This window comes from Hydrogenovibrio sp., assembly GCF_965140365.1.
Classification (GTDB): Bacteria; Pseudomonadota; Gammaproteobacteria; order Thiomicrospirales; family Thiomicrospiraceae; genus Hydrogenovibrio.
This window is the reverse complement of record NZ_OZ223196.1, coordinates 922745-980415: the sequence shown is the minus strand read 5'-3', so window position 1 is coordinate 980415 and position 57671 is coordinate 922745. Positions and strand designations below refer to the sequence as shown.

58 protein-coding genes and 2 tRNA genes (2 of these 60 running past the window's edge) are annotated in these 57671 nt (G+C 49.3%); 14 read left to right on the top strand and 46 right to left on the bottom strand.

Annotation, left to right across the window (positions count from 1 at the left end):
• Positions 1–42, top strand: partial view of a pyrophosphohydrolase domain-containing protein gene (locus AC0KH7_RS04645; protein ID WP_472371135.1) — the 3' portion only. It extends 540 nt beyond the left edge of the window; only the last 42 of its 582 coding nucleotides appear in the window; its start codon lies beyond the left edge, outside the window; its stop codon occupies positions 40–42.
• 22 nt (positions 43–64) lie between these two features.
• Here AC0KH7_RS04645 and rnhA read toward each other — a convergent pair whose 3' ends face one another.
• Both rnhA and AC0KH7_RS04635 read right to left on the bottom strand, forming a co-directional pair.
• Complete coding sequence (rnhA, locus tag AC0KH7_RS04640) at positions 65–508, bottom strand: ribonuclease HI (RefSeq protein ID WP_127119893.1); 444 nt, start codon at positions 506–508, stop codon at positions 65–67.
• A 7-nt stretch (positions 509–515) separates the two neighbouring features.
• Entirely contained in the window at positions 516–1298 is a 783-nt protein-coding gene (locus tag AC0KH7_RS04635) for a methyltransferase domain-containing protein (RefSeq protein WP_127120421.1), read from the bottom strand.
• A gap of 57 nt (positions 1299–1355) precedes the next feature.
• Between AC0KH7_RS04635 and gloB the strand changes: the two genes are divergently transcribed.
• From gloB to AC0KH7_RS04620, 3 genes are read left to right on the top strand one after another with little or no spacing between them, the layout of a single operon-like run.
• A complete protein-coding gene (gene gloB / locus AC0KH7_RS04630; RefSeq protein WP_472371133.1) occupies positions 1356–2162 on the top strand; it encodes a hydroxyacylglutathione hydrolase in 807 nt (268 codons plus the stop codon).
• Complete coding sequence (locus tag AC0KH7_RS04625; protein ID WP_472371131.1) at positions 2155–3807, top strand: lytic transglycosylase; 1653 nt, start codon at positions 2155–2157, stop codon at positions 3805–3807. Before gloB ends, AC0KH7_RS04625 begins: the two co-directional genes overlap by 8 nt.
• A gap of 5 nt (positions 3808–3812) precedes the next feature.
• Positions 3813–5810: a lytic transglycosylase domain-containing protein gene (locus AC0KH7_RS04620; protein WP_472371129.1), complete on the top strand. Its 1998-nt coding sequence runs from the start codon at positions 3813–3815 to the stop codon at positions 5808–5810.
• A gap of 265 nt (positions 5811–6075) precedes the next feature.
• On the opposite strand, the gene cysS is transcribed toward AC0KH7_RS04620, so the two are convergent.
• Together cysS and AC0KH7_RS04610 are read right to left on the bottom strand one after the other, a co-directional pair.
• Positions 6076–7446, bottom strand: a complete 1371-nt coding sequence (gene cysS, locus AC0KH7_RS04615) for a cysteine--tRNA ligase (RefSeq protein WP_472371127.1) — start codon at positions 7444–7446, stop codon at positions 6076–6078.
• A complete protein-coding gene (locus AC0KH7_RS04610; protein WP_472371125.1) occupies positions 7446–9125 on the bottom strand; it encodes a glutamine--tRNA ligase/YqeY domain fusion protein in 1680 nt (559 codons plus the stop codon). The genes cysS and AC0KH7_RS04610 overlap by 1 nt, the downstream gene beginning before the upstream one ends.
• A 544-nt stretch (positions 9126–9669) precedes the next feature.
• On the opposite strand from AC0KH7_RS04610, the gene AC0KH7_RS04605 reads away from it, so the two are divergent.
• The 3 genes from AC0KH7_RS04605 (at position 9670) to AC0KH7_RS04595 (ending at position 11659) form a co-directional block, all read left to right on the top strand.
• Entirely contained in the window at positions 9670–10257 is a 588-nt protein-coding gene (locus AC0KH7_RS04605; protein WP_472371123.1) for a peptidylprolyl isomerase, read from the top strand.
• A gap of 145 nt (positions 10258–10402) precedes the next feature.
• Positions 10403–10909 (top strand): peptidylprolyl isomerase, encoded by a 507-nt coding sequence (locus tag AC0KH7_RS04600; RefSeq protein WP_472371121.1) that lies wholly within the window; start codon positions 10403–10405, stop codon positions 10907–10909.
• Between the two features lie 12 nt (positions 10910–10921).
• A complete protein-coding gene (locus AC0KH7_RS04595) occupies positions 10922–11659 on the top strand; it encodes a UDP-2,3-diacylglucosamine diphosphatase (protein WP_472371119.1) in 738 nt (245 codons plus the stop codon).
• A 21-nt stretch (positions 11660–11680) separates the two neighbouring features.
• On the opposite strand, the gene AC0KH7_RS04590 is transcribed toward AC0KH7_RS04595, so the two are convergent.
• The 5 genes from AC0KH7_RS04590 to AC0KH7_RS04570 form a co-directional block, all read right to left on the bottom strand.
• Complete coding sequence (locus AC0KH7_RS04590; protein WP_472371117.1) at positions 11681–12016, bottom strand: hypothetical protein; 336 nt, start codon at positions 12014–12016, stop codon at positions 11681–11683.
• A gap of 9 nt (positions 12017–12025) precedes the next feature.
• On the bottom strand, positions 12026–13291 hold the full coding sequence (locus tag AC0KH7_RS04585; RefSeq protein ID WP_472371115.1) for a dicarboxylate/amino acid:cation symporter: 1266 nt from the start codon (positions 13289–13291) through the stop codon (positions 12026–12028).
• A 116-nt stretch (positions 13292–13407) separates the two neighbouring features.
• The gene (locus AC0KH7_RS04580; protein WP_472371113.1) at positions 13408–13704 is read right to left on the bottom strand and encodes a rhodanese-like domain-containing protein; all 297 of its coding nucleotides are present in this window, start codon (positions 13702–13704) and stop codon (positions 13408–13410) included.
• 227 nt (positions 13705–13931) lie between these two features.
• Positions 13932–14429: a phosphatidylglycerophosphatase A family protein gene (locus AC0KH7_RS04575; RefSeq protein ID WP_472371111.1), complete on the bottom strand. Its 498-nt coding sequence runs from the start codon at positions 14427–14429 to the stop codon at positions 13932–13934.
• Positions 14430–14448: 19 nt separating this feature from the next.
• Positions 14449–15660 carry an argininosuccinate synthase gene (locus AC0KH7_RS04570; protein WP_472371109.1) on the bottom strand — a complete coding sequence of 404 codons (1212 nt, stop codon included), beginning with the start codon at positions 15658–15660 and terminating at the stop codon, positions 14449–14451.
• A gap of 464 nt (positions 15661–16124) precedes the next feature.
• Between AC0KH7_RS04570 and asd the strand changes: the two genes are divergently transcribed.
• The gene (gene asd, locus AC0KH7_RS04565) at positions 16125–17015 is read left to right on the top strand and encodes an archaetidylserine decarboxylase (RefSeq protein WP_472371107.1); all 891 of its coding nucleotides are present in this window, start codon (positions 16125–16127) and stop codon (positions 17013–17015) included.
• 129 nt (positions 17016–17144) lie between these two features.
• Complete coding sequence (locus AC0KH7_RS04560; RefSeq protein WP_472371105.1) at positions 17145–17483, top strand: P-II family nitrogen regulator; 339 nt, start codon at positions 17145–17147, stop codon at positions 17481–17483.
• A gap of 78 nt (positions 17484–17561) precedes the next feature.
• Here the strand turns inward: AC0KH7_RS04560 and AC0KH7_RS04555 are convergent, their stop codons facing one another.
• The 5 genes from AC0KH7_RS04555 to AC0KH7_RS04535 all read right to left on the bottom strand — a co-directional run bounded on the left by AC0KH7_RS04555 (position 17562) and on the right by AC0KH7_RS04535 (position 21957).
• On the bottom strand, positions 17562–18350 hold the full coding sequence (locus AC0KH7_RS04555; RefSeq protein WP_472371103.1) for a hypothetical protein: 789 nt from the start codon (positions 18348–18350) through the stop codon (positions 17562–17564).
• 38 nt (positions 18351–18388) lie between these two features.
• Positions 18389–19840 (bottom strand): nitrogen regulation protein NR(I), encoded by a 1452-nt coding sequence (gene ntrC / locus AC0KH7_RS04550; RefSeq protein ID WP_472371101.1) that lies wholly within the window; start codon positions 19838–19840, stop codon positions 18389–18391.
• Between the two features lie 74 nt (positions 19841–19914).
• Positions 19915–21012, bottom strand: coding sequence for a nitrogen regulation protein NR(II) (gene glnL / locus AC0KH7_RS04545; protein ID WP_472371099.1), 1098 nt, complete (start codon positions 21010–21012; stop codon positions 19915–19917).
• Positions 21013–21033: 21 nt separating this feature from the next.
• Complete coding sequence (locus AC0KH7_RS04540) at positions 21034–21693, bottom strand: metal-dependent transcriptional regulator (RefSeq protein ID WP_472371097.1); 660 nt, start codon at positions 21691–21693, stop codon at positions 21034–21036.
• A complete protein-coding gene (locus tag AC0KH7_RS04535) occupies positions 21694–21957 on the bottom strand; it encodes a hypothetical protein (protein WP_472371095.1) in 264 nt (87 codons plus the stop codon).
• Between the two features lie 177 nt (positions 21958–22134).
• Between AC0KH7_RS04535 and AC0KH7_RS04530 the strand changes: the two genes are divergently transcribed.
• Positions 22135–22902 carry a hypothetical protein gene (locus AC0KH7_RS04530; protein ID WP_472371093.1) on the top strand — a complete coding sequence of 256 codons (768 nt, stop codon included), beginning with the start codon at positions 22135–22137 and terminating at the stop codon, positions 22900–22902.
• Between the two features lie 178 nt (positions 22903–23080).
• On the opposite strand, the gene AC0KH7_RS04525 is transcribed toward AC0KH7_RS04530, so the two are convergent.
• From AC0KH7_RS04525 to AC0KH7_RS04450, 16 genes are all read right to left on the bottom strand, one after another.
• A tRNA-Lys gene (locus AC0KH7_RS04525) sits at positions 23081–23156 on the bottom strand.
• Between the two features lie 47 nt (positions 23157–23203).
• Positions 23204–23279: transfer RNA gene (locus AC0KH7_RS04520), tRNA-Lys, on the bottom strand.
• 73 nt (positions 23280–23352) lie between these two features.
• Positions 23353–24036 carry a 7-cyano-7-deazaguanine synthase QueC gene (gene queC, locus AC0KH7_RS04515; protein ID WP_472371091.1) on the bottom strand — a complete coding sequence of 228 codons (684 nt, stop codon included), beginning with the start codon at positions 24034–24036 and terminating at the stop codon, positions 23353–23355.
• Between the two features lie 10 nt (positions 24037–24046).
• On the bottom strand, positions 24047–24862 hold the full coding sequence (gene ybgF / locus AC0KH7_RS04510; protein WP_472371089.1) for a tol-pal system protein YbgF: 816 nt from the start codon (positions 24860–24862) through the stop codon (positions 24047–24049).
• 21 nt (positions 24863–24883) lie between these two features.
• Positions 24884–25510 (bottom strand): OmpA family protein, encoded by a 627-nt coding sequence (locus AC0KH7_RS04505; protein ID WP_472371087.1) that lies wholly within the window; start codon positions 25508–25510, stop codon positions 24884–24886.
• Between the two features lie 39 nt (positions 25511–25549).
• A complete protein-coding gene (gene tolB, locus AC0KH7_RS04500; protein ID WP_472371085.1) occupies positions 25550–26848 on the bottom strand; it encodes a Tol-Pal system beta propeller repeat protein TolB in 1299 nt (432 codons plus the stop codon).
• Positions 26849–26914: 66 nt separating this feature from the next.
• Entirely contained in the window at positions 26915–27940 is a 1026-nt protein-coding gene (gene tolA, locus AC0KH7_RS04495; RefSeq protein WP_472371083.1) for a cell envelope integrity protein TolA, read from the bottom strand.
• A gap of 1 nt (position 27941) precedes the next feature.
• Positions 27942–28352: an ExbD/TolR family protein gene (locus AC0KH7_RS04490; protein WP_472371081.1), complete on the bottom strand. Its 411-nt coding sequence runs from the start codon at positions 28350–28352 to the stop codon at positions 27942–27944.
• A gap of 44 nt (positions 28353–28396) precedes the next feature.
• Complete coding sequence (gene tolQ / locus AC0KH7_RS04485; protein WP_472371079.1) at positions 28397–29095, bottom strand: protein TolQ; 699 nt, start codon at positions 29093–29095, stop codon at positions 28397–28399.
• The gene (gene ruvB, locus AC0KH7_RS04480; RefSeq protein WP_472373785.1) at positions 29088–30059 is read right to left on the bottom strand and encodes a Holliday junction branch migration DNA helicase RuvB; all 972 of its coding nucleotides are present in this window, start codon (positions 30057–30059) and stop codon (positions 29088–29090) included. Before ruvB ends, tolQ begins: the two co-directional genes overlap by 8 nt.
• 288 nt (positions 30060–30347) lie before the next feature.
• Entirely contained in the window at positions 30348–30953 is a 606-nt protein-coding gene (ruvA, locus tag AC0KH7_RS04475) for a Holliday junction branch migration protein RuvA (RefSeq protein WP_472371077.1), read from the bottom strand.
• 8 nt (positions 30954–30961) lie between these two features.
• A complete protein-coding gene (ruvC, locus tag AC0KH7_RS04470) occupies positions 30962–31480 on the bottom strand; it encodes a crossover junction endodeoxyribonuclease RuvC (protein ID WP_472371075.1) in 519 nt (172 codons plus the stop codon).
• Between the two features lie 57 nt (positions 31481–31537).
• Entirely contained in the window at positions 31538–32290 is a 753-nt protein-coding gene (locus AC0KH7_RS04465) for a YebC/PmpR family DNA-binding transcriptional regulator (protein WP_472371073.1), read from the bottom strand.
• A gap of 95 nt (positions 32291–32385) precedes the next feature.
• Positions 32386–33471, bottom strand: a complete 1086-nt coding sequence (gene nadA / locus AC0KH7_RS04460) for a quinolinate synthase NadA (RefSeq protein ID WP_472371071.1) — start codon at positions 33469–33471, stop codon at positions 32386–32388.
• 22 nt (positions 33472–33493) lie between these two features.
• A complete protein-coding gene (aspS, locus tag AC0KH7_RS04455) occupies positions 33494–35281 on the bottom strand; it encodes an aspartate--tRNA ligase (protein ID WP_472373784.1) in 1788 nt (595 codons plus the stop codon).
• A 78-nt stretch (positions 35282–35359) separates the two neighbouring features.
• On the bottom strand, positions 35360–36058 hold the full coding sequence (locus tag AC0KH7_RS04450) for a DUF502 domain-containing protein (RefSeq protein WP_472371069.1): 699 nt from the start codon (positions 36056–36058) through the stop codon (positions 35360–35362).
• A 204-nt stretch (positions 36059–36262) separates the two neighbouring features.
• Here AC0KH7_RS04450 and AC0KH7_RS04445 point away from each other — a divergent pair, with 204 nt between their 5' ends.
• Positions 36263–37108: an SDR family NAD(P)-dependent oxidoreductase gene (locus tag AC0KH7_RS04445; protein WP_472371067.1), complete on the top strand. Its 846-nt coding sequence runs from the start codon at positions 36263–36265 to the stop codon at positions 37106–37108.
• Positions 37095–39320: a patatin-like phospholipase family protein gene (locus tag AC0KH7_RS04440; RefSeq protein WP_472371065.1), complete on the top strand. Its 2226-nt coding sequence runs from the start codon at positions 37095–37097 to the stop codon at positions 39318–39320. Before AC0KH7_RS04445 ends, AC0KH7_RS04440 begins: the two co-directional genes overlap by 14 nt.
• A gap of 7 nt (positions 39321–39327) precedes the next feature.
• Here AC0KH7_RS04440 and AC0KH7_RS04435 read toward each other — a convergent pair whose 3' ends face one another.
• From AC0KH7_RS04435 to carA, 9 genes are all read right to left on the bottom strand, one after another.
• The gene (locus AC0KH7_RS04435; RefSeq protein ID WP_472371063.1) at positions 39328–39660 is read right to left on the bottom strand and encodes a thioredoxin family protein; all 333 of its coding nucleotides are present in this window, start codon (positions 39658–39660) and stop codon (positions 39328–39330) included.
• 81 nt (positions 39661–39741) lie between these two features.
• On the bottom strand, positions 39742–40632 hold the full coding sequence (locus AC0KH7_RS04430; RefSeq protein WP_472371061.1) for an ROK family protein: 891 nt from the start codon (positions 40630–40632) through the stop codon (positions 39742–39744).
• A complete protein-coding gene (locus tag AC0KH7_RS04425; RefSeq protein ID WP_472371059.1) occupies positions 40633–41280 on the bottom strand; it encodes a class I SAM-dependent methyltransferase in 648 nt (215 codons plus the stop codon). It abuts the gene before it with no gap.
• Positions 41281–41283: 3 nt separating this feature from the next.
• The gene (locus tag AC0KH7_RS04420) at positions 41284–42090 is read right to left on the bottom strand and encodes a ferritin-like domain-containing protein (RefSeq protein ID WP_472371057.1); all 807 of its coding nucleotides are present in this window, start codon (positions 42088–42090) and stop codon (positions 41284–41286) included.
• A gap of 86 nt (positions 42091–42176) precedes the next feature.
• Positions 42177–42536 (bottom strand): hypothetical protein, encoded by a 360-nt coding sequence (locus AC0KH7_RS04415; protein WP_068648199.1) that lies wholly within the window; start codon positions 42534–42536, stop codon positions 42177–42179.
• Positions 42537–42698: 162 nt separating this feature from the next.
• Entirely contained in the window at positions 42699–43127 is a 429-nt protein-coding gene (locus AC0KH7_RS04410) for a DUF4149 domain-containing protein (RefSeq protein WP_472371055.1), read from the bottom strand.
• 29 nt (positions 43128–43156) lie between these two features.
• On the bottom strand, positions 43157–43633 hold the full coding sequence (gene greA, locus AC0KH7_RS04405; RefSeq protein WP_068648195.1) for a transcription elongation factor GreA: 477 nt from the start codon (positions 43631–43633) through the stop codon (positions 43157–43159).
• 80 nt (positions 43634–43713) lie between these two features.
• On the bottom strand, positions 43714–46926 hold the full coding sequence (carB, locus tag AC0KH7_RS04400; protein ID WP_472371053.1) for a carbamoyl-phosphate synthase large subunit: 3213 nt from the start codon (positions 46924–46926) through the stop codon (positions 43714–43716).
• A gap of 19 nt (positions 46927–46945) precedes the next feature.
• Positions 46946–48082 carry a glutamine-hydrolyzing carbamoyl-phosphate synthase small subunit gene (gene carA, locus AC0KH7_RS04395; protein WP_472371051.1) on the bottom strand — a complete coding sequence of 379 codons (1137 nt, stop codon included), beginning with the start codon at positions 48080–48082 and terminating at the stop codon, positions 46946–46948.
• 381 nt (positions 48083–48463) lie between these two features.
• Here carA and AC0KH7_RS04390 point away from each other — a divergent pair, with 381 nt between their 5' ends.
• Positions 48464–48688: a DUF2798 domain-containing protein gene (locus tag AC0KH7_RS04390; protein WP_472371049.1), complete on the top strand. Its 225-nt coding sequence runs from the start codon at positions 48464–48466 to the stop codon at positions 48686–48688.
• A gap of 9 nt (positions 48689–48697) precedes the next feature.
• Here the strand turns inward: AC0KH7_RS04390 and AC0KH7_RS04385 are convergent, their stop codons facing one another.
• Together AC0KH7_RS04385 and ilvE are read right to left on the bottom strand one after the other, a co-directional pair.
• Positions 48698–50038, bottom strand: coding sequence for a multidrug effflux MFS transporter (locus tag AC0KH7_RS04385; protein ID WP_472373783.1), 1341 nt, complete (start codon positions 50036–50038; stop codon positions 48698–48700).
• Positions 50039–50162: 124 nt separating this feature from the next.
• Positions 50163–51026, bottom strand: coding sequence for a branched-chain-amino-acid transaminase (gene ilvE, locus AC0KH7_RS04380; RefSeq protein ID WP_472371047.1), 864 nt, complete (start codon positions 51024–51026; stop codon positions 50163–50165).
• A 421-nt stretch (positions 51027–51447) separates the two neighbouring features.
• On the opposite strand from ilvE, the gene AC0KH7_RS04375 reads away from it, so the two are divergent.
• Positions 51448–52941 (top strand): aminotransferase-like domain-containing protein, encoded by a 1494-nt coding sequence (locus tag AC0KH7_RS04375; protein WP_472371045.1) that lies wholly within the window; start codon positions 51448–51450, stop codon positions 52939–52941.
• 85 nt (positions 52942–53026) lie between these two features.
• On the opposite strand, the gene AC0KH7_RS04370 is transcribed toward AC0KH7_RS04375, so the two are convergent.
• The 5 genes from AC0KH7_RS04370 to dapB form a co-directional block, all read right to left on the bottom strand.
• Positions 53027–53506: a GNAT family N-acetyltransferase gene (locus tag AC0KH7_RS04370; protein WP_472371043.1), complete on the bottom strand. Its 480-nt coding sequence runs from the start codon at positions 53504–53506 to the stop codon at positions 53027–53029.
• On the bottom strand, positions 53506–53925 hold the full coding sequence (gene arfB, locus AC0KH7_RS04365; RefSeq protein WP_472371041.1) for an alternative ribosome rescue aminoacyl-tRNA hydrolase ArfB: 420 nt from the start codon (positions 53923–53925) through the stop codon (positions 53506–53508). Before arfB ends, AC0KH7_RS04370 begins: the two co-directional genes overlap by 1 nt.
• Positions 53926–54019: 94 nt before the next feature.
• Positions 54020–56635, bottom strand: coding sequence for a methyl-accepting chemotaxis protein (locus tag AC0KH7_RS04360; RefSeq protein ID WP_472371039.1), 2616 nt, complete (start codon positions 56633–56635; stop codon positions 54020–54022).
• Positions 56636–56847: 212 nt separating this feature from the next.
• Entirely contained in the window at positions 56848–57402 is a 555-nt protein-coding gene (locus tag AC0KH7_RS04355; RefSeq protein WP_472371037.1) for a DsrE family protein, read from the bottom strand.
• Between the two features lie 216 nt (positions 57403–57618).
• Positions 57619–57671 carry the 3' portion of a 4-hydroxy-tetrahydrodipicolinate reductase gene (gene dapB, locus AC0KH7_RS04350; RefSeq protein ID WP_472371035.1) on the bottom strand. It continues 748 nt past the right edge of the window, so 53 of the gene's 801 nt are visible here — the last part of the coding sequence; its start codon lies beyond the right edge, outside the window; the stop codon is at positions 57619–57621.

The window sequence follows — 57671 nt, the reverse complement described above, 5'->3', positions numbered from 1 at the left end:
GTGGATTTTTTCGAACCGGATTTCAGCCACATTCAACTGTAATCCAGCGTGCCTTTTGGTCACCTTAGTTGGCGGCCATCAGTTCGTCCATGGCTAAGTTCGCCAATTCATCGACACGTTCGTTTTCATCATGACCGGCGTGACCTTTGACCCAGGCCCAGGTGACATCATGCGGTTTCAACGCTTCGTCCAAAGCCTGCCACAGGTCTTGATTCTTAACGGGCTTTTTAGCGGCGGTTCGCCAATTGTTACGTTTCCAATTCGCCATCCATTGGGTCACGCCATTTTTGACGTACTGCGAATCGGTGGTCAACGTCACCTTGCAAGGGCGTTTCAACGCTTTCAGCCCCTCAATGGCGGCGGTTAGCTCCATGCGATTATTGGTGGTGTCCGGCTCAGAACCTTTCAATTCTTTTTCAAATTCGCCAAAGCGTAATAACGCGCCCCAGCCACCGGGGCCGGGGTTGCCACGGCAGCCGCCGTCGGTAAAAAGTTCCACTTCCTGCATAGTGTTGTTATGAGTCCTTATCCATTCGTTGATGTCGGCTGGCACGATTCGAAACCACCGCCTGACGGCCTTTCGCGGCAATCAACCAGTTGGAAAGCCGCCAATTCAAGCCAACCGGCGTCGGCGATGCAATGCGTTTCTTCGCGAGAATGCAGTACACATTCCCGAAATCCAACCCCATTCGCCCCAATGTTTTTTCCATCGTTTCCACCCAACCCCAGGTGCCTCGTTCCGAATCATGCCGGGTCAAACAACTGATGGAGCTGTAGGTGACCTGTTCAATATCGTAGCCCAGCACACTCAACCAATCCACAACCCGATGAGCGCGAATCAGATTCGCCGCTTTGAAATGACGCCGATGCTCACCAAATCGATTACGCATGGTTCGACACCCCAAGGGATTAAAGCCGGTAATCAGCACATGCCCTTCCGCCAGCAACGCCGAATCCACCTGCCGCAACAAATGATAAGGGTCGGTCACGGACTCCAAAGTATGCGGCAATACAAATGCATCCACGGCATCGTTTCGAATCGGTAAATAGTCCATATCCGCCTGAACATACAAACCGTCGGTTTTCATCACAGGTTTGTCGTCCAGTAACACCTTACAGTTGACACGGCTGTTATCCAGCAAGCTTTCCGACGACACCCGCCCCAACTGCACTAAATACAGGCCAAAAACATGCGCTAAAGCGTGGTCAATTAAAGGCTTTTCCTGCCGGAATAACGACTGTCCTTTGGACGTCTGATAAAACCGATGTAAAAAGGATTGAAATGAAGGATTCGTCATCATTTTAACCGGCGGATTTGTTAGAATATCGCCATTATAACAATTAACGAGTGAGACATGAAAATCGTTGGCTTACCGACTCTTTCGGATAATTACACTTGGATCCTTCTCTCCGATAATCCGCAAGACAAGACCGCCTGGATCGTTGACCCGGGTGAAAGCCGAAAAGTCATCGACTATTTTCATCAAAACCAGCTGGAACTGGTCGGTATTTTGCTAACACATCATCATTATGATCATACCGCCGGAATTACAGCCGTGAGAGCAAAACTCGGAGACGTCCCCATTGTCAGTAATGCACATGGGCCCTATAAACCTGTTACCTACCCAGTCACGGACGGCGACGAGGTTATTGTGCATGATGAAACCTTCAAAGTGATGTCCACACCGGGCCACACCCACGAACACATCAGCTTTTACCATCCCAAAGCCTTATTGTGCGGTGATGCAATGTTTACCGCCGGCTGCGGAAAAACCTGGACGCAAGCTCCGGGAGTCATGGCACAATCCCTTTTAAAAATTCGTGAACTGCCGGATAGCTGTAACGTATACTGCGGCCATGAATACACTTACGCCAACCTCAACTTCGCCATGTTGGCCGAACCGGACAACCTTGATATGGCAGCACGACAGGTCGAGGTCAAGCATAAAACACAGCGTGGCGAACCCTGTGTGCCGGCCTCACTGGGCATTGAGAAGAAAACCAACCCGTTTCTGCGCTTCGACCAATCGCCACTGAAGGAAACGCTGGCCGCCCGTGCCGGAAAAGCGGAACTGACCAACGAACAGGCTTATGCAACCTTAAGAGCCTGGAAAGATGAACTTGATAACACTGGAACCCTTGAGGCCGGACTGAATGACTAAGACGCTTCGTAACCTGTTCAACCCGTGGATAAAATTCACCGTAATCAGCACGCTCTTAGTGCTGAACGGCTGTAGCCACCTTCCCTATCAAGACATTGATACCACGGCACAACAGGCATCCCAACAAAACCAACCCAAACTACCGATTACCGACCCCATTCTCACGGAAAATCGCGAAACAGACGCGTTTGAAAGCTCCATTCAGGAGTCCACGGAACGCTTTACTGCGCTGAAATCCAACCAAAACCTGTCCAATCAACTGGATCGCGCCTTAGTGTTTTCCCAAGAGGCACCGGAATATAACGACCTGTGGCAGGAAATCAGCGAACACCTGTTCCTCGCGCCGGCCAATAGCGAAAACTATCAGGACTACATGAGCTATTACATCAACAAAAAACGCTATCTGAAGCGCGTCTCGGTCCGGGCTAAACCTTACCTTTACTTCATTCTTCAAGAAGTCAAAAAACGTCAAATGCCCTATGAAATCGCGCTTCTGCCAATTGTGGAAAGCGGTTACTACCCCTATGCACGCTCTTACATGAGCGCGGCCGGTCTCTGGCAGTTCATGCCGGCCACCGGTCATATGTATGGCCTACACCAAAACTGGTGGTACGACGGGCGGCAAGATGTATATCGCAGTACCCAGGCGGCATTGGATTATCTTCAAGCCCTTTATGCCCAAAACGATTATGACTGGCTGCTCGCCCTAGCCTCCTACAACAGTGGCTACGGCAATGTTTTGAAAGCGCAACGCCGTTTCCTTAAAAAACACCCGAACGGCGACCCGAACTTTTGGAATATCCGTCCTTATCTGCCGAAAGAAACCCAGCATTATGTGCCGCAGCTTTTGGCGATATCCAACCTCGTCAGCCATCAAAAAACCTATCAACTGGAACTGGAACCCGTTCCCAACGAACCTTATTTCAAAAAAGTTCAGGTCTCGGATCAAATCAGCTTGCCGAAAGTCGCTCAGGCCACTCAAACCTCGCAAGATATGCTGAAAGTACTCAATCCGGGTTACCTGCGTTTGGCGACCCCACCGAAAGGCAAACATCCCTTGCTGTTACCGATTGACGTGGCCGATGCCTTCGAAGCGGAATATTTGGCCAGTCCTGACGACTATGAAGTCACCTGGGTTCGTCACAAAATTCGTTCCGGGGAAAGCCTCAGTGTCATCGCTTACCGTTATCGAACCTCCAGCCGCGAGATTCAAAAACTGAATCATATGAAAGGCAGCTTTCTCCGGGCCGGTAAAACCTTACTGATTCCGTTGCCGCAAAATCACCAAATCGCTTTGCGTTCAGCGGATAAGTCGAAAAAATACACCGGCAACAAGCATGTCCACACCGTTCGTTCTGGCGAAAGCCTCTGGACCATTGCTAAATATTACAATACGTCCCCCAGAAAACTATGCGAATGGAACGGCATTAGCATTCGCAAGCCTATTTACAGAGGTCAGCAGTTGGTCATTCACTCCAACCGATATGGTCGAAAAGTGTCCTACACTTTAAAAGAAGGAGAAAGCTTATGGGTCGTGGCGCAAAAATACCGGGTCACCACTCAAGAACTTTGCAACTGGAATGGCCTCAAAAAAAGTGCCGTATTACAGCCGGGAACCAAACTCAAAGTTTGGGTTAAGAGTTAAAGGTTATGCTCAGAAAAAAGCAACGACGCTTAAACCACATCCTAACAATGCTTTTTTTTGTCGCCTTCGGCGTTCAGCCGGCGTCGGCTTCAACGCCCGCCCCATCTCAACTGACTCAAAACCAACGCACCTTTCTCGATGCCTATGAAGCCATCAAAGCCAATGACCGGCCACTGATTGCAAAATACCAGGCCGAATTAAAAAACTACCCACTGTACCCTTATGTGGTGTACCTGGACTACAAATACCACATTAAAGACACGCCGCCGGCCCTAATCCAACAGTTTCTCGACAACCACCCAAACAGCCCGTTACCATTTTTCTTAAAACGAAAGTGGCTCTACTACCTGGGAAAAACCCACCAGTGGTCACAATACTTAAAAGAATACGAACCGGGCCAATACAGCTCCAATACCCTAAAATGCTATGACTTGCGCGCACAAATGCAAGTACAACATACCGAAAAAACCGATCAACAAATGCAGCATTTGTGGCAGAGCCAACTCAAACTGCCAAGCACTTGCCAACCGGTAAAGCAATACTTACGTAAACACAAACTGATTACCGGTTCCATGGTTTGGGCCAAAGCCCAGCTAGCGATGAAAAAAGGCAAGCTCAAGTCGGCCAAGAAAATTGGACGCGATCTATCGGCACATGATCGCAAGGCTTTGAACTACTGGATTAAAACCTTTCGAAACCCGAAGAACGTCACACGCGACATGCCATCCTATATCTCGCCGGTGATTCGCAAAGCGATTTTTCAACAAGGCATTCAAAGACTGTCATACTCCAAGCCGGAACTGGCCTTGGAAACCTTGAAAAAACGCGCTGAACAGTACGGACTTAGCCATCAGGAAGAGAGCCACTTACAAAGCCGTGTAAGCCTTCGTTTCGCTTACCAGTACCACCCGAAAGCCAGTGAATACCTCGCTCAAATCGACCGAGCCGGTAAAGACGAACGCACACTGGAATGGGAGTTGCAAGTCACCATCCGCGAGTCCAACTGGGTCAATTATCTGGATCTTTATGCCTTGTTACCACCGGAAGAACAAACCAAATCCCGTTGGCTTTATTGGAAAGCCCGCGCCCTGTCGGAACTGAACCAAAAAGCCGATGCCCGCCCCATTTTTCAAACCCTGGCCAAACAACGCAGTTTTTACGGTTTCCTGTCCGCCGACCGCTTGGACCAGCCTTACCGTTTCAACCCGACCCCCAGTCAGAAAAAAGACTTTGCGAAAATGGTTAAAAAGTATCCTCAGCTGGCCGTTATCCAGGAACTGATCGATATTCAATGGAAACTCAGTTTGAAGCGCGAGTGGTACCACCTACTCAAGCACATCGATGAAGACGACTTCGAAGCCATTGCCAACTTCATGGCGGATTGGGATCAGCATAACCTGGCGATTCAGACCGTCTCCCGCGTTAAAAAGTGGGATGACTTATCTTTGCGTTTCCCGACACCTTATCGTGAACCGGTGATGCAGGCCGCCAACAAAAATACCCTCGACCCGGCTTGGGTATATGGTATCATGCGCCGGGAAAGCGCTTTCTCGCCCACCATCAGTTCTCCGGTCGGCGCTGTCGGCCTGATGCAACTTATGCCGAAAACCGCCCGTTATATCGGCCGAAAAATTGGGCTGAAAAAACGCCAGTACACCCGCCTAACCATTCCAGAGTCCAATATCGAGCTGGGCAGCGCCTACTTAAGTTATTTGAGTGAAAAGTATAATGGCAGCCGTGTTTTAGCCACCGCCGCTTACAATGCCGGGCCGGCACGTGTTGACCGCTGGATTCCTGAAGACAAAGTGCTTTCGGCCGACCAATGGATTGAAACCATTCCGTTTTCCGAAACGCGCGCTTATGTCAAAGCCGTGTTGGAATACACCACCATCTTCAAATCGATGCTGAACAAGAAGTACGACCGTCTGGAAAACTTCATGCACCCAATCGGACATCACAAAGCGCTGTCGCAAACAGAGAAACGTAACACGCCAAATTCTTGATACCAAACAGCTAAGCTAATGAAAATTCTGAGAAATTCGAGATAAAAAAAAGCCTCAGGGACAAGCTGAGGCTTTAAATACATTATTTCTTTTTAATAACAAGAAATAATCAGAGGAGGATACTCATGAAGAAACATGAATGGCCCCATGTTATTAGAAAAAACTTATATTGTCAAACCCTAATATGAAAAAAGTTTAAAAATAACAGCAACTTATTCCCATACTTTTAAAAAGGTTATAAGCAACCACTAACTATTTGATTGCATTAAACTCTTCGCCAACTGGTGCCTTGCGGGCTATCCAGCAATTCGATTCCCTGCTCCAGAAGCTGGTCACGAATCTCATCGGAACGTGCGAAATTTTTCGCTTGTCGCGCGTCGGCACGCTCCTGAATCAGCTGTTCAATCACCTCATCGGTTAATTCAGAATCGGACGGCTGCGATTTAAAAAACGCTTCCGGCGTCATTCCCAACAAGCCCAAACGGTTTGCCAATTGTTTCAACAAAACGGCCAGGCCTGGTGATTTTTGTTTATTAACCTCTTTCGCCAACTCAAACAGCACCGCCAGCGCTTGCGGGGTATTGAAATCATCGTTCATCGCCTCGACAAACTCGTCGGTAAAACTCGTTGATGCTTCTGCATCACCCGTCAACTCTACCGCCTCCAAAGCCGAATACAAACGCCCGACACTCGCTTTAGCCACATTCAAGTTCTCTTCGGAATAATTCACCGGACTACGGTAATGGCTCGCCAACAGGAAATAACGAATCACTTCCGGATGATACTGTTTCAACACTTCACGAATGGTAAAAAAGTTGCCCAACGACTTCGACATTTTTTCGTCGTCGATGCGTACGAAGCCGCAGTGCATCCAAGTATTCACATAATGCTCACCGGTCGCGCACTCCGACTGGGCAATTTCATTTTCATGGTGCGGAAAACTTAAATCCAATCCACCGCCATGAATGTCGAAGTGATTCCCCAAACACTTGGTGGACATGGCCGAACACTCAATGTGCCAACCGGGACGACCCTCTCCCCACGGAGATTGCCAAGCCGGTTCGTTTTCTTTCGACGCTTTCCACAGCACAAAATCCAATGGATCTTTTTTAAAGGCGTTCACTTCAATTCGCGCACCGGAATCCAGCTCTTCAATGTGCTTACCGGACAGACGACCATAATCGTCGTCGGCTTTGACATGAAAATACACATCGCCATTCTCCGCCGGATAAGCGTAGCCCTTATCGACCAGGCTGGCGATCATCTGCTCAATGTCCTGCATGTGCTCCGTGGCTTTCGGCTCCATATCGGGGCGCAACACATTCAACGCTTTTTCGTCTTCGTGCATGGCATCGATAAAACGGGCAGTCAATTCCTGAATCGGTTCTTTGTTTTCCAACGCCCGTTGGATAATTTTGTCGTCAATGTCGGTGATGTTACGCACATACGTCACGTCATAGCCCAACGCGCGCAAATGGCGCACTACCGTATCGAATACCACCATCACTCGTGCATGGCCGACATGGCAATAGTCGTACACCGTCACCCCGCAGACATACAAGCCCACTTGATTTTCATGAATGGGTTTAAAGATTTCTTTTTGTCGTGTTTCGGTATTGTAAATTTGTAACGCCACTACTTTTGACTCCACGTATCTCTTAGACCAACGGTTTTATTGAACACCAACGCGTCTCCGGCTTGGTTGTCACGGCAGAAATATCCTTCGCGCTCAAACTGGTAAGCTTGTTCCGACTTGGCATCATTCATGCCCGGTTCGACAAACCCGCTTTTCACCACCAATGATTCAGGATTGAGGACGGCTTCAAAATCGTCCTCCTTGGCCGGATTGGCTACCGAAAACAAACGATCGTACAAACGGAACTCCGCCGGTAAGGCTTTCGACGCTTCAACAAAGTGAATGACCCCCTTCACTTTACGCCCATCGGCTGGATTCTGCCCTAAAGTCTCCGGGTCGTAAGAGCCATAAACCGTGGTGATATTACCGTCCGCATCCGTGTCGGCACGTAAACCTTTGACGACGTAAGCATTTCGCAAACGTACTTCCTTATCCAAAGCCAGGCGTTTCCACTTCTTGTTTGGCGCTTCTTCAATGAAGTCGGCTCGGTCAATATACAATTCACGGCTAAAGAAGATGTCACGCGTTCCCATCTCTTCATTTTGCGGATGAATCGGGGCTTGCAGCGTTTCCACCTGATCGTCCGGATAATTTTCAATAACGAGTTTAATTGGGTCAATCACGCCCATCGTACGCGGGGCCACCACATTCAAATCGTCACGAATCGCCGCTTCCAGAATGCCCATTTCCGTCATACTGTCCACTTTGGAAATGCCGATACGCTCTGCGAAGTCACGAATCGCCGCCGGCGTTACGCCACGGCGGCGCAAACCGGATAAGGTCGGCATACGCGGATCATCCCAACCCGATACCAGACCGTCATCCACCAACTGCATCAATTTACGTTTGGACATGACCGTATATTCCAAGTTCAAACGTGAAAACTCGTACTGGAACGGACGATCCGGTTTATTGAAATCGTCTAAATGTTCCAACAACCAGTCGTAAATCCGGCGGTTATCCTGAAATTCCAAGGTACACAGGGAATGCGTCACGCCTTCAATGCCGTCGGAAATACAGTGTGCGAAATCGTACATCGGGTAAATGCACCACTGATCGCCGGTTTGGTGATGGTGGGCGTAACGGATGCGATACAGCGTCGGGTCTCGCATGCACATGAAAGACGAGGCCATATCAATTTTGGCACGCAGTACGCACTCCCCTTCTTGAAACTCACCGTTTTTCATCTTAGCGAACAAGTCCAGATTTTCCGCGACCGACGTGTCACGATACGGGCTGTCTTTGCCTGGTTCAGTCAGGGTGCCACGGTATTCACGCGTTTGTTCGGCATTCAAAAAACACACATACGCCAAGCCCTTTTCAATCAACTCCACGGCATAATCATGAAATTTTTGAAAATAATTGGACGAATAACGCGGCTCACCGGCCCATTGAAAGCCTAACCAGGTCACGTCTTCTTTAATGGCATCGACATACTCGACGTCTTCTTTGGTCGGATTCGTGTCGTCAAAACGCAGGTTGCAGCCGCCCTGATAATCTTCCGCCAACCCGAAGTTCAAACAGATTGATTTCGCGTGCCCGATGTGCAGGTAACCATTCGGCTCCGGCGGGAAACGCGTAATGACCGTTTCGTATTTGTGATTCGCTAAATCGTCATCGATAATGTTGCGAATAAAATTGGTGGGTTTATCAACAGCGGCGTTCGTGTTTTGACTCATGTTCAAAAAAACCTATCGAAAATATCAGAAAATTGGGTGCAATTGCTGCCGCGATAACGAAACCAAACGAACTGGATTCGTTGCGCCAACGCATACGTTTAGAATAACGAAATATTATAGCATTAAAAAACTGCCGGATTCCCGCAACTGTAAACGAATTTCCCAATTTGAGTCATGACGAATCCCTGAGTCAGACGCCCCAAATTCGTACGCCTTTTTCATAGCTTAATTACGCCTATTTCAACACTTTCTGAACCGATTGACACCATCCAAAAGACCCATCGTGTTAAAATTCCAATCTACAAATTAACCTAACACATGATGAGAGCTTTGCACGAGATGGATGCACGGATAAAAATGGCTAAAATTTCCCTGAATGTCGTTGAAAAACTGGCGAATAGCCAGCTATTCGCTGCGTTTTCCGCCTAATTCAAAAAAATTTTATCTCATTTTTCTATCGCTCCCCACTCATGCAAAGCTCTCATAATGACACTCGGCCCGATCTCAAACGGGCTTTTAAGCCGTGACAATCTTGGAGAACATCATGACAAAACGCGCTTTTATCTTCACGCTCTTTTTCAGTCTGCTCAGCGTTCAAGCCTGCGCCGCCGATACCGACAAAAACACGAAAACCCCGGTGGTTCTCATCCAAACCAGCATGGGCGACATTGAAGCCGAACTGTATCCCGAAAAAGCGCCGAAAACCGTCAAAAACTTTTTGCGTTATGTCCATGAAGGGTTTTATAACGGCACCATTTTTCACCGTGTCATCCCGAACTTCATGATTCAAGGCGGCGGGTTCACACCCGACATGCAGAAGAAACCAACCCATGCCCCCATCCAAAACGAAGCCGACAATGGACTCCGCAACCGCATCGGGACCTTGGCGATGGCGCGCACCAACGACCCGCACTCCGCAACCTCGCAGTTTTTCATTAACGTGGCGCAAAACACCTTTTTGGATTTCCGCGAAAAAACCCCGCGCGCTTACGGCTATGCGGTTTTTGGACGCGTCATTAAAGGCATGAAAGTCGTCAACCAAATCCGCCAGGTGCAAACCGGCTTTAAAAATGGCATGGGCGATGTTCCTTTGCAGACCGTTGAAATCATCAAGGTCACACAAATTCAATAAGCTTGCGTAATTTGCCAAACCCATAAAATCGCCAGGCCTGGTGGTTTTATGGATTGAACGCTTGAATGGGCTCATGGCATCCCCATTAAACACACCAAACACGACACAAACATTCGAATTCAAAAAATCCACCAAAGGAAACGCTATGACACAAGTCACCTTTCAAACCAATATGGGTAACATCACCGTAGAAGTCGATCACGAAAACGCGCCAATCGGTGCCGAAAATTTCGTGCATTATGCGATGGAAGGGTTCTACAACGGCACCATTTTCCACCGAATCATCCCAGGTTTCATGGTACAGGGCGGTGGCATGCTACCGGGCATGGAAGAAAAGCCGTCCGGTGAGCCGATTGAGAACGAAGCCGATAACGGCTTGAAAAACGTACGGGGCTCCTTGTCTTATGCCCGCACCATGGACCCGCATTCCGCTACCACGCAATTTTTCATGAATCTGGTGGACAACGAATTTCTGGACCACAAATCGAAAGACATGCACGGTTGGGGTTATGCGGTATTCGGTAATATCGTGGAAGGCCTGGACGTCATTGATGAAATGGCCAAAGTTGAAACCACCAGCCGACGTGGCCATCAGGACGTGCCGGTTGAAGATATTATTATCGAAAAAACCCTTGTCAAAGAAACCGACTGATTGGGTTGAGCGATGGCTGATATGCCGTATACCTTAATCACCGCAGACGTCCACCTACAGCCGGATGACACCCACCCGGTCAATCAGGCGTTCTACCGTTTTCTAGACCAGGATGCGCCCAAAGCCGACGCCCTCTACATCATCGGCGATTTATTCGAAATGTGGGTGGGCGACGACCACGGCCTTGAGCATTACGCCACGGTTATCCGAAAATTCAAGCACCTGACCGAACACGGCCTGCCGATTTATCTAATGTACGGGAATCGGGATTTTCTGATGCGACAGGCTTTTTTCGACGCCACCGGCATTCAATTTCTGAAAGAACCGGCGTTGGTGAACCTATATGGCTTGCCGATCTTAATGTTGCATGGGGATTCACTCTGCACCGATGACAAAGCCTTTCAGCGGATGCGACTTCTGTTGCGTAATCGCCTAGTCACCTGGCTATTCCTGAAACTGCCGCAACACAAGCGCATCGCCATCGGTGAAAACATGCGCGCCAACTCTCAGAAATACAATCTCAATAAAGCGGAAAACATCATGGATGTGAACGAAGCGGCGGTCAGAAAGCTGTTGCAACGTCATCCGCAATGCAGGCATCTGGTGCATGGACACACCCACCGTCCCTATTTACACCAAATCGAACAGGACGGCCAACTCAAACACCGCTGGGTATTAGGTGACTGGCGCCCGGAAACCGAAATCCTTAAAGTCTTGTCCAACCAAACGCTCGAACTGGTCGCACGCTAAGGCCGAGTGTCGCACCCTAAACTAATCTAATTTCAGCAGTTTGAAGTGCACTTCGCCGTCTTCGGCCAAGGTAAAACGCACCTTGTCATTCATAACCCCTTTCTCCATCTGGTCGGCACAACTCCAGTTGATTTCCCACGGATAATGGTAATCCAGACGGTACAGGTTCTCTTTTTGATAGACCACCGCATCCAATGTCATCCCTCCCATATAGTTGGCGAAATGGCTGATGTGCGATAAATCCTGAACCAAGTCGTGCTCCAGCTCCGGCAGACGCTCCGTCAAACAGACGAGAATGGTTTCATTGTGTTCATGGCCGTGTTTCAACCCAGCCAATTCGCTCATAACAATCTTCATAATCCCACTTTAAAAAGACTTGGAGACCAACACTTGGTCTTCCCCTTCGGAACGTGCGATGACCACAGCCCCGACCGAATCACTGAACACATTCACCACGGTTCGCATCATATCCAGCAACCGATCCACCACCAGCAATAACCCAATCGCCTCCGCCGGTAAGCCGACCGCCACCAAAATAATGCTGATGGCCACTAAACTGGCGGATGGAATGCCCGCCACCCCAATGGACGTCGTCAAGGCAATCACCACTATCAACAACTGCGTACTCCAATCAAGCGGCACACCAAACAACTGCGCGATAAACACCGCCGCCACACATTCATACAAAGCCGTGCCGTCCATATTGACGGTGGCTCCCAATGGCAGCACGAAACTCGACACACGGTTGGACACCCCGGCACGGGTTTCCACCGCGTTCATGGTAATCGGCAAGGTCGATGAGGAGGAGCTGGTGGAAAACGCCGTCAGTATGGCCGGGGCCATCGCTTGATAATGAAGCCAAGGGTTCTTTACGCCGCCCACAACACGCAGCAAAATCGGCATCACAACAAGAAAATGAATGCCTAACGCCAAAGACACCGTCAAAAAGAACAACGCCAAATGGCCGAACTGGTCAAAGCCGGTTTTCGCCACCGAAGCCGCCACCAGACCGAAGACCCCCAAAGGTGCGAATTTCATCACCCAAGCGGTAATCATCATCATGACTTCGAAAATTCCTTGCCAGAAGTTCGTCAGAGTGTCTTTATGCGCGCCTTTCAGTTTGGTCATGAAATAACCGAACAGCAAGCTGAAGAAAATCAAACCGAGCATTTGCCCTTCGGCCGCGGCATCCACCACATTGACCGGAATCATTCGCAGGAAAACATCCACCACATCCCCGGCCGACTTACCGGAAATCGCACTCATGATCTGATCGTTGGTTTCCATCACCGGCACACCGTTTTCGGACACACCGGGTTGCAATAAGTTGACCAGGGCCAAACCGATGAGAATCGCCAAAAAGCTGGTCAGAACATAATAGCCCAGCGTTTTACCGCCCAAGCGCCCGAAACCGCCATGTTGACCGACATTCGCCACCCCGGTAATGATGGCGGACACCACCAGCGGCACCACAATCATTTTTAAGGCATTTAAGAACAAGGTGCCGATAAACGTGTAAATAGCCAACCAATGCGCCCCAAAAATCTGACCGTCAGTGCCGGTCCACACGCCCATCACCACAGCCAAGGCCAGTGCGATTAATATCTGCCAATGCAAAGCTAGTCTCATCATCTTCCCTCTGTTTCCGTTGCGGCCCTGTTATTAAAAACACTCAGTTATAAAAAAAGCACCAGGCCTGGTGCTTTTTTATCATGAATGCATTATGCCCACGCGCTAAGCGTGGAACATTAAATGTCTGGACACTGATTCCAGGCTTGAGATGGTCCCATGTTATAGACGTCATCAAAGCCCAAGGACAACAAAATTTGCATCGCCATATGTGAACGCTGGCCGGAACGGCAGAACACGATGACCGGCAAATCCTTACTCAACATGCTGTCGCCTACTCGGTCGATATCCTGAAGTGGAATATTCACCGCGCCCGGCAATTTATTCATCGCATATTCTTCCGGCGTTCTCACATCCACAAACTGCGCGTTTTTCTCTTTAATCAATCGTTTTACATCTTCACATGCCGTAAACATTCTTCTTTAACCCGTTATTTTTAGAGAGCGTTGCACGAGATGGATGCACGAGTAAAAAAGGCTAAAATCCGCCCGATTTACGTTGAAAAACTTGCCTATGGGGCTAGCCATTGGCTGCGTTTTCCGCCTTAATCGAACAGGTTTTTTCTCTTTTTTCCTTCGCGCCCCACTCGTACAAAGCTCTCATTTAATGAAATCTAATTTTTCTCGAAATATACCTTAATGCCTTATAAAAAGCCAGTTTGCAGGGCCCAAATAATAATTATGGCGTAACAAGCTGCCATTATGTCATCCAGCATAATCCCGAAGCCGCCGGACACCTTTTGGTCGGCCCAACGAATCGGCCAAGGTTTCAAAATATCGAAAATTCTGAAAAAAATGAACGCCATTGTCCAATAAAGCCAGGACTGCTCCGGCAGAGCCAGCAGCACCAACCAGATGCCCACAAACTCGTCCCAAACAATCCCACCGTGGTCATGCACACCGATTCGGCGCGCCGATTCACCACAAATATAACTGCCGAACACTAGGCTCAACACCAACAGGGCCCAAGCCGCCATCTCGCTCCACAGTAAAATGGGCACGAACAACAGCAACCCCAACAACGTGCCGGCCGTTCCCGGCCCTTTCGGAGCCAGGCCAGAGCCGAACCCGAAGCCCAGCCACATCACCGGATGGCGGTTCAAATCCGTCCAGCGAACCGGTTTCGGCGGATGTGTCTTCATGGCAAGTTTGGCCTGAACCTTACTTGCCGCGCTTCTTAGCGGCCGTTCTCAAGCGCAATGCATTCAACTTGATGAAGCCTTCCGCATCCTTGTGGTTATAGGCACCGCCATCGTCTTCGAAAGTGGCGATGTCTTCATCAAACAGACTGTTGTCGGACGTACGCCCCACCACAATCACATTGCCTTTATACAGTTTCAGGCGAACCTCACCGGAGACATTCTGTTGCGAGTGATCAATCAGAGCCTGCAACATTTCACGCTCCGGGCTGAACCAGAACCCGTTGTAGATCATTTCTGCGTATTTCGGCATCAACTCATCTTTCAAGTGCGCCGCGTTACGGTCTAGCGTCAAGGATTCCATCGCTCTGTGTGCTTTCAGCATAATGGTACCAGCCGGCGTTTCATAACAGCCGCGCGCTTTCATGCCCACAAAACGGTTTTCCACCAAATCGTCACGACCGATGCCGTTTTCACCACCCACCTTATTCAGGTATTCCATGACCGTCGCCGGTGACATGGCCTCGCCATTGATGGATACGATGTCGCCTTTTTCATAACCGATGGTGAGATAAGTTGGCTTATCCGGCGCGTTTTCCGGCGAAACCGACCATAGCCACATGTCTTCTTCCGGCTCATTGGCAGGGTCTTCGATAATGCCACCTTCATAGGAAATGTGCAGCAGGTTGGCGTCCATCGAGTAAGGTGATTTCTTACCTTGTTTTTTCTCGATGCTGATATTATGCTCTTCGGCATAGGCCATCAGCTTTTCACGTGACAGCAAATCCCACTCACGCCAAGGCGCGATGACTTTGACGTCCGGCATCAAGGCATAAGCGTTCAATTCGAAACGTACCTGATCGTTCCCTTTGCCGGTCGCGCCGTGCGAAATCGCATCGGCACCGGTTTCCTGAGCGATTTCCACCAAGCGTTTTGAAATCAATGGACGCGCAATGGACGTCCCCAAACGGTACTCGCCTTCGTAAATCGCATTGGCGCGCATCATCGGAAAAACGAAATCGCGTGCAAACTCTTCTCGCAGGTCTTCAATATAAATCTCTTTGATGCCCATGGCTTGCGCTTTGGCACGAGCCGGCTCCACTTCTTCGCCCTGTCCGATATCGGCGGTAAAAGTCACCACCTCACATTGATATTCTTCTTGCAACCATTTGGCGATAATTGACGTATCCAGACCACCCGAGTAGGCCAAAACGACTTTTTTAATTTCCGACATGCGATTTCCTTGTTAAAAAGTAATTCTGTTAATCGCGCGAATTATACATTAAAATCAACTGTTTTTTAAAGGAACCGCTGATTGAATCGGTTTGGATTCTGGCAACGCCAAGTTTTCGTCTTCAAGGCCTCCTTTTGAAGGGCCATCTGGATACCGCGAAAAAGGATAACGCAGAAGTCGGAAACTTGGCTAAGCCCCTTCGGGCGAGGCATAAAGCCCACCTCTTCGTTGTTATGGCTCTTGGCCTTAGAAAAACTAAGGTCCGCGAGCCACGCCTAGAATAGGTGGGCTTTAAGTCCCGCAGAACCTCAAACGGATTCAAGCAACGGTTCCTTAATGCTACTTTGCGTTTGTCACGGAATTTATTTTGACATGCGAGGCCGCTCAGGTTCCGGCTTAAGGCTTCAAACACCAAGCGCGATAAACAAGCATTGATGAGATTAAACATAACACAGGTTCCCCGAATGCGATTTACCGATTTTTTCAAGGTTGTTCCCCAGTATATCTTGCCCCAGCAACTGCTTTCCAAAGGCATGCACTGGTTTATGCACATCCGTCAGCCTTGGATTAAGAACACCACCATCAAATTGATGACAAAGGCCTATAAAATCGACGTTTCCGAAGCGGAAGACGAAGACTTCGAGAATTACCCGCATTTCAACGCCTTTTTCACGCGTGCCCTGAAACCCGAGTTGCGTCCGATTGACGAAAACGCCCAGGCCTGGTGCAGCCCGGTGGACGGCGTCATCAGCCAATCGCAAGCCATCCAAGGCCACACCATGATTCAAGCCAAATGCCATGACTATTCATTGGAAGCCTTGCTGGGCGGCGACATCGAATACGCCAAAACTTACAACAACGGCGACAGCTGCGTCATCTACCTGTCCCCACAGGATTACCACCGCATTCACATGCCGGCCAACGGCAAACTGCTGTCTATGACGTACGTGCCAGGCGACCTCTTCGCCGTCAATCCGGCGACCGTTCGCAATGTCGACGGTCTTTTTGCCCGTAACGAACGCTTGGTCATCCGCTTCGAAAACGAACACGGCCCCTTCTGCCTGATCATGGTCGGTGCCATCTTCGTGGGCAGCATGGAAACCGTCTGGCAAGGCAAAATCACTCCGGATTACTTGCCCACGTTACAACACTGGGACTACCGAAAAGACGAACAACACTTTAGCAAAGGCCAGGAAATTGGTCGTTTCAATATGGGGTCCACCGTCATCCTACTCAGCCCGGAAGGCAAAATGCCAGGCCTGGGACAAATAGCCGAAAATAGCCCTATTCAAATGGGCCAAATGCTGGCACAATATGCAGAAGATAATTTTTCAGCGCAGGAAAATACGCCTTAGGTCCCAGCGGCCGTCCTGAGAAAACTCAAAACCGTGAAAACGTTCAATGCGTTACATCATCAGGACAAGGCTCAAGCTTTGCACTGCAACAATAAATAAAATGAAATCCCAATACGAGGAATGTTTTTTATGAAAATGGTTACTGCGATTATCAAGCCTTTTAAACTGGACGATGTGCGCGAAGCCTTGCACGAAATCGGCGTGCACGGTATGACCGTGATTGACGTCAAAGGCTACGGTCGTCAGAAAGGGCATACCGAAATGTATCGCGGCGCTGAATATGTCGTCGACTTCCTACCGAAATTGAAATTGGAGATTGCGGTCAGTGAAGATAAAGTGGATCAAGTCATTGAGGCCATCACTCAAACAGCGCAAACCGGTAAAATCGGCGATGGTAAAATCTTTGTTACCGCCATTGAGCAAACGGTTCGCATCCGTACCGGTGAAACCGGGCCGGAAGCCTTGTAAGTCTTCGCCCTTTTCACTTTATAAAAAAACGACCAGGCCTGGTCGTTTTTTGTATCCACCCATTTTATATTCACCCATCTAAAACCGCTCTGACCAAATCGATACGCCAACACGATTTCTCTGGCACCGATCTGCGCGCTCGCTCGATTCACCAAACGGAACCACTTCCCACTCCCAAGCATGCTCATACGCCGGTAATGAGACCCCCCAAGCTGGGTCCAATTGATCCATTAATCGACCACTGCGGTCGTATTCCCGCATTTCTCGATCGGCAATCAGGCATCTTACTCCGCCAAAGCAATTCAAATAATCCAAGTGGGCCTGAATCAAGGCTTTACCAAAACGGTCGGTTTTGTCTTCCGATAATTCAAACCGTTCCATCAACCAACGCGCTGGAATCAACGGCAATTGCGTGACCAGGTTCAACGATACCACACAATCGACGACTGGCGGCTCCACCCCGGCCAAACGCGGCGGCTCCACTGAGGTTCCACCATGCTCAACCTGGGCCAGGCAACCACTGACATCGGCCTCCAAGAGCGTTACATTATCGAAGTCGGCCGCCATACGGCGCGCCGGCTTTAAAAACACCATGTCCACCAGGGTGACGGAATCAAATGTTTGGCTTAAGAAAGGTAGTGGAATGTCATTCAGGGAACCCGCCCCCAAAACAACCATATGCCGAAAGGATTTACACTGCGCGACGGCTTCTCGAATAGCCGCCTGACATTGCTCGAAATGCGGCTGCCAGGTCTGCTGACAGCGTTGATGACGCGCGGACATGGCGATGGCTTCATGCAAAAAGCCCATCTTGCGCGCCAAACGCGATGACGGCGTGGTATAAAATTGAAAAAACTCTTTTAGCATCCGTTCATCACACCCAAACGGCTCACAAACCGAACGGCTTATTCATCCAGCCCCAACGCTTGGGTTTTACGCGTTAAGGTATTTCGCCCCCACCCGAGCAACTGCGCGGCTTTCTGGCGATGATTCATACTGTGTTTCATCGCTACCTCAATCAACGCCTTCTCAAAAATTTTCTCCGCTTCAGTGTGCAATTCGGTTTTACCGGCATTCAGGAAATTTTTCGACCAGAGACGAAGCGGTGTCTCCCAATCCTCCGACACGTCGCCAGAACCACCATCCACGCCACTCATCGGCTCGGAATCGTTTTGCAACTCCAACGGCAAGTCTTCCATATAGACGGTTTTGTCCGGCGCCATAATGGTCAACCAGGTGCACAAACTGCGGATTTGGCGCACATTCCCCGGCCAAGGTAATTCCGCTAAATATTTCTCGACCGGTTTGCTTAAACGCTTCTCTTCCAGACCATAAGTTTTGGCCTCTTCCGTCAAGTAATAGCGCACAATCGGTAAAATGTCCTCACGGCGTTCACGCAGTGCCGGTACTTTGATTCGAATCACATTCAACCGGTAGAGCAAATCCTCACGGAAGCGCCCCTGCTTGACCAGTTCTTGCATATTCTGGTGTGTCGCGGCGACAATACGCACATCGGTTTTAATCGGCGTTTTCCCGCCGACGCGATAAAAAGTGCCGTCATTCAAAACCCGCAATAAACGGGTTTGCAAGTCCACCGGCATGTCGCCGATTTCATCCAAAAACAAAGTGCCGCCATTGGCCTCTTCAAAGCGCCCCATGCGTTGCGTGTGCGCCCCGGTAAAGGCCCCTTTCTCATGCCCGAACAATTCCGACTCCAGCAAATCGCGCGGAATGGCGGCGGTATTGATCGCCACAAAAGGCCGGTTTGACCGACCGCTCAATTCATACAAAGCTCGAGCAACCAGTTCTTTCCCCGTCCCGGTTTCACCGGTAATCAACACCGTCACATCCAACTGTGAAACCCGGCCAAGAATCCGGAAAACTTCCTGCATTGACGGTGCCGAACCAATGATATTCAACGGCTGCTTGGCCTGTTTGGATTTTCGTACCCGCTTGCCGCCCGACATCTGACGCTTAACCGCCCGGTCAATAATCATCAACGCATCGTCGATTTCAAATGGCTTGGGTAAATACTCAAACGCACGGCTCTGGAATGACTTCACCGCCGTATCCAAATCCGCATGCGCCGTCATGATAATGACCGGAATATCTTTATCTTGCTCGTGAATGGCTTCCATGAATTCCAAACCGTCCATCCCCGGCATACGCACATCCGAAATGACCACGGTCGGGCGTTCTTCGTGCAGGTTTCGAAGGGCTTCAAACGCCGAATCGAATGCTCGAATAATGTAAGGCCTGTCTTCAAGAGATTCCGTTAAAACCCATCGAATGGAGGCGTCATCATCCACAATCCAAACCACTGGGTCCGAATGATTTCCATTTGTTTCTTGTTCCATGCCGTTTTCCTATCAACTCATGCTTGCTTGTTTACGATTCACTCAAGCCGCTTCGCTTAAATCCGTTAAAAATATTAAGAACGCTCTTTACGCAATAATCGCTGTGTTTCATTCCGATTATGGTCGAACGGTAAATAAATATTAAACACCGTATTCCCCGGCTCACTTTGCGCGACAATCAAACCGCCATGCTTTCGCACAATGTTTTGCGATACCGACAATCCCAAACCGGAACCGTTTTTCTTACTGCTGACCATTGGATAAAAAATGGAATCAAACACATCCGGCGCAATCCCTTCACCCTCGTCCATGACGCTGATCACCGCGACCAGCGGATAGGTTTTGGTGCCCAGCGTAAACTTGGATTCAACACGCGTTTTCAACGTCAAAATGCCACCATGCTTTTCCATCGCCTGAATCGCGTTCTTCACCAAATTCAACAAGGCCTGAACCATCGCCTCGAAATCCATCGAAATCTCAGGGATACTCGGGTCGTAATCCAGCTTGATAAAGACGTTATCCGGTTTTTCACCTCGCACCACGTCAATCACATAACCAATCAACTCATGGATGTTATACGGTTCTTTATCCGAGTCACCGCGTGGCCCCAGCATACGGTCCACCAAGTTTTGCAACCGTTTGACCTCGCGTAGAATCACTTCCAGAAACTGGTCGGCTTTATCATTGTCCGGAAAGCGCTTTTGCAATAATTGAGTCGAGCCGTAAATACCGGCCAGCGGATTCTTGATTTCATGCGCCAGAGTGCGTACTAACAAATTTCCGGCTTCATACTGATGCCAACGCTCATCTTCTTCGGCAATCCGATGATGACGTTCCGTGTTATAAAGTTCAATCAACCAGCCATCATCACCATCCATTTCATAATAGGAGATGGTACAGGTCACATGAATTTTCTGGGCATCCGGCAAACGAATCGTATACTCGTGAATCGTCAGACGGCCGGTACCGCAGGCATGAATATCATCCAGCAGGCGTGGCAAAATATAACGCCAGTTCATGCCAATGACACGTTGGGCACTCAGCTGAAGCAACTCGGCCCCGGCCAGATTAATAAATCCGATATTTTCGTTCTTATCAATCCAGACAACCGCCGTGGTTAAGCCCGCCAGAATTTCAACCTGATTGACCGTTTGTTTAATCGGGTGCGTCATGATTTAAGGCTCCTCATCGCATTAGGCGACAAAAATGGATTCGGCCAGACGATAGTCCAGCGGGTGTTGCGCACCGGCGACGTCAATGGAAATGGGCCCATTAAACGGTGCTTTTTGCTGAATACGCACCTTTGCGCCTTTCACCAGTCCGATTGAAAATAAGTAACGCAATTCTTCCGGCGAACGGTTCTGGATGCGAACCACTTCCAAGTTTGTTCCAGCCTCACAGTCCGCCAGACGCGTTGCGGTTTGCTCCACCATCTCACCGGATTCGTCCGGAATCGGCGAGCCGTGAGGGTCTTCCGTCGGGCGGCCAAGCTCTTCCCACATACGGTTGGTTAACTTATCGGAAATAGCGTGTTCCAACACTTCCGCTTCCTCATCCACTTCATCCCATTGGTAGCCCAGCCGTTCCACCAAAAACAATTCCAGAATGCGGTGCTTACGAATCATGCTTAACGCGACTTTGCGCCCAGCACCGGATAAACTCACGCCATAATAAGGCTCATAACGGATCAACTCTTTATCCGCCAGTTTTTTGAGCATATTGGAAACCGAAGCTTGCGAAATCGCCAAACGCTCCGCAATCGCCGAAGTACTCACCCCTTTATCGGTCTCATTCGCCTCTTCAAGTTTGTAGATGATTTTCAAGTAATCTTCAAGTGCTTTGCTGGCCATCATTTACGCCTTTGAAATGTCCGTTGCCATCATTTCCTGCACCACAGAAGCATCTGGAAAACCCAGGATATAAAATACGACGAATAACATCAGAAAAATAAAACGTGTCAGGCCTTTGAAAGGCAAAGCCGGATGCGAAACAATGCTAAACCCCAATGCACTCGCGACCGCGCCCCAGGCCGACAATGTCATGCCAAGCAGCGCCATCAAAACACCAAAGGCCATGGCGTAATAATGCCAAGTAAATTTTGTTTTTTGCGATTGCATATCCATTCCTCAAAATCCCGGTTACTTTGCACTATTTTAATGCATTATGCCCCATATTTTAAAAACTTTACGATATGAATCCGAAAAGTTTTTCAGTTACAATCTTACCCATTCAAACAACCGCTTGACCTTATCAAAGGAAAGCGATTGAAAAACTTAAAAAATAAAGGAAAACCGATGAAAAAAACCATTGTTGTTGTCGGCCTGGGAGAACTGGGCAGCGTCTTCGCGCGTGGCTTTTTAAGGCTCGGATACCCAGTCCAAGGAGTAATGCGTCATCAAAACATTCAAGAAATGGCGGCTGAAATCCCGGACCCGGAAGCCGTTTTAATCGCCGTGGGTGAAGCCGATATTCACCAGGCTATTCAAAACTGCCCGTCCAATTGGACCGACAAGGTCATTTTATTGCAAAACGAATTGCTGCCAAGAGATTGGGCACAGTCCAATATCCAAAACCCAACGGTCATTTCCGTGTGGTTTGAAAAGAAAAAAGGCATGGACAGCAAAGTGGTATTGCCATCGCCTGTTTTCGGGCCGAACAGCAAACTGGTTTTCAACGCCCTCTCACAAGTGGATTTACCCTGCGTTCAACTCGACAGCGAAAACGAACTGCTGTACGAACTGGTCCGAAAGAACCTCTACATCCTGACCACCAATATTGCCGGCTTAGAGGTGGATGGTAATGTGGAGCAACTGAAACACCAGCATGGCGACGTTATGAAAGCCGTGGCACAAGACGTCTTGGACATTCAAGACGCCTTAACGGATTCGCAACAAGACCGGGAAAAGCTCATGATGGGCTTGGATGAAGCCATCCACGGCGACTTGGAGCATAAATGCATGGGCCGCTCCGCTCCGGCACGCTTGACCCGCGCATTGAGCTTTGCCGATCAATTCGACTTGGCGGTTCCTACCTTACGCAAAATAGCCGCCGATCACCTATAAACGCGCTTCTTTCCCATCTTTCAAAAACACCCAGGCCTGAATCCAACGCTTAGTCAGGCCTGGTCATTTTTTTCAATAGCGATTTAAGACCTTCGACTGCCCGAATAGTCAAATAGAAAAAGATAACCAGAAAAAATCTACGTTAAAAGACAGCGGAATTTAAGAAGATGGAAGTAAATGGTGGGTCGTGCGCGATTCGAACGCGCGACCAATTGGTTAAAAGCCAACTGCTCTACCAGCTGAGCTAACGACCCATTATATAAATGAAAAGATTCCAAACTAGAAAACCATTTAGGATAAATGGTGGGTCGTGCGCGATTCGAACGCGCGACCAATTGGTTAAAAGCCAACTGCTCTACCAGCTGAGCTAACGACCCTCTCTGGAATGGGGCGTATTATACAAGGTGAGAGATGTTTGGCAAGTTGTTTTTAGGCTTTTTTCGAACTTTTTTAGTGTCCACCGACATAGACAGTTGGGTCCTCGACACCGGCGGCTTCAAAGCCTTGTTTTCGCAAGCGGCAAGAATCACAAACCCCACAGGCGGCGCCCGATTCATCGGCTTGATAACAAGACACGGTTTGACTGTAATCCACCCCCAAACGAATGCCTTCCTGGATAATCTGACTTTTGCTCAAATCGATCAAAGGGGTACGAATATGCATCTTATGCCCCTCCACCCCAGCCTTGGTGGCCAGGTTGGCCATCACTTCAAAGGCTTGAATGAATTCGGGACGACAATCCGGGTATCCGGAATAGTCCACAGCATTGACACCGATAAAAATGTCATCGGCATCCACCACTTCCGCCAAGCCTAATGCATAGGACAGAAAAATGGTGTTTCGCGCAGGCACATAGGTCACCGGAATGTGACCGTCTTCCACACCACTGGTCGGCACATCAATGGCATCATCGGTCAAAGCCGAGCCGCCTATGGCGCGCATGTTCATCGACATCAAACGATGGGTTTTGGCACCAAAAGCTTTTGACACCCGCTCCGCCGCCAATAATTCAGCGCGATGACGCTGCCCGTAATCAAAACTCATGGTATGGCATTCATAGCCTTCCGCCTGCGCAATAGCCAAAACGGTTGCGGAATCGAGCCCACCGGAGAGCAATACAATGGCTTTTTTCACAATCGTCCCCTTATTGCCCCGATTTACCCTTCAAATCCTTCAGACGCTGCGCGGCTTTGCCGGAAGCTTTATCTTTTGGAAAGGCCTCCAAAAGTTTCTGGTATAGCGCTTTGGCCTCTTTGGATTTTCCCATCTCCTGGTGCATATCCGCTGATCGCAGCATCGCATCCGGCGCTTTGCTTGAATCCGGGTATTTTTCATACACCATTTTAAAGGCTTTCAAAGCTTTTTGATCGTGCCCCAATATCACCTCGGACTCTCCTTCCCAGTAAGAAGCATTGCTGGCCAAGGCACTCTGAGGATATTGTTTTTTAAAGGCCGAAAAGGCTTTAGTGGCGGATTTGTAATCGGATTTTTTAATCAGCGCAAAAGCTTCATCATAAGCCTTCTTTTCTTCCGCTGTCGGAGCATGAATCGCATTGGTGACAGCCTTAGCATCACCCGATTCGTTTTTGGAATCGGCTTTGGCTTGCACGCCTTTCGAAGCAACCGACTCGGAACTCACCACCGGAACCGAGGCCACCGGCTCGACAGGTTGGGCTTCTAATTGACTGATGCGCTCATCGGTTTCTTGATATTGCTTTGCCATCTTATCGCGTGCTTGCGACAGCTGATATTTCAAACGGTCCATTTCCCCGTAAAGTTCTTGAATTTGGCGCTGTTGCTCTGCCAAACGACGGCTTAATTGAATCAGAACCGGGTTATCGGCCCGACGTTCTAACCGCTCAACCCGTTGTTCCAAAGACTGCGCCGCCGCTTGAACCGTTGTACTAAAACCAACCACGACCAAAAGCATGGCCATTGCAGATGTCAGAGCTTTTACCATCGTGCTTAACTCCGCAGTTTATTATTGCGCTTTAATTTCCACCCGGCGGTTTTTCGCCCAGGCATCTTCGTCATGACCTTCATTGGCCGGCATTTCTTCGCCCATCGTGATCACATCAATTCGATCATCACTGACACCATATAGCATAAAGGCTTCAGCGACCGCTTTGGCTCGACGCTCGCCCAATGCCAGATTGTACTCCGGCGTGCCGCGTTCGTCGGTGTGACCCACCAGTTGGATTTTTTCGTCCGGGTTATCCACTAAAATCGCAGCATAATGCTTCACCGTTTCCAGAGAGGCATCATCCACGATGTACTGATCATAACCGAAGTAGATGACGGGTTCGAATGTTTGCCCCATGTCGGTCACAGGTTGATTGGCGGCATTCAGATCCTGACTGGCCAATTCTTCACTGCTGACAGCCGCGCCTGTTTCCGCACCGGCGCCCATCACTTCAACTTCATTCACTTCGCCTGTATCCGCTTTTTCCAACTCAAGGCGTGCTCTTTCCTCATAATCCACACCCGAATCGTCTGTTGCCGGCTCGATATTCATATCGGCGTTTTCGCCCGTTTTAGGCGTGCTGCTACAAGCCGCCAACGATGCAATCAAGGCAATCCCCAACCCCAGTTTCAATTGATTGTACATACCCAACTCCTTAAATGTGATTTACTTTATGCCGACTGTTCAGTTTGACTGAAAAGGTCCCCAGGACGGTGAACGTACTTCACCTTTTTGAACGCTCAATATTTGCGTCGTATTGTTATTCGGAGACACCACCGCCAACTTGCCCTGCCCGCCTTGATTCATGGCATATAAAATCATTTCACCATTCGGCGAAAAGCTCGGTGATTCGTCTAAATAGGTTTTCGTCAAAATATTAAATTCATCATTATACAAATCCAACAACCCGATATGAAAACCACTGTTGGCGTGAACCATGGCAACGTAACGGCCATCTGGAGACACGGCCGGGTTAGCGTTATAACGCCCCACAAATGAAATACGACGCATTTCACCAGTATCTAGAAACACCTGGAAAATTTGTGGCTGACCGCGTCGATCCGAGTTAAAAAACAAAGAATGTCCATTTGGTGCCCAAACCGCTTCGGTTTCAATCGCCCAATTGCGCGTCAAGCGGCGCAACTTTTTGGTTTTCATATTCATGATATACACATCCGCCGACCCGTCTTTCGATAAGGTCAATGCCAAATTTTTACCGTCCGGCGACCAGCTTGGCGCGCTGTTAATGCCTTTAAAACTGGCAACGATCTGACGCGTTTTCCCGTCCAGACTTTGAATGACGACTTCCGAACGGCCATTTTCAAACGTAACATACGCCAACTGCTTGCCATCCGGCGACCAACTCGGCGACATAATCGGTTTACGGGAACGCAAAATTGGCTGTGAATTATGACCGTCCGAATCAGCCACTTCCAAGCTGTATTGTTTTTTACCATCGAGGACTTTCACCGTGACATAAGCAATACGCGTATTAAAGGCTCCGCGAATCCCCGTCAGTTCTTCATAAATGAGGTCGCTCATTTTATGCGCCACATGACGCAAAGCACTTTTCGGAATATTCACCCAGCGCTTACCGATCACTTGCTGCTTTCGTAATAAATCAATAAAGCGCATTTCGATCTCGTAGCGGCCATTAGCGTCTTCAGTCACTTGCCCAATCAACAAATTATCGGTTCCCAGTTGTTTCCACTTGGAAAAATCAACATCTTCCAGGGTTTTGGGGCGACCGGGTAAGCGGCTTTCTTCAACGGGCCGAAACTTGCCACTTCGTAACAGGTCATTTCCCACAATGTCACTCATATTCACCGGAGGCGTGACGGCCTTACCCTGCCAGTCAAACGGTAAAATCGCAATCGGCAGTGCCGAGTCCGAACTCTGGTCAATTTGAATGGTCAAATCAGCCTGAGCGGCTCCGGCCCATAACCATACAAACGCGATGAAATATTGGGAAACTCTCTTCATATTCGACATCATTGTGATTCAGCTCTGCAACTTTATTGTGTTTTGAGACCTTTGCACAGGTCTCGTTTAAGGGTTAAAAATAAATTTAATATTTCGTTCAAACAATTCCTTGATCGGCGGTGCCGGTAAAGGCTCTGCACGATATACCGCTTTGACCGCATCTTTTTTGAATTGTTCATTCGCAAACTTATTACATTTTTCGACTTTCACGCCACTGATCATCCCTTTTGGCGTTTGAGTAATCGACAAGACACACTGAGCCTCATCCGATACTTTTGCCGCGGTGCGCCAATTATCTTTCACACTGGCGGCAATCGACGAAATATACGTGTCTCGCAGACTTTTTAATTCTTTTTCTTTCGCAGTCTGACGTCGCTTGGCTTCTTCGGCCGCTATCTGCTGCTGTAATGCGGTTTCCGCTTCTTGCTGTTCTTTTTGCAAACGCGCTTGCAAAGCCGCCTCTTCCAGACGCTTTTTCTCGGCATTTTGCTGTTTAATCTGTTCTTGTAAGGCTTGTTTTTTAGCCTCTTCCGCCTGACGCTTTTTCTCCGCCTCGGCAACACGCTTTTTGGCTTCTTCACGTTTTTTCTCGGCTAACTGCGCTTCTTTTTTGGCTTGCTCAGCCAAACGTTTGGCTTCAGCTGCGCGCTTCTGTTCCGCTTCAACCCGTTGCTTCTCGATTTGTGCTTGGCGCTTGGCATCTTCTGCACGACGTTTCTCAGCCAAAGCTTGTTTTTTGGCCAGTTCTGTCTTACGTTGCTCTTCTCGCTGCTGCTGTTTCAGGGCCGCTAAACGGCGTTTTTCCGCTTCGGAACGTTTTTTCAGTTCTTCTTGTTCCTGGCGTTTGGCCGCTTCCTGCTGTTTGATTTTGGCCAGCTGTTCTTTAACCAATGCGGAATCAACCGCAAAGGTTTTCATCGGCTCTACTTGTTTTACTTGCGTAATTTGAGCCTCTTCAGAATCATTTTGTAAGCTGACTTTCAAGATGGGTTCATCGTCAAAGGAACCAAACACCAAACCAATGGCAATCACGATGTGCAACAACACTGCAGCCGACAAAGCTAAGGGATGACGAATAATAAATGCAAACATACTACTTCTCTTCCGGCTCCGTCATAAGAGAGACCTGCTGAACGCCATTGGCTTTCAACAGAACAAACAGATTGACCACTTTACCGTAAGGCGTCTGGCGATCCCCTTGAATATAAAAAGGTTGATTCGGTTTAAGCTGAGCGCGCGCGACCACTTCCGCCACCAAGTTTGCCAGGTCTTTCTGCCCGAGCACAATATCCGGAGCTTCGGACGTTTTGTATAACCCTTCGGCGGTGACGGTTATGACAAAGGGTTCAACCGGTTTAGCATCGGCTTGCTTTTGATTTTTTACAACCGGTGTCTGTGGTAAATCAACCGTCACCGCTTGTTGAACAATCGGGGCCGTAATCATAAAAATAATCAGCAATATCAAGGTGACATCGATGTAAGGCACCACGTTGATTTCAGACATCAGGCGTTTTCGAGACTGTGATCGAAAAGAGTTACGCATTGAGTTCATCCCTGCTCTGCATCCATTTTTTTCTCAAGGGCATGGGCTTGACGTTGAATAATGGTCAAAAACCCTTCGGCAAAATTTTCATACAATCCCACCACTCTATCGGTTTTGACAGACAAACGGTTATAAGCAATGACAGCAGGTATCGCCGCAAATAGCCCCATCGCAGTAGCAATCAGCGCTTCAGAGATCCCAGGCGCTACGGCGGCCAAAGTGGCATTCTGAATATCGCCCAAAGATGAAAAAGCATGCATCACCCCCCAAACGGTCCCGAACAACCCGATATAGGGCGCCGACGAACCGACGGTTGCCAGTAAAGCCGTTTGGTTTTCCAGGTTTTCAACTTGACGAGAAAAGGCGACACGCATTGCTCTTTGAGTGCCATTCATCAGATCGGACGCATCCAAGACGCCTTGTTTTTTCAGATTAACAAACTCCTTAAAACCGGCCTCGAAGATTGACGCGTTGCCACGCTTATCATCTTCATTTGCCACTTGGTTATACAGCTGGGTTAATTCGGACGTTTGCCAGAATACATCGTCAAAGGCTTTAGCTTCGGCGGCCGCTTTACGGACTTGATAGGATTTCGCAAAGGTGATGGCCCAAGCCATAATGGACATCAATAACAGGATTAACATCACGCCTTGAACGACAGGACTGGCATCTAAGATCAACTCCATTAAGGAATGTTCATTCATTTTCAAATTTCTCCGGTAGTGCTAACCCCAGATGGCGGTACGCCGTTTGCGTCACCACTCGTCCCCGGGGAGTACGAACTAAAAAGCCCTGTTGTACAAGAAACGGTTCGATGACGTCTTCAATCGTTCCCCGTTCTTCGCCTAAGGCCGCAGCAATGCTGTCGATCCCCACAGGGCGGCTTTCAAATTTTTCAATCAACAATTCCAACAAGCGCCGATCCATCTTATCCAGACCGAGCGGATCCACTTCCAACAAATTCAACGCAGCATCGGCAATCTCGGCGGTAATAATGCCATTTCCTTTCACCTGGGCGTAATCGCGTACCCGTCGCAATAAACGGTTGGCAATACGCGGCGTGCCGCGTGAGCGGCGGGCAATTTCAATCGCGCCGTCCGGTTGCGTTTCCATACCAAGAATATTGGCGGAACGACTGACAATTTGCCCCAACTCGTCTACCGAGTAAAACTCCAAACGCTGCACAATGCCAAACCGGTCCCGCAACGGCGATGTCAGCAAACCGGCTCGTGTCGTCGCGCCGACCAATGTAAATGGCGGGATATCAATTTTTACCGTTTGAGCCGCCGGCCCTTCGCCGATAATAATATCGATTTGGAAATCTTCCATCGCGGGATACAAAATTTCTTCTACGATTGGGCTCAGACGGTGAATTTCGTCAACAAACAGAACGTCGTTGGGTTCCAAACGGGTGAGAATGGCGGCTAAATCACCTGGTTTTTCGATGACAGGGCCGGATGTCTGGCGCAGGGTAACCCCCATTTCCTGGGCAATGATATTGGAAAGTGTGGTTTTACCCAGGCCTGGCGGTCCATAGAGCAACACATGATCCAAATGCTCATTGCGCATTTTTGCCGCGTGAATCGACAATTGAAGCTGCTCACGAACCGCCTGTTGTCCAATGTAGTCCGTAATCATCTGTGGGCGAACAGATGGCTGAACATACATGTCTTCTTCTAACGCCTGTCCACCGACAATACGATCCGTTTCAATCATCTTAAACCCGTCACCTTAGCTCAGTGCCATTACTTAGTCGAATAACGCAACTCATTATAATCTTTCTCTTATCTTTTTTGAGTTGAATTTCGTTATTGCCTCCACCGGTCAAGTGCTTCAGGGTGTCACTTCATCCGATACATGCCGGATGATTATTTGAATGGTTATCGATATTCTAATGGCACCCTCATCAGACACCATTGAAAAAGTTTGAAGCCGAAGAATGTCAGCTTCCAATTTTCACAACTTAATGGTCATCAAGGCCTGTTTGATGGTTTCTTCCAAACTCAAACCCTTCTCCACCGAGTTAACCATTTTTTCAGCCTGCGCCGGTTTATACCCTAACGACACCAGCGCTTCAATGGCTGGCGCCATGTTTCCAACCGTTTCGAGTTTCGGGCTTGCGGTGCCGGCAACAGGCGCTACCCCGTCCACGGCGCCCCAGCCTTTCAAACGATCGCGCATTTCAATCACAAGACGCTCGGCAGTTTTCTTACCCACGCCCGGAATTTTGGTCAGCGCAGGGGCATCACCCACATCCACCAGCCCGACAAAATCATTGACCGACATGGCGGATAATATACCGATGGCCATTTTCGCGCCAATACCGTTAACCTTAATTAACTCTTTAAACAAACTGCGTTCCTGCTCGGTGGCAAACCCGAACAACAGCATGGCATCTTCACGCACATGCATATGCGTCAGCAACGTCACCTCTTCTCCGGCGTCACCGATGGCGTAAAAGGTGGACATCGGCGCTTCAACCTCATACCCCACACCATTCACATCAATTAAAATCAGCGGAGGACGCTTGGCGTGTAATTTTCCCGATAAAAAACCAATCATAACAATCCTTAAAACTTGGAACCTTTGGAAATTTTTTCCGGGTCGATGCCCAGGGTTAAATAACGATCATGGCACAAGGCGGCCGCCAGCGCATCGGCGGCATCCTCCTGAGGGCTTTCGGTCAGCTTCAAAAGGTTTTGCACCATAAACTGCACCTGATCTTTGGAGGCATGGCCTTGCCCGACAATCGTGCTTTTGATTTGAGTGGGCGTGTATTCCATAATCGGCACGTCTTTCAAAGCCGCCGCACACAAAATAACACCTCGCGCCTGGCCGAGCTTAATCGCCGAATTCGGGTTTTTGTAAACAAACACCTTCTCAATCGCCATCACTTGCGGTTGATATTGATCAATGATCTGACAAACCGATTCGAAAATGGTTTTCAAACGTTCGGCTCCGGACAGCTTTTCAACGCGAATCACCCCGCTCAATAAATAACTCGGATGATAGCGTCCCGACTCAATCAAACCAAAACCGGCTTTGCGAGACCCGGGGTCAATGCCTAAAATGCGTTGTAACTCTGCCACATAACGTCCTGAAAATTCAATTAAAACCACCAGGCCTGGCGATTTTTACATATTGGCCTAACTTGCGTCCATCAACTGCGCCATCACTTCATCAGACACATCGATATTGGAATAAACGTATTGGACATCGTCCAAATCTTCCAGAGCGTCGATCAACCCCAAGGCTTTTTGCGCATCGTCTAATTCCAACGGCACTTTGACCTCCGCTTCCATCGATACTTCAGCGGATTCCGGTTCAAACCCGGCGTCCACCAAAGCCGTTTTAACATCCATATAATCTTCCGGCGCGGTAATGACATCTACACCATGATCTTCGGTCACAATATCTTCCGCACCGGCTTCTAAAGCCACTTCCATTAGCGCGTCCTCGTCCACGGTGGACGGGAAACTCAACGTGCCTTGTTTTTTGAACATATAGGCCACGGAGCCAGAGGTCCCCATATTGCCACCGCGCTTATTGAAGGCGTTGCGCACTTCCATGACCGAACGGTTTTTATTGTCGGTCAGGCAGTCCACAATCAAAGCCACACCGTTTGGTCCATAACCTTCATAACGAATTTCTTCGTAATCGTCGCCTTCACCGCCGCCCGCACCGCGAGCAATGGCCTTATCGACGGTGTCTTTTTTCATATTGGCGCGTAGCGCCTTATCGATGCAGGCCCGCAAGGTTGGGTTGTCGTCAGGGTTGGGACCGCCCTGTTTCGCGGCGACGACCAACTCCTTAATCAATTTGGTAAAAATCTTGCCACGCTTGGCATCTTGAGCGGCTTTACGGTGTTTAATATTTGCCCACTTACTGTGACCAGCCATTGTCTCCCCCGTGATTACTGAAATGTGTTTGATGTGGCTTTTTGAAAACCGTTGCCGACGGCATCAAAGCAGCTAAAGAATAAAGGTTTGTGCCATCAGTCGGTGGTTGATTTTGTTTTCACCAGTCCTTTGGCACGCGAAAATTCCAACATCCGGTTCACCGACTGCAAGGCTTTTTGGCGAATGGACTCTTCGATCAGAATCTCACCGGTTTCGTTTTCCAAACAGGCGGCCAGGTTATGCAAGCCGTTCATCGCCATCCAAGGACAGTGCGCACAACTAATACAATGCCCACTTTTACCGCCGGTCGGCGCAACGATCAATTCCTTTTCCGGCGCCAACTGCTGCATTTTATAAAAGATACCGTAATCGGTCGCCACGATGAATTTCTGATCCGGCAAGGTTTGTACCGCTTCAATCATCACCCGGGTGGACCCCACCACGTCGGCCAAATCAACCACTTCCGCCGGCGACTCCGGGTGCACAATGACTTTCGCGTCCGGGTGTTTCTCCTTCAGAGACTGCAATTCATACATCTGGAATTCGTCATGCACAATGCAATGCCCTTGCCAGCGAATCATCTCCACACCGGTTTCTTTTTCAATCCAATGCCCTAAATGACGATCCGGTGCCCAAATGATTTTCTCGCCTTGCTCTTTCAGATGAGTGACGATTTCCAAGGCATTGCCCGACGTCACCACCCAGTCCGCCAAGGCCTTAACCTCAACACTGGTATTGGCATACACCACGACCTTGTGATCCGGGTACTGCGCACAAAACGCGGCAAACTCTTTCGGAGGACAGCTTTCGTCCAAAGAGCAGGTGGCGTTCAAGTCCGGCATCAGAATGGTTTTTTCCGGGCTCAGCATTTTCGCGGTTTCACCCATAAAGCGCACACCGCACACCACCAACATATCCGCTTCGGATTGCGCGCCGAAATTGGCCATTTCCAACGAATCCGCGACCTTGCCGCCGGTTTCTTCGGCCAACGCCTGCAGGTCGTCATCCACATAATAGTGCGCAACCAGCTGGGCGTTCTTTTCCCTGAGCAGGCGTTTGATCTTGTCTTTCAATGCTTGCTTCTCAGCCGCATCCATTACCGGCGGAATGGGCGCCGACTGGGCCAATAAATCAATGCGGCTGAGCAACTCAACCGGGACACTGGTGGCGAGTGAAGACATAGTTTCTCCTGACCGAATCGAATCAGTCGGCCTGTTTTTCCGTCAGAGATTTGCGGAAACGCAATTCCAAATCGGCCATTTGAGCATTATCAACGGCACCCGGCGCATCCGTCAGCATACACGCGGCGGACTGAGTTTTCGGGAAAGCAATAACGTCGCGAATCGAGTCGCGTTTCGCCATCAACATCACCAGACGATCCAGACCGAAGGCCATACCGGCATGCGGCGGACAACCGTACTTCAGAGCATTCAACAAGAAACCAAACTTCTCATCCGCTTCTTCATCGGAAATACCCAACATTTTCAATACGGCCGCTTGCATATGCGTGTCATGGATACGCACCGACCCGCCACCGACTTCAATACCGTTAATCACCAAGTCGTAGGCACGAGACAACATTTGATGCGGTTCGTCGTGGTTTAAGATTTCTTCCGTGGTCGCTTTCGGCTGCGTAAACGGGTGGTGAATGGCCGTCATTTTGGCGGTTTTCTCATCCATTTCAAACATCGGAAAATCCACTACCCAAACCGGCGCCCATTCCCGCTCGATCATATCCAGGTCTTCGCCGATCTTGCAACGCAAAGCCCCCAAGGCTTCGTTGACGATCTTGGCTTTATCCGCGCCGAAGAAAACGATATCGCCGTCTTCAGCCCCGACACGCGCCATAATTTCCATCGCCTGATCCGGGAAGAATTTCACAATGGGTGATTGCAATCCGTCTAAGCCCGCCGACAAATCATTGACTTTAATGTAGGCCAACCCTTTCGCACCGTAAATACCCACAAATTTGGTGTAATCGTCGATTTCCTTACGCGACAACTGCCCGCCTTGCGGTACGCGAAGCGCCGCCACACGTCCCATCGGATCTTTTGCCGGCCCCGCAAAGACTTTGAATTCAATGTCCTGTAATAAATCAGCCACGTCCACCAACTGCAATGGAATACGCAAGTCCGGGCGGTCAATGCCGTATTTTTCGATGGCTTCGGCATAGGTCATTCGCGGGAAGTCATAGTCAAAATTGACCTCCACCCCGTCACGGAAAATGGTTTTGGTCAAGCCTTCCATCATATCCATGACTTCTTCTTCAGTCATAAACGAGGTTTCGATATCCAGCTGGGTAAATTCCGGCTGGCGATCGGCACGCAAATCTTCGTCTCGGAAACAACGGGTAATCTGGTAATAACGGTCAAAACCGGACATCATCAACAATTGCTTAAACAACTGAGGAGACTGCGGCAAGGCAAAGAATTTATTCGGATGCGTTCGGCTCGGCACCAGATAATCGCGCGCGCCTTCCGGTGTGGACTTGGTGAGAATCGGCGTTTCCATGTCCATAAAGCCATTGTCATCCAGATAACGACGCGTGGAACGCGTCACTCGGTAACGGGTACGCAAGGCTTCTTGCATTTCATCACGACGCAAATCCAGATAACGATACGTCAGGCGCACTTCTTCGGAAATATGTTTGTCATCCAGCTGGAACGGAATCGGTTCGGCCGCACTCAACACTTCCAAATCATCGGCAACGATTTCGATTTTCCCGGTGGTCATTTTCGGATTGATGGTTTCCGGCGTTCGAGCGCACACTTTGCCTTGCACCTTCAACACATACTCGGAACGGACACGTTCCGCGATATTGAACATGGCGTCATTTCCCGGATTCACCACTACCTGAACAAGCCCTTCACGATCACGCAAATCAATGAAAATGACCCCACCGTGGTCGCGGCGGCGATGTACCCAGCCGGACACAGTGACGTGCTGGCCTTCCAAAGTTTCAGTTACTTGTCCACAATAGTGTGTACGCATCATATCGTTTATTACCTTATCTTGCTAAAACGCCCCGTAAATGGCGCATTCTATTTTCCAATGGTTAAAAATTTCAATTCAATTCTGTTTTTCGTTCGATGGCAAGTCGTTCGATGTTTTGTCAAGTTCGATTGGCTCAATCACCTCAATGACGGTGCCGGCATTATCGACTTTTTGCCAGGGCGGCACAACCACCCCCCCGGAAATGACCATTTTCAAGGCATCGTCGACACTCATGTCCAATTCGATGATTTCGTTGTTCGAGGCCATAATAAAAAAACCGGAGGTCGGGTTCGGCGTGGTCGGCACAAACAGATTCACCACCTCCTGCATATTGGTCTTCATCTGCGCTTCGCCCTGGGTTTTGCTGGTCTGAAAGGCTAACGTCCACAAGCCCGCACGCGGGTATTGCAGCAAATAGACTTTCTGAAAGGTTTGAGAGCCCGAGCCAAACAAAGCCTCGGCAATCTGTTTGACCGCCGTATAAATCGAACGGACCAACGGAATGCGAGACAAAAGCTTTTCCCACATTCCATAAAGGTATCGACCAAAAAAGTTCGCCACCAACATCCCGGTGACAAAAATCAATACAAACGACAGGATAATGCCGAACCCGGGAATATGTCGCCCTAACAACTCATCCGGCCGTAAATGCTCGGGCAACAGTAGCAGGCTCTGGTCAAACAGGTTAACCAGAAAGATCAAAGCCGCGATGGTCACCCCTAGAGGTAACCATACCAACAAACCAGCAATTAAATAACGTTTGATAAATGACATCTGTCCCGCTTCGCGAATCGTTAAATCAAGCCCTTTATTATATAAGAATTTGAAGCCTTTTGGCAGGATTCATACGAATCTCCTGAGATTTGAAAAACATCGTTCGAACAACAAAAAATCCAGAGAAACACTTGCACTTTACCGAAGTTGCCCTAAGATTAGAAAATCAACGACGAACAACCCTGAAAAACCATGGGAACCACCGTGCACACAACACACACTCTGCTGATTACAGGCGCTTCTACCGGTATTGGACATCATGCCGTACACCACTTTCACCAACAAGGTCATCGCGTCATTGCCACCTGCCGCAACCCCAGGGATGTGGAACGCCTTAACGGCCAAGGAATCGAATGCATACAAATGGATCTGGCCGATACGAAATCCATTCGTCAGGCGGTGGACACCCTTCTATCCATGACACAACGGATTGACTTACTATTCAACAATGCCGCTTTTGGATTACCCGGAGCGGTGGAAGACTTAAGCCGCGATGCCCTGCGCCACCAGTTCGAAACCAATGTCTTCGGCACCCAGGAACTCACCAATCGTTTACTGCCCACCTTTCGCGCGCAAGGATTCGGTAAAATCGTCTATAACAGTTCCATCCTAGGCTTTGCCGCCATGCCCTACCGAGGCGCTTACAACGCCAGTAAATTTGCGATTGAAGGCTTGGCGGACACGCTTCGCCTGGAACTCAAAGAAACCGGCATTCAGGTCGTGCTTATCGAGCCCGGACCGATTACTTCCAACTTTCGCGCCAATGCCTATGCACAATTCAAACACTGGATTGCCAAAGACCAAAGTGCACATCGTGATAACTACAACGCCATGATCGACCGCTTGGAAACCGAAGGGCCAACCGCGCCTTTCACGCTCGGGCCGGAAGCCGTCACCGAGGCGATGGAAAAAGTCTTGAAATCCACCAGGCCTGCTCTGCGCTACCGAATCACTTTCCCGACCGTCTTATTTGCTTACCTTAAGCGCTTACTGCCGGGGCGATGGCTGGATGCTCTGTTAATTAAGGCGGGCGGCGATGGAAAACGTTAAACGCCTGCTGCCACTGGCTTTTTGCTGGTTACTTCTGTTACCAACCGCCAACGCATTGGCGGCCAAAGACGATTCAAAACGCCCGAAAATAGGATTGGTACTGCCTGGCGGAGGGTCGCACGGTTTGGCGCATATTGGTGTTATCAAACAATTAGAACGTTTAAATGTCCCCATCGATTACATTTCCGGCACCAGTATGGGCGCCTTGGTCGGCGGGCTTTACGCCTCCGGTTTAAGCACCCGCGAAATTGAAAACTTCGTCACCCACGTCAACTGGGACCAAACTTTCGTGGACGAAAGCTCCCGCCACTTCCTATCGTTTCGCCGAAAACAAGACCAGTTTCACTACTTCGTCAAAGGGGAATTCGGTTTACGAAACGGTTACTTCAAATTGCCCAGCGGGCTATTATTAGGGCAGCAACAAGCGACCCTTCTCAAAGGCATGACCTTACCGGTCAGCCACGTTCAAGACTTCGACAAATTGCCCATTCCATTCCGAGCCGTTGCCACCGACGCCCGAACAGGCGAAGAAGTCGTGCTGAAATCCGGAGATTTGGCACAGGCATTACGGGCCAGCATGTCAGTACCCGGCATCTTTGCGCCCGTCAAAATCGACGACCATTACCTGGTAGACGGCGGCGTCACCAATAACACACCGATCGATGTTGCTCGGCAAATGGGAGCCGATATCGTCATTGTCTCCGACACCCACACTCAAACGCCGAAAACCGCAGACATGGACTCCTATTTTGGTATCACCAGCCAAATCATCTCCGGCGTGGTAACCGCGAACAGTTTACGCCAATTAAAAACACTCAAACCCAGTGACGTTTTGATTCGTCCAATCATCCCCGAAACAATCAGCCCGACCGACTTTGAGCACCCCAAAGAAATCATTCAAATCGGTTCAGAAGCGGCTTTAGCAAAAACCGCTCAATTGGAAACCCTCAGCGATCCAAATTATCATACGCCGTCCAGTCAGCGCACCTGGGGAACAATTGATGAAATCAAAATTATCAATACCACAAATCTATCCAACGACGTCATCGAACAATACATTCACCAGAAAACCGGCCAACCGATTGACCGGATTCAATTGGAAACCGACATCACGACACTTTACGGTTTAGGTTTTTTCGAACTCATCACCTATGAAATTGTTGAAAACGATGGCCAGAACACCCTCACCATCAAAGCCACGCCACCCTCCTGGGGGCCGAATTTCTTTAAGCTCAAACTAAACTTGGCTTCCAACCTCAACGACAGCAATGTGTTCAACATCGGGTTACGCCACACCTATTTACCGGTCAACGGATTGGGTGGCGAATGGCGAAACGAAATCAACATAGGCCAAACACAACAACTTAAGACGGCTTTCTACCAGCCGCTCGACACCCGTCAAAAGCTTTACATTGAACCTTCTTTTGAAGCCAAGAGCCGAACCTACGACCTCAATGACCAAAGCAGCATCGCTTCGGTGCAGCTTGAACAACAGACCTTCACCCCCAACCTGGAACTTGGCTATAACTTCAATTTAAACTTCAGAGCTTATGTCGGATACGACTGGGAGATTGGCGAACTACGACTGGGCAAGAATGCCGATTCGCAACAAAAAGAAACCTACGATGACAATATTCTTTATACCGGATTAAGGTACGACAGCTTGGATCAAGTCGCTTTTCCACGCAAAGGTAACTTACTGGATCTGTCTTACCGAAACACCCTCTACAACATCGATAAGGCTGGCAAAGTACAAGAGTTCAAATCTTTCTTGTCGAGCTACTTTTCCCATGGCCGCCACACGGTTAACCTCCACTTCGAAGCGGCCAACCAGGAAGCCGACCAAGGTGAAGACATACACAGTTTTTACACTTTAGGCGGTTTCCAGCGACTATCCGGCTATGCTGAAGACGACTTAATCGGCAATCAAATCCTCTTCGCCCGCCTGAAATACTTATACCGAATGTCGTCCAGCAGCAACCCGCTGAACTTTCCATATTACCTCGGCGCAACACTGGAAGCCGGCAATATTTACAATCAAGAAAACATTACCGGCGTCAACTCATCCGATGTATCTTGGGCCAACACCAAACAAGCCGGAAGCATTTTCATCGGCATGAACAGCTTTGTCGGCCCCATCTATTTTGCTTACGGCTATCACGACGAAGAACATCAGTCACTTTACTTCTACTTTGGGCATGCCTTCAATTAAAAGCCGGTTAATCTGAAAACAACATCCGGTAGGGGCGCTCGATTTCCTGCATGACCTTTTGCAAACTGAAACTGCGCACCTCTTCGATAAATCGCTGTCCGGTGAAAAACACCTGCAAGGTCGGCAAGGTAAACACGCCGTTCTGTGCACAAATATCCGTCACCTCGTGACAATCCACATACACCATTTTAATATTTGGGTAAGACGACTCGACCCACTCAATCAGCTTTGGTTTAATGGAATGACAGACGTTACAATCTCGCCCACCGAATAGCACCAACAAGGCTTCTTCAGCTTGCTTCAACTCATCCAATCGTTCCAACGATGTAATCGTTTCCATCTTCCCTTTCTCCACTCTTTATGACCCACTTATAAACGTGATATCACCTTTTCAGCCAGGCCTGGCCATTTTTAAAACACATCACAACCAGGCCGCACCGCGCACGCCACTGGAATCGCCCCATTTCGCCGGCACCAACCGAGTATCCACCCGATCACTGAACACCCATTGCGCCCAAAGCTCCGGAACACGGCGATACAAAAATTCAGCATTAGACAAACCACCCCCCAGCACGATGACATCCGGATCAACCACATTCATCACACTGGCCAACCCTTTCGCCAACCAATAGGCATAAGACTCCATATGCTCCCGGCAGGCCTTATCTCCGGCTTCGCCCGCTTCAAAAATTGCCTGCGCGGTCATGGTTCGCCCATCTATTCTGTTAAAATGCGCGGCCATGCCCGGTCCGGACAAAAATGTCTCCAGACACCCGGATTGGCCGCAATAGCAAGGCATCATCACATCGCTTTCCGAGTGCCAAGGCAAAGGGTTGTGCCCCCACTCTCCGGCAATGGCATTCACGCCGTTCAGCACCTGCCCCTTCACCACCAAGCCGCCGCCGCATCCGGTACCTAAAATCACGGCAAAGACCACGTCTTCGCCCGCCCCGGCACCGTCGGAGGCTTCCGACAACGCCAAACAGTTTGCATCATTAGCCAACACCACCTTCTGCGACAAGGGTTCCGACAAATCCTCGGCCAAATCGCGCCCGATCAAACAAGTTGAATTGGCATTTTTAATGCAACCGGTTTGCTTGGAGACGGCGCCCGGAATACCAATTCCCAGGCGCGAAAAATCCCCGACCGAAGTTTCCACCCGCCTAACCAATGACACAATGGCTTCTAAAGTCGCCGCATAATCACCTTGTGGCGTAGGTATCCGCTCACGCAACAAGATATCATTGTCCTCGCCCAACACGATGGTTTCGATTTTAGTACCGCCTAGGTCAATCCCCACCTTCATCGTCATTTATTTTCCTAAATACACACTGAAATCATTGGAAAGATAACCCTCTTCCAAAATTACTTGCGGTGCAAATTCGGAACAATACTCGGCCATTTCTTGTGGTTCAAAACTCTGCAATAGCCCCCGATTAGCCGTCCAATCGTGTCGGGCATTCAACAAGTTAAACGCCACGCCGGTTTTGGCCAAGGCGTACATTCGACGAATCATCGCTCTTGCATAATCGCCTTCACAATTGGGCGCATCCACCACCTCATTCATCGCACCGGAACAAACGACAAAATCAAATGCGTTCTCCGGCCAGTCAAAATCAAACAACTCGCCCTGGCGCAACGTCACGTCCGGATGCTTAAACCCGGCGGCCGTGACCATATCCGGCGATACGTCGATACCGGTATAACGAAAATCAAACCCACGCTCCGTCAGGTATGGGTGAAAATCCCCGAATCCCGCGCCCACGTCCAACAAATGAAACGGCCAGGCCTGGTCATTTTTCAAACCATAACGTAACAGCAAATCCGACAACACCTGAAACCTGACCTGCTGAGCCTCGGTATTATTCCAATAAAGTGCCGTCGCGCCGTAACCGCGCTCTTGAATGGAACGCCGGTGCCTGAGAATGATGCGTTGCCGGTGCATGTCGCTGAGTTTCATCTATTAAGCCGACTCCAAGGTTTTCAACCAGGCAATTTCTTCGTCACTGAAACCGGCGGCTTGACGGGCGTCAAAATTAAATGGCCCACGTAAATCGCCATGAAAATAATCGTCGATGATTTGCGTAAAAGTATCAAACGGGTTCAGATTGCGCTGCTCACATAAGTACCGAAACCAGCGGGAGCCCACTTCCACATGGCCAATTTCATCTCGCAGCAATATTTTTAAGATTTCCACACCGCGTTTATCACCCACGGCACGCAGTTTTTGAATCATCGGTGGCGTCACATCCAGGCCGCGAGCTTCCAGTGTTCTCGGCACCAACGCCATACGGACCAAAGGGTCATGATCGGTTTCATAAGTGGTTACCCAAAGCCCGTTATGGGCCTTAAAGTCGCCATATTCATACCCCAAATGATACAAATGCTCTCGTACCATCTGAAAATGATAGGACTCTTCGCCGGCCACGCCTAGCCAGTCGCGATAGTAGTCTCGGGGCATCTCCTGAAAACGGTAAATGGCATCCAGCGCCAAGTTCACAGCATTGAACTCGATGTGTAGGATAGAGTGCATTAAGGCGGCATGGCCTTCTTTGGAGCCCAGGCGGCGCTTGGGCAAATCTTTCGGCGGCACCAATTCAGGTTTTTCGGGACGACCGGCATCCGGCACTTTATGAATTTCCGAAGTGGGTTCAAAATTAAAGGCACCTTCCGTCCACCACTGTTGCAATAACGCCAACTGCGTCACTTTTGCATCCAGATCGGATTCCACCAAACAACGGTAAGCCTGTTCAAATAAATTGTGTTTCACGCACCATCCCTAACAACGAATAAAAAAACGTTCAGAAACAAAAAAGCCGACATAAAGCCGGCTTTCTCTTCCTAACCTATTGGCGCTTACTTACTGAAGTAGTAAGCCGCTTGAAGGTAAGGTGTGCCACGATACTGTTTTGCATCGATGGAATCGAACAATTTCGCCCATCTGGCACGATCTTCCGGAGTCATTACATAAGATGGGTTTAGACCCAAAGTCTTCTCACCGTAAGTCGCTTCAATTTTGCTCAGCTCAGCAAAACACTCACCAACAGTTGTTTTCTGCTCGTAAGCACGTGCCGCAGTGGCCCCTTTTTCTCTTGCCAACTTAACGATCGTATCACCGTCTGCAACACATTGATCATATTTTGACTCTGCAGCCTGCACGTTTAAGGTAAACGCGGCAACTGCTGCAACAAATAGCGCCTGTAATGTTAATTTCATTCAAACCACTCCGTTATCTTACCGTTGTATTTATATTAGGATTTAATCATTTACGGGGAGTATTTTCAGCCTTTTTCGTGCAAATTGCAACCGAAAACCCTGACTTTCAGCTATAAAATAATTAAATGCTTATAAGCTTTTTTTATGGTCTAAACGCGTATTTCAGGCTGGCTTAACCGTTTGACCTTTCCGTAAACCGATCCCCCAGACCACGAGCAAGCCTAGCGTCAACATAAACAGAACTTGAGAAATGCCATGCCACTGGGCAAACGTCATCCCAAACAATTCCGGCGACGTCGCAAGATCCATGGATTTCAACGTCATCATTAGCGGAGAGATTCCCCACAAATTAGCCGCCACCAAAAAAACGGCCACAATTAATAGAACATCTCGCCTGGCTCGAAAACGCTTCTGCAAAACTAACAACAGCAAGAGTGCGGACATCAATATCAAATCAACCCCGTAGAGCCCGGTCAGAAAAACGCCCATTAACTCTCCGGCCTGCTCGCTACTCAAACGACCAAACAAAACCGGCGCCACCACATAACCAATCGTGACATTGGCGGTCAACAAAACCATCAACAAAGCCATGTACATCGCTTAACAACCGTTAAATAACATTAAATATACTGAATTTCGACGATTTCGTAATCAATGTTACCGCTCGGAGCCTTCACCACGATCTCATCCCCTTCTTCTTTCGCAATCAACGCCCGCGCAATCGGAGAGTTCACTGAAATTTTATTATGCGTCAAGTCCGCTTCTTCTTCACCGACGATCTGATAAGTGACTTCTTCATCGGTTTCTACATTCAAAACCGTCACCGTCGCACCGAATACGACTTTGCCATTTGGGTTCAACTTAGTAACATCAATAATTTGAACACGACCTAACATATTTTCAATTTGCTTGATTCGCGCTTCAATCAAGCCCTGTTGTTCACGGGCGGCATGATATTCGGCATTTTCTTTTAAATCGCCATGCTCTCTGGCTTCAGCGATTTCATTGGAAATGGCCGGACGATCTTCTTTTTTTAATTTCTGTAATTCGGCTTGTAGGGCATCAGCCCCTTCTTTTGTCATCGGATGTCTTTGCATTCTCTTTTCCTCACACTCTTCCTAAAACAAAAAACGCCGAGCCCCTGCTCGGCGTTATTTCAGATGACGGACGCTACGGATTAAACCGCTTGCAGTTTAGTCACTTTTTGGTTGTCCAAGTAATCCATAGAGGCCACCATAGCCAAAGCACCTGCCATCGTCGTTGTATAACAGGTTTTATGCATCAACGCTTCGCGGCGAATACTCGATGAATCTTTAATACTAACAGAACCATCCGAGGTATTCACAATCAAATCGACTTCTTCGTTGACGATGGAGTCCACAATATTCGGACGTCCTTCCGTTACCTTATTGACGATTTCGCACTCGATACCGGCTTCTTTCAAGGACTTAGCCGTACCACGCGTTGCCAAAATGGTGAACCCTTTCGCAACAAGCTTATTCGCCAAGCCAATGACCTTGACGCGATCGGCCTGACGCACACTCAAGAAAGCCTTACCGGACGTGGGTAAAATAGTACCACCGGCCAGTTGCGCTTTTTGATAGGCTTCGGCAAACGTATCGCCCACGCCCATGACTTCACCGGTCGATTTCATTTCCGGTCCCAGAATCGGGTCCACACCCAGGAACTTAATGAACGGGAAGACCGCTTCTTTCACCGAGAAATGCGTCGGACGAATCTCTTTCAAGAAATTCTGATCCGCCAACTTTTGACCAACCATGCAACGTGCCGCAATTTTCGCCAACGGATGACCGATGGCCTTGGATACAAACGGCACCGTTCTCGAAGCTCGCGGGTTAACTTCCAGGACGTAAATCTCTTCGCCCTTAACGGCAAACTGGGTATTCATCAAGCCCACGACACTCAAGGCCTTGGCCATTTTCTCGACCTGGCTACGAATCTCATCCTGAATATGCATCGGGATACTGTACGGCGGCAAGGAACAGGCCGAGTCACCCGAGTGAATCCCCGCTTGTTCAATATGTTCCATCACGCCGCCGATGACGACCTGTTCACCGTCGCTTACCGCATCGACATCCAACTCAACCGCATCGTCCAAGAAACGATCCAATAAAACCGGGGAGTCGTTTGACACTTTGACCGCTTCGGTCATATAACGCGACAAGTCGGAATCGTTATAGACAATTTCCATGGCTCGCCCCCCCAAAACATAAGACGGGCGCACCACTAACGGATAACCGATTTCGTTTGCTAAGGCGATGGCTTGCTCTTCACTGCGCGCGGTACGGTTCGGCGGCTGTTGCAAATCCAAGCCCTGCAGCATCTGCTGAAAACGCTCGCGATCTTCCGCCAAGTCGATGGATTCCGGCGAGGTACCAATAATGGGCACGCCTGCGGCTTCCAAGTCTTCCGCCAGCTTCAACGGCGTTTGACCACCATACTGAACAATGACCCCTTTCGGGTTTTCAACCTCAACGATTTCCAAAACGTCTTCCAGGGTTAGCGGCTCGAAATACAAACGATCTGAGGTGTCGTAATCCGTGGAAACGGTTTCCGGGTTACAGTTCACCATAATGGTTTCATAGCCGTCTTCACGCATCGCCATGGCGGCGTGTACACAGCAGTAATCGAACTCAATCCCTTGCCCGATACGGTTCGGCCCACCGCCCAACACCATGATTTTTTCGCGTTCGCTCGGTGCCGCTTCACACTCTTCTTCATAAGTGGAATACATGTAGGCCGTCGAGGTTTCGAATTCGGCCGCACACGTATCGACACGTTTATAAACCGGACGGATATTTAACGTATGACGGAACTTACGGATAAAGGCGGCATCCGTATCCAACAACTTAGCCAAACGGTTATCCGAGAAGCCTTTACGTTTCAACTGACGCAACAGGTTTTCATCCAGCGCATCCAAGCCGCGTTGTTTAATGTCGTCTTCCATATCAATCAGCTGCTTGATCTGAGACAGGAACCACGGATCAATGCGCGAAATTTCATAAACCGTTTCCATTGACCAACCGGCACGGAAAGCATCCGCAACGTACCACAAACGTTCCGGACCTGGTGCACGCAGCTCTTGGCGCAGCACGTCTTTGACTTCTTTTTCGTCCATGGTGGCCAGCGGCATGATTTCATCCAAACCGTCTTTGCCGGTTTCCAAGCCACGCAAGGCCTTCTGTAACGACTCCTGGAAATTACGTCCCATCGCCATGACCTCACCGACCGACTTCATTTGAGTCGACAAACGCGCATCGGCTTGCGGGAATTTTTCAAACGTAAAGCGAGGAATCTTAGTGACGACATAGTCGATGGATGGCTCAAACGAAGCCGGCGTGGCCCCATCCGTGATGTCATTACTGAGTTCATCCAAAGTGTAGCCCACGGCCAATTTGGCCGCGACTTTTGCAATCGGGAACCCGGTCGCCTTCGAGGCCAACGCCGAAGAACGCGACACACGCGGGTTCATTTCGATGATAATCATGCGTCCGGTTTCCGGATTAATCGAGAACTGAACGTTGGAACCACCGGTTTCGACGCCGATTTCACGCAAGACCGCCAAAGAGGCGTTCCGCATGATTTGATATTCTTTATCGGTCAAGGTTTGCGCCGGTGCCACCGTAATGGAATCCCCGGTATGCACCCCCATCGGATCCAGGTTTTCAATGGAACAGATAATGATGGCATTGTCGTTTTTGTCGCGCACCACTTCCATCTCGTATTCTTTCCAGCCCAGAATCGACTCTTCAATCAACAACTCTTTGGTCGGCGACAAGTCCAGACCGAACTTACAGATCTGCTCGAATTCCGCTTTGTTGTAAGCGATACCACCGCCGGAACCACCTAAGGTAAACGAAGGACGAATGATGGTCGGGAAACCGACCTTTTCTTGAATCGCCCAGGCTTCTTCCATGTTGTGCGCCACATCCGACACCGGCATGTCCAAACCGATTTTCGTCATCGCCTGACGGAAGCGGTCACGGTTTTCCGCTTTATCGATGGCATCGGCATTCGCACCGATCAGCTCGACATTGAATTCTTCCAACACGCCGTGCTTGTCCAAGTCCAGCGCACAGTTCAAAGCGGTTTGTCCGCCCATGGTCGGCAAGATCGCATCCGGACGTTCCTGCGCGATGATGTTGCGAACCGTTTTCCACTCAATCGGTTCGATATAGGTCGCATCGGCCATTTCCGGATCGGTCATAATGGTCGCCGGGTTGGAGTTAACCAGAATGACGCGGTAACCTTCTTCTTTCAGTGCCTTACAGGCTTGTACACCGGAGTAATCGAACTCGCAGGCCTGGCCGATAATGATAGGACCCGCACCAATAATCAGAATACTTTCTAAATCACTTCTTTTTGGCATCTCTTTAACTTCCTATCACTTATGCTTGTTTGTATTTTTTAATGTTGTCGATGAACTGGTCGAACAAAGGCGCGACATCGTGCGGCCCCGGACTGGCTTCCGGGTGACCCTGGAAGCTGAACGCCGCTTTATCTTTGCGTTGAATCCCTTGAGAGGAACCGTCGAAAAGCGAACTGTGCGTGGCTTCCAGGCAATCCGGCAAGGACTCCGCATCCACGGCGAACCCGTGATTCTGTGCGGTAATCATCACTTTTTTGGTTTTCAAATCCTGCACCGGGTGGTTCCCGCCGTGGTGACCGAATTTCATCTTCACGGTTTTGGCGCCGGAAGCCAGTGCCAACAACTGATGCCCCAAGCAGATACCGAAAACCGGAATATCGGTTTTCAAAACGTCTTGAATCGCTTCGATGGCATAATCGCAGGGTTCCGGATCGCCCGGGCCATTCGACAAGAAGATTCCGTCTGGATTCATCGCCAGCACGTCCTTTGCCGGCGTTTTCGCCGGAACGACTGTCAGCTTACAGCCGCGGTCCGCCAGCATCCGCAGAATATTGCGCTTGATGCCGTAATCGAACGCCACCACATGATACGGCGTATTTTCGGAACAATCTTTATGCCCTTCTCCTAACACCCAAGTACCCTCGGTCCAGACATAGGTTTCCGCCGTGGTGACTTCTTTGGCCAAATCCATGCCTTTCAACCCGGCAAACGCTTTCGCCTTCGCCACAGCCGCCTCGGCATCGATTTCATCACCGGCCACAATAATGCCGGATTGAGCGCCTTTATCACGCAAGATACGCGTCAGTTTACGGGTGTCGATATCGGCAATCGCCACCACCTTTTGTTCTTTCAGGTAGTCCGGGAGCGTTTTTTGCGCACGAAAGTTGCTCATCAACGGCGGACAGTCACGAACAATCAACCCTTGAGCCATAATTGCAGGCGACTCTTCGTCTTCTTCATTCACCCCCACATTGCCGATGTGTGGATACGTTAGGGTCACAATTTGTTTGTAATACGACGGGTCTGTCAGAATTTCCTGATAACCGGTTAACGAGGTATTGAATACCACTTCACCGATTGTTTCCCCTTCGATACCAAGAGACGTTCCCCAAAACAGGGTGCCGTCTTCCAAAGCCAATAAAGCTGTTTGTGTCATTGATGTGTTCCGCCCAACAGAAATTCAAAAACTTTTGGGTTGGCCATATAAAAAAACGGAGCCAATTCCCAGAAGGAACTCACTCCGTTTTTTCTTAGAAATCAGTGGGTTTCACCGTCATTTCTCGTACCGACCCCAAATAGTCAAAGCCATTAAAATAAGATTACGCGGATTGTACTTGATTCGGCCTGTTCTGTCTATATTTAAACCGCAGTAAAACGACGTTTTTCAATAAGTTTTTCCGCCCGTCACCAAAGCGCTGAACATGAAAAGCCTAGCCAAAAAGAAACGGAATCTTTTACAATGGCTTTCCGCTTAAGCATCGCATGAACATTTACCTTGGTTTATCGTTCATTCAACGTTATCAGGACCTCTATCATTATGTTTCCAAAACACTATCATCGTTTCGTCGCCGCTTTCACCATGTCCGTGATTATGGTCTTTGTGATGACCGCCGTCATCACCGCCGTCAATACCGGCATCAGCGGCAACTTCATTCAACGCTGGTGGGAAGCCATGCTCGTGGCTTGGCCCATCGCCTTTGTCGCCATTCTGATCATCGGCAAACCGGTTCAACAGTTCACGACCAAAGTCTGTTCCAAATAACAAACCGGTCTAGACACCGGCCTCGGTCGGTGTTGTCGGGTTCGAAAACCGAACTTTCGCAATCCAGAGCAAACTCAGCAAACTGATTGTCGACATCGCAAAAATAAACAGCACCACCCGGCTCAAACTGCCGTCATGCAGTGCGCCCATCACCAAGCCCATCACGCCGCCAAAAGCAAAGATACTGGTTCCGACCAGCGCATTGGCCGTACCGGAAACATGGGGGAAAAAGTCCATATAACGGGCTTGTACATTCGGCGTGATCATACCCAATAATCCCAAAACAAAAAATTGAATCAACAGCACCACATAGACATTCGGTTCAAACAGTTCCACATAAGTGACAAACAATAACGTCATCATCATTTGTCCGATTAAGGCTCCCAGTACAATTTGCTGGGGTTCGTAATGCTTCAACAATCCGATATTGACCCGATTAAAAAACATCACGCCCAACACCACCAGCCCAAAATAAAATGGAAACGAAGCCGAACTGACCCCAAAGAAGTCCATATAAATAAACGGCGCTTCGGTGATGTACACAAACAAAATACTGCTGGCAAAGCCCTGTGCCAACAAAAACCCGAGCGCCTTGGTATTCGACAACACTTGTTTGTAATTCATCAACAACTGGCTGACAGGCTCGCTTCGAGCTTGGCGCCGCCTCCCCAGCCCCACGGTTTCCGGCAAAGTCCATTTTACGACAGCAAACAGAAAAACCGCATAAACGGCCAGAAACAAAAACACCTTATGCCAATCACCCATGTTCACAATCAGGGCGCCCACCCCCGGAGCCGCCATAGGCGCAATCAACATCACCATTGCAATCATCGAAAACACTTTGGCGCTTTCTCGTCCGGAATATAAATCTCGCACCATCGCGGCCGACACCACTGTCGCAAAACCGCCGCCCACGGCCTGTAAAACACGCATGGCATATAATTGCTCGATTTGTACCGAAAACATGATTAACAATGACGATACCGCAAACACCAACAAACCGATAAAGGCAATCGGCTTCCGACCGAAACGATCCGACAAAGGCCCGCCGATCAGTTGGCCCAGCGCAAAACTGATGAGAAACAAAGGTACCGTCAAACTGACTTGATTAACCGTCGTCCCCAAAAAAGCGGCCATCTCCGGAATGGCCGGTAAATAGGTATCGACCGCAAAGGGCGTCAAGGCCACCAAAGCGCCCAGCCTTGGAGCGAGTTGTCGAGCAGACAAAGCGTTCATAATAACGAATCTTCCAATGAAAAGGTGTTCCGAAAAACGATTTGAGGGGTTAAAAACGACGTTAACGCCCAGACAAAATGTTACACACTTGTAAACATATATATCATACCACAGCCATACTCAATGAACCGGGCAATCTCAGAAACCCCCAGGCCTGGTAAAATCGTTCATTCATTTACCAGTTATATTCGGCCTACCACTGGAATAACGCCAACATTTCCATTCTCCTGTTTCAAGTTTAGAATTCAGACAAAGCTTGAACCCGTTCATCAAAAGCGTGTTTCAAGCGTTTGAACACCGGCCCCGGGCAGGCTGTCACCCTCCGCCCGCCAATGTCGGCCACCGGCAGCATTTCGGCACCGGAACCACTGAGAAACACTTCATCGGCATTGTAAACATCGTATAAAGATAACGGCCTTTCAGCACCTTCTATCCCTAACGATTCGGCAAGTTCGAAAATAAAGCGTCGTGTAATGCCGTTCAAGGCACACTCCGAACTCGGAGGTGAGATCAACGTTCCATTCTTGACCACAAACACATTGGCCGCACTGGCTTCGGCAACACGCCCTTGCGTGTTCAGCAAAAGCGCATCATCGGCACCCGCCTGATTGGCTTCGATTTTCGCCAGAATATTGTTCATATAATTCAAGGTTTTAATCTGACTGTCAAACACATCCAACGGCATGCGTCGCGTGGCGGCGACAATCAATTTCAAACCGGACAGCGCCGAATCACTCATCATCTTCAACTCGTCGCACAAAATAAAAACCGTCGGCGTTTCACAACGCTTCGGGTCCAACCCTAAAGGCCCCGAGCCGCGCGTGACCACCAAACGCAAATACCCATCCGTTAAATCGTTTTGTGCAATGACATCACGGCAGGCCTGGTGTAAATCCGCCATTGAATACGGCAGTTCCAGACAAATCGCCTTGGCGGATTGAAACAGTCGTTCCAGATGCTCGGTCAATAAAAACGGTGCCCGACGATAAAATCGAATCCCTTCGAAGACGCCATCACCGTATAAAAGGCCGTGGTCGGTTAACGCCACCCCCGCTTGCGACACCGGTTTAATTGCCTGATTAATCCAACACTGCCGTTCCATTTTCGCTCCTTAACATCCGTTATACTTTATTTCATTCGACTACTTAATTCGCCACCACCAAGGTCGTTCTGCCTCAACATGAGTCACCTCTGCCGTTTGCCCGACCGGTTGAGAGATTGTTTGCTTCATCCAACCCCACCCCAGCGCCAACAAAAACAGCAAAATCACCCACAATAACTTTATGAATCCTTCACGCTTCATTGCCTGAAACCTCCATTTCTGCTTCATCACCACCAAATAATCAGTCTAAGACTTCCTCAAAAAATATACAGATTCAAAAAAAATCAAATTAACCAGTACAGATTAACGTTAAAATCATCTGTACCGGTTTAAAATACAGCAACTGTATTGAAGTGATGAATAAAAGGAAAAACCGGGTTTGAAACGAAGCGGATAACGGATCACGAAATGAGTCAATCAGATGGATAAATCGACCCAACCACACTCTGAAAAAAGCGAGTTTTTATACCAGGACCTTGCGCAATCTTTGACGGACAGCATTCGCCAAGGCACTTATGCCCCCGGTGAAAAGCTGCCGTCGGTGCGACAAAGCGCCAAAAATTTCCACGTCAGCGTCTCAACGGTGGTGTCAGCTTATTACAAACTGGAAAGCATGGGGTATATTGAATCTCGCCCCAAATCTGGGTTTTATGTACGCAATGCCAGCAGCTTGTCGTTTGAAACCCCGACCCGCAGTCAACCGGAAGCCAAACCCTCCGCCGTTACCGGTCAAGAAATGGTTCTGAATCTGGTCAAAGCGGCCAATGATCCGAATATCCTGCAATTCGGCGCCGCCGTGCCGGACAACAGTTTTCTGCCCATCAAGCTGGTATCACAAGCCATAAAACGAGCTTGCCAGCATCAAGCCGAGCTCATCAGCCGCTATGAATTTCCGCCGGGCAATCCGGAATTACGGCGACAAATCGCACGGCGCATGTCCGGCATCGGTTGTGAGGTGTCCGCAGACGACATCGTCATCACCAACGGCTGTCAGGAATCCTTGCGCTTGGCGTTGCGCGCCTGCGCAGAACCGGGTGACATCATCGCCATCGAATCCCCCACTTTCTATGGATTACTGCAAGTCATCAATTCGTTACGCATGAAAGCCATTGAAATTCCTACCGACCCGAATACCGGCATGTCGATCAGCGCCTTGGAAATGGCCATCGACCAATGGCCGATCAAAGCCTGCGTAACAGTCCCTACTTTCAGCAACCCGCTGGGCTTCAGCATGCCAGACGACCATAAACGCCGCTTGAACACCTTATTAGCCGAACGCGGCATTCCATTGATTGAAGACGACGTTTACGGCGAGCTGTCGCACCGTAACAGTCGCCCCAAACCACTTAAGGCGTTCGACCCTTACGATAATGTCATCTACTGTTCGTCCTTTTCCAAAACCCTGTCGCCGGGCTTGCGAGTCGGCTGGGTGAGTTCGAAGCGCTATTACAAACAACTGGAATACCTGAAATACGTTTCCAATTTGTCGACGTCTTCCGCTGCACAATTGGCCACCTTGGACATTTTACAATCCGGCCGTTACGACCTGTACCTACGTCGCGCCGGGCAACAATACGCTTACGCGGTGGATAAGCTCACCAGTGCCATCGTTCGACTGTTTCCGCCCGGCACCAAAGTCACCCGCCCGGAAGGCGGCTTTGTTATCTGGGTGGAACTGCCCTATTTAATCGACACCTTTGAATTGGCGAACCGCCTGATTCCACATGGCATCAGCATTGCGCCGGGGCAAATTTTTTCCACCACGGACAAATACAATCATTTTTTCCGATTGTCCTGCGCTTTGGAATGGAACCGCGAAACCGAACTGGCCGTTTTGAAAATATTGCATGAAACCGAAAAGCTACACCAGGAAACCCAAGCATCGGCGATCCCGCTCCCGATGCAGTCGGATTAAAAAGGCGATGACTCAAAAACGCCCAGGCCTGGCGGATTTTGTCCAAATGAGACTAGATGGTAGATGATTGGATGAAATGGATGCACTAGCGGGATGGCTCTGACAGGGTCTTTTCCAACGTGAAATTCGTCAGTGAAACCGTGCCGCGGCGCACTTGATTGGTCTGCACACAGTGAAATCCGCGACGCTCGAAAAACGGGCGAATCAGATGCGAGGCTTCCACATATAAACCCGCCATTCCCCCTTGGCGGGCTTTTGCCTCCAAATGCGCATACAGAGCTGTCGCAACACCTCTCCCCTGAAAACCCGGATGCGTATAAGCACAATCGATATGCCCGTCGGCTTCCAATTCCATAAAACCGACAATTCGGTTGTCTTGCCATGCCACAAAAGGGAGTTTTTGAGCCAGACGTTTTGCCCAAAACACCTTATCCGGCGGTGTGGGCGCCCAGGCTTCCTGCTGTTCTCTGGAGTACACGGCCGGGTCAATGGCATGCACCGCCGCATGGTATAAATCGGCGATGGCCCCGGCATCTTCCGGTTGATAATCTTGTATCCGCAGCATCAATCGTCCAACTTAACCGGTTTTCGAAGGGCTTTGGTTTCGCCTCTTTGACGTTTTTTATCCATGCGCTTCCGGCGGGCACTTTTGGTCGGGCGAGTGGCCAGCCGTTTTTTCGGTCGAACCCAAGCGGCTTCCAACAGTTGTTGCAACCGTTGCAAAGCGTCGCGTCGGTTCGCATCCTGAGTACGTTGCGACTGGGCCTTAATGACAATTTGGCCGTCTTTGGTAATACGATTATCCGGCAAACTCATCAAACGCAGCTTGATCGATTCCGGCAAGGAAGAAGCGAAAATATCAAACCGCAAATGCACGGCCGTGGCCACTTTGTTCACATTCTGGCCGCCAGCACCTTGTGAGCGCACCGCTTGCCACGCCAATTCCGACTCTTTCAGCTTCCACCCACTTGACAGCGTGATCACGCCTCTCTCCTTTTGTTTCGATTCGCCCATACAAAAAATCCGCCAGGCCTGGCGGATTTTGTAATATTTCGAAAACAGAGTCAAACCGTTTGCATCACGAACCGGAGCCCAATAACACTTCCGTTTGAGTACTTCGAGAACCGCTCGTCTCGGCCAAGTAGGCTTCCATGTCATTAATGGCATTCACCACTTCACGACTCAGTCGTTCCAATTCATCCAGGCTCATTTCGGCACTGACGTTGTCGCCGATTTCCTTCAATTGAATGATTTTGCCGATATGGGCATGCATGGCCTGGTGTGATTGCTCTAACTGTTGAAAGCTTGGAAAAGAAGCATATTGCTGCCCCGCACCGTAAATCCATTCTCCCAACTCACAGGCTTTCGGGTCCACGGCTTTTTGCGGTTCCACCCCCACATCAAAACCGTGAATGTAAGCCCGTGCCTTGGCCCGCCATTGACGATGTGCCATACGAATGCGCACAAAGTTGGCATCTGCATCCAAGGCTGTCTTATGCGATTTCGGTTGGATTTTGAATGTCTGGGCATTTTGGGTCATCGCATGAGTCAGGCTTTCCAGTTGCTTGGCGGTCTGACTGGTGCTTTCCGCCATGATCGCATTTTTCTGAACCTGAGAATCGATGTCGCTGATGGCAATATTGACCTGCGAAATCCCCTGCGTTTGTTCTCGGCTCGATTTGGAAATATCGTCAATAATCGATTGTACTTTTTGAATGGATTGGTGAATTTCATTCAAAGACTCACCGGAGTTATTCACATACGAGGACCCTTGTTCGACTTTTTCCAAAGTATCTTCAATCAACCCACGAATTTCTTTGGCCGCGTCCGATGACTTACCGGCCAAATTACGGACTTCGCCTGCCACCACCGCAAAACCACGACCATGTTCACCGGCACGCGCCGCTTCTACCGCCGCGTTCAACGCCAACAAGTTGGTTTGGAAAGCGATGGAGTCTATCAAGGTAATGATGTCGCCGATGCGCTGACTGGCATGGCTAATCGCTTCCATCGATTGAATCGCATCTTGCATGACTTTGACACCTTGCGCCGCTTTGGCCGCGGCATCATGTGTTTGAGACGCAGCATCCTGAGCATTATCGGAACTGCTTTGTACCGCACTGGTCATTTCTTCCATCGATGCCGAGGTTTCTTCAATTGACGCCGCCTGGCTTTGTGAACTGGAACTCAGCTCCGTACTGGCGCGACGTACCTCCTGACTGTCGGTATCAATCAGGCCCGACACTTCCTGAACCCCGGACAGAATGTCGGAAATATTCTCCATGCTCACCGTCAGAGCTTCTTTCACCACACCGAAGTAGCCGGGACATGGCTGTTCAATGGACTGTTGAAAGTCACCCACCGACATCGCTATCGCGACTTCCGTCGACATATCGATGGAACGAACAATGGAGTCCAGCGTCATGTTCAAGGCTTCCGCCACCGGGCGTAACTCCTTATCGGCTTTCTCCAGATCAACACGATACCCCAAATCGCCAACCAGAATGCCGTCGTGAATCTTTTTGACCTCTTGCAGCAATTGCGCGGTGAGCGTTTTGTCTTCCCATTCCACCACGGTTCCGACGTGAACACCGGCCCGGTTGTGGACGGACACCAGTTTCAAACAAAACAGCATGTCGGCCATTTCAATTTCTCGATACTGGGTTTCCGCCTGATTCAAAACAAAGCCTTTGCCATCCACATTAAACAGGTCCATCGGTTGTTCCATCAGCTCAGCGGCACGAAACCCTTTGATGACGTTCACCAACTTTTCTTCTCGGCTGGCAAAAAACGCCTTTAGCTGCTGATTAAGGTAAACGATTTTACCATCGGCATCCAACATCATCATATTTACCCAGGCCTGATCCACGGCCATTTGAAGACGACGTGAACGGTCGCTTTCGGTTTCCAGGTTTGAACGGTAAGCCCCCATCGCCAGGGCACTGGATTGAATGGCACCGTACAATTTACCGGTGTAATTCGGTTTCACTTTGACATCAAGCACTTGCTCACCGCCGGCCACTTTGCGTAACAGCGACACAGCCTGTTGAATACTGGTCTGCAAATAAGACCCCATCAGCCAAGCCACGGCCAACATCAACACCGAAACCACTCCGATGACCGTCGGTGTGACGTCCAAATACGTATGCGTCAAAATGAGCGGCAACACGCCTAATAAAAGCGCCAATACCACCATTTCGCTACGCGGACCAAGCTTGGTCCAAAGGTTCCATTTTTGCCAGTTGATTCCTGTATGGATGTCGCCCTGTTCAATCCGTGCCTGACCTTTGCCAAGCGATTGATACGCTTTTTCGGCGGCTTGTTTTTCAGCATCGGAAATGGCCTCACGAACGGATAGGTAGCCGGTGTTTTTCCCTTCCATATCATATACCGGCGTTACATTCGCACGCACCCAATAATGGCTGCCGTCCTTACGGCGATTCTTAACGATTTGCGTCCATGGCATACCCGATTTCAAGGTTTGCCACATGTCTTTAAAAACAACGGGCGGGACATCCGGGTGGCGGACCAGATTATGGGGTTGTCCAATCAATTCCGAGCGCTTGAAACCACTGATGATTTCAAAACTGTCATTGCATTCCACAATCGTGCCATTCAGGTCCGTACGAGAAACGAGGGTCAGTCCTTTCGGGATGGGATATTCTTCTTGAGTAACGGGGAGATTCCCTTTCATAATTGTTTCTTTTTTTGTATGGTTTATTCAGAGTCCTCGCCATTCTAACAACCGGACAAGAACGAAAAGTGCAACAAAAATGATTCCGCACTTTTTTGGCAACAGCCAAAGATTCTACCCTTTTCCAACCGCTCTACAAAGCTCTTAACGGACAGATTGGCATAAAAAACGACCAGGCCTGGTCGTTTTGGATAATGAAACCTGATGTTTGATTACGTGAATTTGATGTAGGCATAACCCGACTGTTGTAAATCAATCATGCGCGTGTAGGCATCGAAGACAATTTTCACACCAGGCAAAACATCCTCGGCCGTCCAGCCATGCCCTTTCATGGTCACATGACATAGTTCCACACTCACACCATGATCAATCAGTTCCTGCACCACCTTCGCATTGGTGTTAACGCTAAAGGGGTCGTTGGTGAACATTTGATAGGGTTCGTTTTTTAATAACCAGTAGCCGGCCGCCCCATGCACCACCACACTGATGTGTAACTGACTGTCCGGAATGCCTTGCTTTTCATAAGCTTCCAACAAGCCTCGGACATAATACAGGCCTTTTCCGATTCCGGCCTGCTGTTGATCCTGGTTAATGTCGTACACGACCTTGATGTCTTTCGTATGCTGAACGGTAATAATGTTCGACGACTCAGCGGATGACGCGGCCAGCGAGAAAGGGGAAAACAATCCGAACACGAAGAAAAAAGACAGGAAGAACAAGAAATATCGAACCGCTAAAAACGGCCGAGGGTGAAGAGAAATCAACATGAGACACCTCCTTGTTAAGCGTCCTTGTTAAGCGTCCTTGTTAAGCGGGCAGCTCCAAACAACGCCCTTGGCATCAAGTATAACGCTAAGCCCAGAAACAAAAAAGTGAACAAGTCTTACGTTTAACAAAACGCCTTGATTTCAAAGCGTTTTATAGGTACTTAAAAACGCAAAACGCCCGTAAAACGGGCGTTTTCAAACCGTCGAACCACCAGATTAACGCAAGTTAAGAACATCCTGCATGTCAAACAAGCCCTTTTCTTTATTTT

Excerpts from the sequence above, each read along its gene's own strand:
- AC0KH7_RS04415 (WP_068648199.1), bottom strand. The coding sequence starts at position 42,536 with ATGAAATTAACATTACAGGCGCTATTTGTTGCAGCAGTTGCCGCGTTT.
- AC0KH7_RS04410 (WP_472371055.1), bottom strand. The coding sequence starts at position 43,127 with ATGGCTTTGTTGATGGTTTTGTTGACCGCCAATGTCACGATTGGTTAT.
- AC0KH7_RS04440 (WP_472371065.1), top strand. The coding sequence starts at position 37,095 with ATGGAAAACGTTAAACGCCTGCTGCCACTGGCTTTTTGCTGGTTACTT.
- ruvA (WP_472371077.1), bottom strand. The coding sequence starts at position 30,953 with ATGATTGGTTTTTTATCGGGAAAATTACACGCCAAGCGTCCTCCGCTG.
- AC0KH7_RS04465 (WP_472371073.1), bottom strand. The coding sequence starts at position 32,290 with ATGGCTGGTCACAGTAAGTGGGCAAATATTAAACACCGTAAAGCCGCT.
- tolQ (WP_472371079.1), bottom strand. The coding sequence starts at position 29,095 with ATGAATGAACATTCCTTAATGGAGTTGATCTTAGATGCCAGTCCTGTC.
- carA (WP_472371051.1), bottom strand. The coding sequence starts at position 48,082 with ATGACACAAACAGCTTTATTGGCTTTGGAAGACGGCACCCTGTTTTGG.
- nadA (WP_472371071.1), bottom strand. The coding sequence starts at position 33,471 with ATGTCTTCACTCGCCACCAGTGTCCCGGTTGAGTTGCTCAGCCGCATT.
- AC0KH7_RS04370 (WP_472371043.1), bottom strand. The coding sequence starts at position 53,506 with ATGCTGCGGATACAAGATTATCAACCGGAAGATGCCGGGGCCATCGCC.
- AC0KH7_RS04590 (WP_472371117.1), bottom strand. The coding sequence starts at position 12,016 with ATGAAGATTGTTATGAGCGAATTGGCTGGGTTGAAACACGGCCATGAA.
- glnL (WP_472371099.1), bottom strand. The coding sequence starts at position 21,012 with ATGACGCACCCGATTAAACAAACGGTCAATCAGGTTGAAATTCTGGCG.
- AC0KH7_RS04580 (WP_472371113.1), bottom strand. The coding sequence starts at position 13,704 with ATGTTTACGGCATGTGAAGATGTAAAACGATTGATTAAAGAGAAAAAC.
- tolA (WP_472371083.1), bottom strand. The coding sequence starts at position 27,940 with ATGTTTGCATTTATTATTCGTCATCCCTTAGCTTTGTCGGCTGCAGTG.
- AC0KH7_RS04595 (WP_472371119.1), top strand. The coding sequence starts at position 10,922 with ATGGCTGATATGCCGTATACCTTAATCACCGCAGACGTCCACCTACAG.
- AC0KH7_RS04435 (WP_472371063.1), bottom strand. The coding sequence starts at position 39,660 with ATGGAAACGATTACATCGTTGGAACGATTGGATGAGTTGAAGCAAGCT.
- ilvE (WP_472371047.1), bottom strand. The coding sequence starts at position 51,026 with ATGGAACGGCAGTGTTGGATTAATCAGGCAATTAAACCGGTGTCGCAA.
- rnhA (WP_127119893.1), bottom strand. The coding sequence starts at position 508 with ATGCAGGAAGTGGAACTTTTTACCGACGGCGGCTGCCGTGGCAACCCC.
- AC0KH7_RS04360 (WP_472371039.1), bottom strand. The coding sequence starts at position 56,635 with ATGAAAGGGAATCTCCCCGTTACTCAAGAAGAATATCCCATCCCGAAA.
- aspS (WP_472373784.1), bottom strand. The coding sequence starts at position 35,281 with ATGCGTACACACTATTGTGGACAAGTAACTGAAACTTTGGAAGGCCAG.
- AC0KH7_RS04610 (WP_472371125.1), bottom strand. The coding sequence starts at position 9,125 with ATGAGTCAAAACACGAACGCCGCTGTTGATAAACCCACCAATTTTATT.
- gloB (WP_472371133.1), top strand. The coding sequence starts at position 1,356 with ATGAAAATCGTTGGCTTACCGACTCTTTCGGATAATTACACTTGGATC.
- carB (WP_472371053.1), bottom strand. The coding sequence starts at position 46,926 with ATGCCAAAAAGAAGTGATTTAGAAAGTATTCTGATTATTGGTGCGGGT.
- AC0KH7_RS04490 (WP_472371081.1), bottom strand. The coding sequence starts at position 28,352 with ATGTCTGAAATCAACGTGGTGCCTTACATCGATGTCACCTTGATATTG.
- AC0KH7_RS04555 (WP_472371103.1), bottom strand. The coding sequence starts at position 18,350 with ATGCTAAAAGAGTTTTTTCAATTTTATACCACGCCGTCATCGCGTTTG.
- AC0KH7_RS04540 (WP_472371097.1), bottom strand. The coding sequence starts at position 21,693 with ATGATGGCCAGCAAAGCACTTGAAGATTACTTGAAAATCATCTACAAA.
- AC0KH7_RS04600 (WP_472371121.1), top strand. The coding sequence starts at position 10,403 with ATGACACAAGTCACCTTTCAAACCAATATGGGTAACATCACCGTAGAA.
- AC0KH7_RS04585 (WP_472371115.1), bottom strand. The coding sequence starts at position 13,291 with ATGATGAGACTAGCTTTGCATTGGCAGATATTAATCGCACTGGCCTTG.
- ntrC (WP_472371101.1), bottom strand. The coding sequence starts at position 19,840 with ATGGAACAAGAAACAAATGGAAATCATTCGGACCCAGTGGTTTGGATT.
- AC0KH7_RS04375 (WP_472371045.1), top strand. The coding sequence starts at position 51,448 with ATGGATAAATCGACCCAACCACACTCTGAAAAAAGCGAGTTTTTATAC.
- AC0KH7_RS04535 (WP_472371095.1), bottom strand. The coding sequence starts at position 21,957 with ATGCAATCGCAAAAAACAAAATTTACTTGGCATTATTACGCCATGGCC.
- ruvB (WP_472373785.1), bottom strand. The coding sequence starts at position 30,059 with ATGTATGTTCAGCCATCTGTTCGCCCACAGATGATTACGGACTACATT.
- AC0KH7_RS04505 (WP_472371087.1), bottom strand. The coding sequence starts at position 25,510 with ATGTACAATCAATTGAAACTGGGGTTGGGGATTGCCTTGATTGCATCG.
- AC0KH7_RS04605 (WP_472371123.1), top strand. The coding sequence starts at position 9,670 with ATGACAAAACGCGCTTTTATCTTCACGCTCTTTTTCAGTCTGCTCAGC.
- AC0KH7_RS04575 (WP_472371111.1), bottom strand. The coding sequence starts at position 14,429 with ATGAAGACACATCCGCCGAAACCGGTTCGCTGGACGGATTTGAACCGC.
- AC0KH7_RS04635 (WP_127120421.1), bottom strand. The coding sequence starts at position 1,298 with ATGACGAATCCTTCATTTCAATCCTTTTTACATCGGTTTTATCAGACG.
- AC0KH7_RS04570 (WP_472371109.1), bottom strand. The coding sequence starts at position 15,660 with ATGTCGGAAATTAAAAAAGTCGTTTTGGCCTACTCGGGTGGTCTGGAT.
- AC0KH7_RS04390 (WP_472371049.1), top strand. The coding sequence starts at position 48,464 with ATGTTTCCAAAACACTATCATCGTTTCGTCGCCGCTTTCACCATGTCC.
- AC0KH7_RS04425 (WP_472371059.1), bottom strand. The coding sequence starts at position 41,280 with ATGAAACTCAGCGACATGCACCGGCAACGCATCATTCTCAGGCACCGG.
- AC0KH7_RS04560 (WP_472371105.1), top strand. The coding sequence starts at position 17,145 with ATGAAAATGGTTACTGCGATTATCAAGCCTTTTAAACTGGACGATGTG.
- asd (WP_472371107.1), top strand. The coding sequence starts at position 16,125 with ATGCGATTTACCGATTTTTTCAAGGTTGTTCCCCAGTATATCTTGCCC.
- AC0KH7_RS04430 (WP_472371061.1), bottom strand. The coding sequence starts at position 40,632 with ATGACGATGAAGGTGGGGATTGACCTAGGCGGTACTAAAATCGAAACC.
- AC0KH7_RS04450 (WP_472371069.1), bottom strand. The coding sequence starts at position 36,058 with ATGTCATTTATCAAACGTTATTTAATTGCTGGTTTGTTGGTATGGTTA.
- tolB (WP_472371085.1), bottom strand. The coding sequence starts at position 26,848 with ATGAAGAGAGTTTCCCAATATTTCATCGCGTTTGTATGGTTATGGGCC.
- AC0KH7_RS04355 (WP_472371037.1), bottom strand. The coding sequence starts at position 57,402 with ATGTTGATTTCTCTTCACCCTCGGCCGTTTTTAGCGGTTCGATATTTC.
- AC0KH7_RS04625 (WP_472371131.1), top strand. The coding sequence starts at position 2,155 with ATGACTAAGACGCTTCGTAACCTGTTCAACCCGTGGATAAAATTCACC.
- greA (WP_068648195.1), bottom strand. The coding sequence starts at position 43,633 with ATGCAAAGACATCCGATGACAAAAGAAGGGGCTGATGCCCTACAAGCC.
- ybgF (WP_472371089.1), bottom strand. The coding sequence starts at position 24,862 with ATGGTAAAAGCTCTGACATCTGCAATGGCCATGCTTTTGGTCGTGGTT.
- AC0KH7_RS04620 (WP_472371129.1), top strand. The coding sequence starts at position 3,813 with ATGCTCAGAAAAAAGCAACGACGCTTAAACCACATCCTAACAATGCTT.
- AC0KH7_RS04530 (WP_472371093.1), top strand. The coding sequence starts at position 22,135 with ATGAAAAAAACCATTGTTGTTGTCGGCCTGGGAGAACTGGGCAGCGTC.